Source organism: Thalassobacter sp. 16PALIMAR09 (assembly GCF_000765485.1).
GTDB classification, from domain to species: Bacteria; Pseudomonadota; Alphaproteobacteria; order Rhodobacterales; family Rhodobacteraceae; genus Thalassobacter; species Thalassobacter stenotrophicus.
Map to the genome: position 1 here is coordinate 55,261 of NZ_JHAK01000009.1, position 47,574 is coordinate 102,834.

At 60.3% G+C, this 47,574-nt stretch carries 45 protein-coding genes and 2 pseudogenes; 18 read left to right on the forward strand and 29 right to left on the reverse strand.

The window, feature by feature from the left end:
• Positions 1–307 precede the first annotated feature (307 nt).
• The 5 genes from PM04_RS15180 to PM04_RS15200 all read left to right on the forward strand — a co-directional run bounded on the left by PM04_RS15180 (position 308) and on the right by PM04_RS15200 (position 6,251).
• On the forward strand, positions 308–901 hold the full coding sequence (locus PM04_RS15180; RefSeq protein ID WP_223229252.1) for an EF-hand domain-containing protein: 594 nt from the start codon (positions 308–310) through the stop codon (positions 899–901).
• 139 nt (positions 902–1,040) lie between these two features.
• Complete coding sequence (locus PM04_RS15185; protein WP_038008407.1) at positions 1,041–1,427, forward strand: DUF302 domain-containing protein; 387 nt, start codon at positions 1,041–1,043, stop codon at positions 1,425–1,427.
• Positions 1,428–1,532: 105 nt separating this feature from the next.
• Positions 1,533–2,453, forward strand: a complete 921-nt coding sequence (gene lgt, locus PM04_RS15190) for a prolipoprotein diacylglyceryl transferase (protein WP_038008408.1) — start codon at positions 1,533–1,535, stop codon at positions 2,451–2,453.
• A gap of 78 nt (positions 2,454–2,531) precedes the next feature.
• Positions 2,532–4,877, forward strand: a complete 2,346-nt coding sequence (locus PM04_RS15195) for a copper-translocating P-type ATPase (RefSeq protein WP_234702895.1) — start codon at positions 2,532–2,534, stop codon at positions 4,875–4,877.
• A 48-nt stretch (positions 4,878–4,925) separates the two neighbouring features.
• Positions 4,926–6,251, forward strand: coding sequence for an APC family permease (locus PM04_RS15200; RefSeq protein WP_038008410.1), 1,326 nt, complete (start codon positions 4,926–4,928; stop codon positions 6,249–6,251).
• Between the two features lie 7 nt (positions 6,252–6,258).
• On the opposite strand, the gene PM04_RS15205 is transcribed toward PM04_RS15200, so the two are convergent.
• Both PM04_RS15205 and PM04_RS18250 read right to left on the reverse strand, forming a co-directional pair.
• A complete protein-coding gene (locus tag PM04_RS15205) occupies positions 6,259–6,903 on the reverse strand; it encodes a hypothetical protein (protein WP_038008411.1) in 645 nt (214 codons plus the stop codon).
• Positions 6,904–7,020: 117 nt separating this feature from the next.
• Positions 7,021–7,290, reverse strand: a complete 270-nt coding sequence (locus PM04_RS18250; protein ID WP_152594054.1) for a hypothetical protein — start codon at positions 7,288–7,290, stop codon at positions 7,021–7,023.
• A gap of 344 nt (positions 7,291–7,634) precedes the next feature.
• On the opposite strand from PM04_RS18250, the gene PM04_RS15210 reads away from it, so the two are divergent.
• Both PM04_RS15210 and PM04_RS18100 read left to right on the forward strand, forming a co-directional pair.
• Entirely contained in the window at positions 7,635–8,381 is a 747-nt protein-coding gene (locus PM04_RS15210) for a hypothetical protein (RefSeq protein ID WP_234702894.1), read from the forward strand.
• Between the two features lie 99 nt (positions 8,382–8,480).
• Positions 8,481–8,747, forward strand: coding sequence for a hypothetical protein (locus PM04_RS18100; protein ID WP_038008415.1), 267 nt, complete (start codon positions 8,481–8,483; stop codon positions 8,745–8,747).
• Between the two features lie 151 nt (positions 8,748–8,898).
• Here PM04_RS18100 and PM04_RS18255 read toward each other — a convergent pair.
• Positions 8,899–9,156: pseudogene (locus tag PM04_RS18255) on the reverse strand (multiprotein-bridging factor 1 family protein).
• 124 nt (positions 9,157–9,280) lie between these two features.
• Positions 9,281–9,541 (reverse strand): hypothetical protein, encoded by a 261-nt coding sequence (locus tag PM04_RS15220; protein WP_038008489.1) that lies wholly within the window; start codon positions 9,539–9,541, stop codon positions 9,281–9,283.
• Between the two features lie 203 nt (positions 9,542–9,744).
• On the opposite strand from PM04_RS15220, the gene PM04_RS15225 reads away from it, so the two are divergent.
• From PM04_RS15225 to PM04_RS15255, 7 genes and pseudogenes are all read left to right on the forward strand, one after another.
• Complete coding sequence (locus tag PM04_RS15225) at positions 9,745–10,098, forward strand: hypothetical protein (protein WP_038008417.1); 354 nt, start codon at positions 9,745–9,747, stop codon at positions 10,096–10,098.
• Between the two features lie 43 nt (positions 10,099–10,141).
• The gene (locus tag PM04_RS15230) at positions 10,142–10,762 is read left to right on the forward strand and encodes a lytic transglycosylase domain-containing protein (protein ID WP_038008418.1); all 621 of its coding nucleotides are present in this window, start codon (positions 10,142–10,144) and stop codon (positions 10,760–10,762) included.
• A 107-nt stretch (positions 10,763–10,869) separates the two neighbouring features.
• A complete protein-coding gene (locus PM04_RS15235) occupies positions 10,870–11,157 on the forward strand; it encodes a TrbC/VirB2 family protein (RefSeq protein ID WP_038008492.1) in 288 nt (95 codons plus the stop codon).
• 1 nt (position 11,158) lies between these two features.
• Entirely contained in the window at positions 11,159–11,437 is a 279-nt protein-coding gene (locus PM04_RS15240; protein WP_038008420.1) for a type IV secretion system protein VirB3, read from the forward strand.
• Positions 11,427–13,277: pseudogene (locus PM04_RS15245) on the forward strand (type IV secretion system DNA-binding domain-containing protein); the annotation flags it as partial. The gene PM04_RS15240 and the pseudogene PM04_RS15245, both read left to right, overlap by 11 nt.
• Before the next feature lie 125 nt (positions 13,278–13,402).
• A complete protein-coding gene (locus tag PM04_RS15250; protein ID WP_038008422.1) occupies positions 13,403–16,618 on the forward strand; it encodes a type I restriction endonuclease subunit R in 3,216 nt (1,071 codons plus the stop codon).
• Positions 16,615–17,331 (forward strand): M48 family metallopeptidase, encoded by a 717-nt coding sequence (locus PM04_RS15255; protein ID WP_038008424.1) that lies wholly within the window; start codon positions 16,615–16,617, stop codon positions 17,329–17,331. Before PM04_RS15250 ends, PM04_RS15255 begins: the two co-directional genes overlap by 4 nt.
• Before the next feature lie 166 nt (positions 17,332–17,497).
• Here PM04_RS15255 and PM04_RS15260 read toward each other — a convergent pair whose 3' ends face one another.
• The 18 genes from PM04_RS15260 to PM04_RS15350 form a co-directional block, all read right to left on the reverse strand.
• Positions 17,498–19,498: a type IV secretory system conjugative DNA transfer family protein gene (locus PM04_RS15260; protein ID WP_038008426.1), complete on the reverse strand. Its 2,001-nt coding sequence runs from the start codon at positions 19,496–19,498 to the stop codon at positions 17,498–17,500.
• A gap of 8 nt (positions 19,499–19,506) precedes the next feature.
• Positions 19,507–21,840 (reverse strand): relaxase/mobilization nuclease domain-containing protein, encoded by a 2,334-nt coding sequence (locus PM04_RS15265; protein ID WP_038008427.1) that lies wholly within the window; start codon positions 21,838–21,840, stop codon positions 19,507–19,509.
• Entirely contained in the window at positions 21,827–22,420 is a 594-nt protein-coding gene (locus PM04_RS15270; RefSeq protein WP_038008429.1) for a helix-turn-helix domain-containing protein, read from the reverse strand. Before PM04_RS15270 ends, PM04_RS15265 begins: the two co-directional genes overlap by 14 nt.
• Positions 22,421–22,980: 560 nt before the next feature.
• Positions 22,981–23,187 carry a hypothetical protein gene (locus tag PM04_RS15280; protein ID WP_007120662.1) on the reverse strand — a complete coding sequence of 69 codons (207 nt, stop codon included), beginning with the start codon at positions 23,185–23,187 and terminating at the stop codon, positions 22,981–22,983.
• Between the two features lie 538 nt (positions 23,188–23,725).
• Positions 23,726–24,742, reverse strand: a complete 1,017-nt coding sequence (locus tag PM04_RS15285; RefSeq protein ID WP_255347917.1) for a GSU2403 family nucleotidyltransferase fold protein — start codon at positions 24,740–24,742, stop codon at positions 23,726–23,728.
• A 131-nt stretch (positions 24,743–24,873) separates the two neighbouring features.
• Complete coding sequence (locus PM04_RS15290) at positions 24,874–25,803, reverse strand: DUF2493 domain-containing protein (RefSeq protein ID WP_038008432.1); 930 nt, start codon at positions 25,801–25,803, stop codon at positions 24,874–24,876.
• 815 nt (positions 25,804–26,618) lie between these two features.
• Positions 26,619–27,968: a Swt1 family HEPN domain-containing protein gene (locus PM04_RS15300; RefSeq protein ID WP_038008436.1), complete on the reverse strand. Its 1,350-nt coding sequence runs from the start codon at positions 27,966–27,968 to the stop codon at positions 26,619–26,621.
• 226 nt (positions 27,969–28,194) lie between these two features.
• A complete protein-coding gene (locus PM04_RS15305) occupies positions 28,195–28,776 on the reverse strand; it encodes a rhomboid family intramembrane serine protease (protein ID WP_038008499.1) in 582 nt (193 codons plus the stop codon).
• 144 nt (positions 28,777–28,920) lie between these two features.
• Positions 28,921–29,457, reverse strand: coding sequence for a hypothetical protein (locus PM04_RS15310; RefSeq protein ID WP_235281453.1), 537 nt, complete (start codon positions 29,455–29,457; stop codon positions 28,921–28,923).
• Positions 29,458–29,613: 156 nt separating this feature from the next.
• A complete protein-coding gene (locus PM04_RS15315) occupies positions 29,614–30,342 on the reverse strand; it encodes a DUF736 family protein (protein WP_038008438.1) in 729 nt (242 codons plus the stop codon).
• Positions 30,343–30,467: 125 nt separating this feature from the next.
• On the reverse strand, positions 30,468–30,770 hold the full coding sequence (locus PM04_RS15320; protein ID WP_038008441.1) for a hypothetical protein: 303 nt from the start codon (positions 30,768–30,770) through the stop codon (positions 30,468–30,470).
• 100 nt (positions 30,771–30,870) lie between these two features.
• Positions 30,871–31,332: a hypothetical protein gene (locus PM04_RS15325; protein ID WP_038008443.1), complete on the reverse strand. Its 462-nt coding sequence runs from the start codon at positions 31,330–31,332 to the stop codon at positions 30,871–30,873.
• Between the two features lies 1 nt (position 31,333).
• Positions 31,334–31,720: a DUF6878 family protein gene (locus PM04_RS15330; RefSeq protein ID WP_038008444.1), complete on the reverse strand. Its 387-nt coding sequence runs from the start codon at positions 31,718–31,720 to the stop codon at positions 31,334–31,336.
• Positions 31,721–31,842: 122 nt separating this feature from the next.
• Positions 31,843–36,105 carry a strawberry notch family protein gene (locus tag PM04_RS15335; protein ID WP_038008447.1) on the reverse strand — a complete coding sequence of 1,421 codons (4,263 nt, stop codon included), beginning with the start codon at positions 36,103–36,105 and terminating at the stop codon, positions 31,843–31,845.
• A gap of 101 nt (positions 36,106–36,206) precedes the next feature.
• A complete protein-coding gene (locus PM04_RS15340; protein WP_038008449.1) occupies positions 36,207–36,359 on the reverse strand; it encodes a hypothetical protein in 153 nt (50 codons plus the stop codon).
• Complete coding sequence (locus PM04_RS18105; protein ID WP_200880357.1) at positions 36,349–36,513, reverse strand: hypothetical protein; 165 nt, start codon at positions 36,511–36,513, stop codon at positions 36,349–36,351. Before PM04_RS18105 ends, PM04_RS15340 begins: the two co-directional genes overlap by 11 nt.
• 94 nt (positions 36,514–36,607) lie before the next feature.
• Entirely contained in the window at positions 36,608–37,126 is a 519-nt protein-coding gene (locus tag PM04_RS15345; RefSeq protein ID WP_038008451.1) for a type II toxin-antitoxin system YhaV family toxin, read from the reverse strand.
• Complete coding sequence (locus PM04_RS15350; protein ID WP_038008503.1) at positions 37,123–37,449, reverse strand: type II toxin-antitoxin system PrlF family antitoxin; 327 nt, start codon at positions 37,447–37,449, stop codon at positions 37,123–37,125. The genes PM04_RS15345 and PM04_RS15350 overlap by 4 nt, the downstream gene beginning before the upstream one ends.
• Positions 37,450–37,851: 402 nt before the next feature.
• On the opposite strand from PM04_RS15350, the gene PM04_RS15355 reads away from it, so the two are divergent.
• Positions 37,852–38,367: a hypothetical protein gene (locus tag PM04_RS15355; protein ID WP_235281454.1), complete on the forward strand. Its 516-nt coding sequence runs from the start codon at positions 37,852–37,854 to the stop codon at positions 38,365–38,367.
• Here the strand turns inward: PM04_RS15355 and PM04_RS15360 are convergent.
• The 4 genes from PM04_RS15360 to PM04_RS15375 form a co-directional block, all read right to left on the reverse strand.
• Positions 38,364–39,020: a hypothetical protein gene (locus PM04_RS15360; protein ID WP_038008453.1), complete on the reverse strand. Its 657-nt coding sequence runs from the start codon at positions 39,018–39,020 to the stop codon at positions 38,364–38,366. The genes PM04_RS15355 and PM04_RS15360 overlap by 4 nt on opposite strands.
• Positions 39,020–39,613: a hypothetical protein gene (locus tag PM04_RS15365; protein WP_024099304.1), complete on the reverse strand. Its 594-nt coding sequence runs from the start codon at positions 39,611–39,613 to the stop codon at positions 39,020–39,022. Before PM04_RS15365 ends, PM04_RS15360 begins: the two co-directional genes overlap by 1 nt.
• Before the next feature lie 72 nt (positions 39,614–39,685).
• Positions 39,686–41,668 (reverse strand): ParB/RepB/Spo0J family partition protein, encoded by a 1,983-nt coding sequence (locus tag PM04_RS15370; RefSeq protein WP_038008454.1) that lies wholly within the window; start codon positions 41,666–41,668, stop codon positions 39,686–39,688.
• 155 nt (positions 41,669–41,823) lie between these two features.
• The gene (locus tag PM04_RS15375) at positions 41,824–42,213 is read right to left on the reverse strand and encodes a DUF3768 domain-containing protein (RefSeq protein WP_038008456.1); all 390 of its coding nucleotides are present in this window, start codon (positions 42,211–42,213) and stop codon (positions 41,824–41,826) included.
• Between the two features lie 231 nt (positions 42,214–42,444).
• Between PM04_RS15375 and PM04_RS15380 the strand changes: the two genes are divergently transcribed.
• The gene (locus tag PM04_RS15380; RefSeq protein ID WP_038008459.1) at positions 42,445–43,077 is read left to right on the forward strand and encodes a LysE family translocator; all 633 of its coding nucleotides are present in this window, start codon (positions 42,445–42,447) and stop codon (positions 43,075–43,077) included.
• Positions 43,078–43,162: 85 nt separating this feature from the next.
• Here the strand turns inward: PM04_RS15380 and PM04_RS15385 are convergent, their stop codons facing one another.
• Entirely contained in the window at positions 43,163–44,101 is a 939-nt protein-coding gene (locus tag PM04_RS15385) for an ArdC family protein (RefSeq protein ID WP_038008460.1), read from the reverse strand.
• Positions 44,102–44,456: 355 nt separating this feature from the next.
• The gene (locus tag PM04_RS15390) at positions 44,457–45,551 is read right to left on the reverse strand and encodes a Fic family protein (RefSeq protein ID WP_038008463.1); all 1,095 of its coding nucleotides are present in this window, start codon (positions 45,549–45,551) and stop codon (positions 44,457–44,459) included.
• A 171-nt stretch (positions 45,552–45,722) separates the two neighbouring features.
• Between PM04_RS15390 and PM04_RS15395 the strand changes: the two genes are divergently transcribed.
• Together PM04_RS15395 and PM04_RS18260 are read left to right on the forward strand one after the other, a co-directional pair.
• Positions 45,723–46,073 carry an MbcA/ParS/Xre antitoxin family protein gene (locus tag PM04_RS15395; protein ID WP_038008466.1) on the forward strand — a complete coding sequence of 117 codons (351 nt, stop codon included), beginning with the start codon at positions 45,723–45,725 and terminating at the stop codon, positions 46,071–46,073.
• 71 nt (positions 46,074–46,144) lie between these two features.
• On the forward strand, positions 46,145–46,345 hold the full coding sequence (locus PM04_RS18260; protein WP_234702898.1) for an RES family NAD+ phosphorylase: 201 nt from the start codon (positions 46,145–46,147) through the stop codon (positions 46,343–46,345).
• 656 nt (positions 46,346–47,001) lie between these two features.
• Here PM04_RS18260 and repC read toward each other — a convergent pair.
• Positions 47,002–47,574: plasmid replication protein RepC (gene repC / locus PM04_RS15405; RefSeq protein WP_038008467.1), on the reverse strand; the 573-nt coding region annotated here is incomplete at its 5' end.

A 47,574-nucleotide genomic window follows, 5' to 3' on the forward strand; every position in this document is an offset into this window, starting at 1 on the left:
GGGTTGAATGATTGAATTTTCGGGATATGCAGGGCCTCTACCACTCTCGACACCAACTCTTCCGGATTTCACGTCCACCGAAACTCGGGTTCGATGGCGGTTGGTACGCGACTCCTCGACAGATTTTTCTCTGGATATCGCAAGTCTCAGATTAAGAGGAGCTTTCGCCCCGAATTGATTTGTCGCAATTTGTAACAGACCCCGCCTTTGTGACCCCGCGATACAAAACACCGGCTCGCGTGGCATTCCGCATCTGCAGGCGCCTCCCATATGGTTGTTATTGTAACACTGACACGAGGTGATCGACATGAAACGCAATACTCTACTCGCTGCAATGACTCTGGCTGCAACCGCCTTTGGTGGCGTCGCCTTGGCGGATGCCAACCATGGGCACAGTGGTCAACCTGGTGCCCAAAGTGGGGCAGGCATGATGCAGAACGGTGGTCCGGGCATGATGGGGAACATGGGCGGAATGATGGACATGATGCAGCGCATGCACGGAAACATGATGGGCGCAGGCATGGGCAGTGGTATGATGGGCGCAGGCATGGCTGGCGGCATGATGCAAATGTTCGACACCGATGGAGACGGCACAACGACGCCGGAAGAAATGCGCACGCAGCTGCAGGCCAAGCTTTCCGAGTTTGACAGCGACGGGGATGGAAACCTCTCGATTACCGAGTTTGAAGCTCTCCACAGCGCGATGATCCGCGAAATGATGGTGGATCGTTTTCAACACCTCGATGCCGATGGCGACGGCGCGGTGACGCCGGAAGAGATGGCCGCTCCGGCCGATAGGATGGAGCGGATGCAGATGATGCGGTCGAACATGGCAGATGCGCCTGCGCGGCCGGGCAACGGTCAGGGCATGGGCAACGGCTCCATGATGCAGGACAACTGAGCCAACGGGTGCCGGTTTTTTCCGGCACCCGTCCTCAAAACGCCAAAACCGTTCTCGGCCGGGACATTGAACCGAACCGCGACCTGAACCGTTTAGCCTCGTTATGCCAAAAAATAGAGACACGGAAAGGAAAATTCCCATGGCCTATACCTATGATCGCGTCCTGAAAGACACCAATATCGATGACGCAGAGATGCGTGTTCGGGATTCTTTGGCAGACAAGGGCTTCGGCGTTCTGACTGAGATTGACGTCAAAGCGACGATGAAAAAGAAACTTGATGCGGACATGCCGCCTTACCGCATTCTCGGGGCCTGTAATCCGGGCATGGCGCACAAAGCTATCGAGATCGAGCCTCGCATCGGTGCGATGCTTCCCTGCAATGTCATCCTGCGGCAAGTGGACGGCGACACCGAGGTCAGCGCGGTCGATCCTGTCGCTTCGATGCAGGCGGTGCAGAACCAAGACCTGGACGCGGTCGCCGGCGAAGTCCGCGATCTACTCCGGGACGCCCTCGACGCCGCGTGATGGCGGGATGGGCGTTGGATGCCCTGTCGCAGATCGAGCGCCTTTAGCGGTGCTCGATCAATGCCATCTAATCCCCACGTAAATTCCTGATGAGGAACTCACCCAGTGCTGCCAGCGGGATTGCCATTTCCGGATATTGGAACCGACCTCATCTCCTTCGACATCGGGGGGGTCACATTCGCACTCCGCTGGTACGCGCTAGCCTATATCTTCGGTATCCTGATTGGCTGGCGCATTTGTTTGAGTGCGATAAGCCGTCCCGCGCTCTGGACATCAGCTGGACCGCCGCTTGACCGGACGCAGATCGAAGATCTTCTGACGTGGATCATCATCGGCGTGATTGCTGGTGGTCGCCTAGGCTTTGTACTGTTCTACCAGCCTGCATATTATCTCGCAAATCCCTTGGAAATTCTGATGGTCTGGCAAGGCGGCATGTCCTTCCACGGGGGGTTCGCGGGCGTTGTCATCGCTGCCTTGCTGTTCTGCCTTCGACAGAACGCGTCTTTGCTCAGCACTGGCGACTTGCTGGCTTTGGCGGCACCGCCAGGCTTGTTTCTTGGGAGGCTGGCGAACTTCACCAACAATGAGTTGTGGGGGCGGCCGACGGACGTTCCCTGGGCGGTGATCTTTCCCGGCGAAGTCGCGCAGGCCTGCCCAGGGATTAGTGGCCTCTGCGCCCGACACCCGTCCCAGCTGTACGAGGCGCTATTGGAGGGGCTCATTCTTGGAATGCTGCTCATTTATCTCGCTTGGGGCCGGGGCTGGCTGAAAATGCCCGGTGCCTTGGCTGGCGTGTTTCTGACCGGCTATGGTCTTGCCCGAAGTTTCGTCGAGATGTTCCGGCAACCGGACCAACAATTTGTGACGGCGGACAACCCGATCGGCCATGCGCTTCATTTTGGTGAGTGGGGTTTGACCATGGGCCAGTTGCTCTCCATGCCAATGGCGCTGGTCGGGCTGGCGTTGATCGTGTTCGCCCGGCGGGAACGGGGCCGGACAGCGCCACCCCGCAGAGCCGCAATGTAATCGCCGTACTGATCTCTCTTGACCCTCCCGCGGATGGAAGCCCTAGGCAAGAGAAGCATTCTCGGAAAGGACCGCAAAATGAGCACTCCCGACAGTTCTGAAACCACAGCAGCTTCTTCGGTATTCGTTTGCCCCATGCACCCTGAGGTGCGGCAGGACGAGCCCGGCAATTGTCCGAAATGCGGGATGCATCTCGGGCCGGAATCGGAGCTGGAGGTCCATTCAGCACATGATCATCACGACCACCACGCGGGTGCCGCGCCGGCGGATAGCCGATATGATCTGGTTCCTAGAGGGCATGATGGTCCCATTTACACCTGCCCGATGCACCCTCAGGTGCGGCAGCCTGATCCGGGCGCGTGTCCGATCTGTGGTATGGGATTGGAACTGGAATCCGGTGTGCCGGGCGATGAAGGTCCAAATCCCGAACTGGTGGATTTCACACGGCGGTTCTGGGTCGGCACAGTCCTGACGATCCCGCTCCTTGTCCTCACGATGGGGCCTTTCGTCGGTTTCCCCGCAGTCCGGACGTTTTTTGGCGAAAGCACTACACAATGGATCGAATTGATCCTGGCAACGCCAGTGGTCTTGTGGTGCGGCTGGCCGTTTCTGGAACGCGGATGGATTTCCTTCCGCACATTGAACCTCAACATGTTTTCCCTGATCGGCATGGGCGTTCTAGCCGCCTGGCTCTTCAGCGTCGTTGCCGTTCTCGCACCGGACATATTCCCTGATGGGTTCCGAGACTCCGAAGGCCATGTCGGCGTCTACTTCGAGGCGGCGGCGGTGATCGTGACGCTGGTGCTGCTCGGCCAGGTGATGGAATTGCGCGCACGTGAAGGAACCGGCAAGGCGATCCGTGCGCTACTCGATATGGCCGCCAAGACCGCGCGGGTCATGCGGGACGATGGCTCCGAAGAGGAGATCCCGCTCGAGGACGTACAGGTCGGCGACCGGCTGCGCGTACGGCCCGGTGACAAGGTGCCTGTCGATGGCGTGGTTCTGGACGGCCGGTCCTCGATCGACGAAAGCATGATCTCCGGTGAACCTGTGCCGGTCGAGAAGACCGAAGGCGACCCGGTAACTGGTGCGACGATCAACGGCACTGGCAGCCTGGTGATGGAGGCGACGCGTGTCGGGTCCGACACGACGCTGGCTCAAATTGTCGAGATGGTGTCGAACGCGCAGCGCTCGCGCGCCCCGATCCAGAAATATGCCGACAAGGTGGCGGGATATTTCGTTCCGGCCGTCATCGGTATCGCGGCCCTGTCCTTCATCGCCTGGGCGATCTGGGGACCCGCGCCTGCGCTTTCCTACGCATTGATTTCGGCGGTGGCGGTTCTGATCATCGCTTGTCCCTGTGCGCTTGGCCTGGCGACACCGATGTCGATCATGACGGCGACAGGGCGGGGGGCCCAGGCCGGGGTACTTATCAAGAACGCCGAGGCGCTGGAGCGGTTCGAGAAAGTCGATACCCTGATCGTCGACAAGACCGGCACGTTGACCGAAGGCAAGCCGCGGCTTGTCGACGTACTCCCGCAACCCGGCCACGACGAAGCCGAGGTCTTGCGTCTCGCCGCATCGCTTGAGCGCGGATCGGAGCACCCCTTGGCCGAAGCGATCGTCGGGGGTGCGGAGGAGAGAGATGTCAAAATGGACGAGGCACGGGACTTCGAGGCGGTCACTGGCAAGGGCGTCAAGGGGGTCGTTGACGACAAAGCGGTCGCGCTCGGCAATTTGGCGATGATCCGCGAATTGGGGCTCGAGGCGGGCGCGTTGACCGCCAAGGCCAATGCCCGCCGCGACGAAGGCGAGACGGTCATGTTCGTTGTGCTGGATGACGAGATCGCCGGTCTAGTTGCTGTCGCCGACCCAGTGAAGGAGACCACGCCAGAAGCCATCGAGGATCTGCATGAACTGGGGTTCCGCGTCATCATGGCGACCGGTGACAACGAACGCACGGCCAAGGCCATCGGCACGCGGCTCGGAATCGATGAGATCCGGGCCGACGTGCTGCCGGAGGACAAGGCGCGGATCATCCTTGAGTTGCAAGAGGCGGGCCACAAGGTCGCCATGGCCGGGGATGGCGTCAACGACGCCCCCGCGCTCGCGCAGGCCGATGTCGGCATCGCCATGGGCACCGGCGCCGATGTGGCCATCGAAAGCGCGGGCGTCACGCTGGTCAAGGGCAACCTTGATGGTATCGTGCGTGCGCGGCGGCTCGCCCGGGCCACGATGCGCAACATCCGCCAGAACCTGTTCTTCGCGCTGATCTACAACGCCTCCGGCGTGCCGGTCGCGGCGGGAGTTCTGTTTCCCTTCTTTGGCATCCTCATCAGTCCGATGTTTGCTGCCTTCGCCATGAGCGCGTCGTCAATCTCGGTGGTGCTCAATTCGCTGCGCCTTCGCGGCGTTCGTATCTAGAAGCGCGCAACAGCGTTCGGACGAACCAAAATTAAAAGGGGGCCATTTATGCAGAGCGAAAAAGAAACGTACCGCGAAAATTCCATCAGTCTGGGCGGAGCCGTTGCGATGGGGACAGGCGTGATGATCGGCGCTGGAATCTTTGCGTTGACGGGGCAAATCGCGCAGCTCGCCGGCCCGCTTTTCCCGCTTGCATTCATCGCCGGCGCGGTCGTCACAAGCTTCAGCGCCTACAGCTACATCAGGATGTCGAACAAATGGCCGTCCTCGGGTGGCATCGCCATGATCCTGCAGAAATGCTATGGCCCCGGAGCCATCGCGGGCGGGGCCGCACTGCTGATGGCGCTCAGCATGGTGATCGCGGAAAGCCTCGTCGCCCGGACCTTCGCCACCTATGTCTTGCGCCCTTTCGATATCGAAGGTGGCCCATTGGTCCCCGCTCTGGCCGTGGCCGTGATCGTTTTCGCCTTTCTGGTGAACATCGCCGGAAATCGCTCGGTCGGGCTGTTCTCGCTGATCATGGCAGCGATCAAGATTGGAGGCATAGCTCTGTTCGGCATCGCTGCTTTGTGGTCTAGTGGTTTTGCGTTCGCTGCGGCTTCCGAGACGCCTCAATCCTATGGCATCACGGGTTTCATAGCATCCACGGCGCTGGCTATCCTCGCCTTCAAAGGGTTCACGACGATCACCAACAGCGGGGCCGAGATCACCGAACCAAACCGCAACGTTGGCCGAGCGATCATGTTCTCGATCGGGATCTGCGTCGTCGCCTACCTGTTGGTCGCCTTCGGGGTCGGTTCGAGCCTCACGATCGAGCAGATCATCTCGGCGCGTGACTATTCACTGGCACAAGCGGCGCAGCCCGCCCTTGGACAAACCGGCTTCATACTCACGGTGGTCCTGGCCGCTGTCGCAACCGCGTCCGGCGTTCTGGCCAGCGTCTTCGCGGTGTCGCGTATGCTGGCGATGCTGACCGACATGGAAATGATCCCGCACAGCCACTTCGGTATGTCCGGCCCAATCCAACGCCACACGCTGGTCTATACCGTTGTCATCGCTTCAGCGCTGGCCGTGCTTTTCGACTTGGGCCGGATAGCATCTCTCGGTGCTTTCTTCTACCTTGTCATGGACATGATAATACATTGGGGCGTGTTCCGCTATCGTCGAACAGACGTCGGCGCCTCCGGTATCGTGCTTTTGACTGCCCTGTCGCTCGATGTAATTGTACTGGCAGCTTTCACCGTGATGAAGCTTCAAAGCGACCCGATGATCGTTCTCTACGCCGCTGTCGGAATGATCGCTGTCTTCGCCTTCGAGCGTGTTTACTTGTCGCGGTGGGTGGCACCGCAAGTCGCACACGCCCACGGTGATTAGCCTGCCATCACCTGGCCTGAAGAGATGCGATGGCTTGTGCGCCGATCGTGATCAGCCCGACCGACAAGGCAAACGCAGCCAAGGCAAGCAACATCACGCCCGTGTTCATGGGAAAGCGACGAACAACCGATCCAAGAAATTCCGACCGCCCGAGAGCCGACACGTAGAGCGGCAACGCGCTAATCATGGTCGTATATAGGTATACGCCAGAGATGTTCTCGAAAAACGCCGAACGCGCCAGCGTCGGGGAAACGACCGCCAAGGCGGTTGAACGATTGCCGCCGAATGACCCGAACCAGTCGGCAGATAGAACGTAGATAAGCGCGTGAAGGCCTGGAAAGAGAAGGGCTCTGAGCAAGACATCCACCAGCACGAAAAACGCCGTGTCTCTCGGGCCGGCCTTTGGATGCTTCGTCATGGCGAACAGGAAAAAACTGACATAGTTGACGGCAAAAACCACGGGCAAACCGTTGGTCGCGACCTGCCTCAGAAAGCGCATGAGTGCCGGTCCGCCGGCAGCAAGAGCCGGAGCAAAGCCCGGAGCCAGCAAGACATAGAGCAGCAGGACCGGCAGTAATGCCGCGATGCTGAACAGCAGGACATTTCCAACAAACTGAGCGGCGGGCATACTGAAAGAGAAAAATCTATTCATTGAAATGGCCTGCCATTTGGGCACCACTAGGGCGGCGATACGGTATCGATCCCTCCCAAGCGGATAGGCCGGTGGACGGAAGCGACGATCCGGTTGCGGGGCATGTCCAGATATCGCTTACTCGGCCCGTTTGACACAAATCGGGTTTCCCTCGACCGTCCTGAGCGGCAGTAGAGTTGTCTCGACCGGACCAGCGTGCATGTACCAATAGCAGTTGTCTTCAGAGCGCAGTCGCGCCGTAGACAGATCTTGGCTCGGAGCCGCAAGCAAGGCAACCTGTTCCGATATTGGAGGATAAGTCGCCGATCCGTCTGAAATCGAGGGCGATTCCGAGCAAGCCGCAAGCATGAGTACAATAGAACCTGAAGCCACGTGTCGCTTGTGCATGAAAGAGATTCCTTGTCGGATTTTTTTGAATTTCGTTTCACCCAAATTCTTTGCATTTGCCGCCAGAATTCGCAATAAAAACTGCCTGTTAACTTGTTCTTCTTGAAAGACAGAAGCCGCTGCACGAGCACGCGCTGGAATCTCGAACGAGGAGAGGTCTGTTTTGAACTGGACGAACCAGGGCCGACAGAAAACTATATGGTAATTCATAGTGCGTACTGAGGTAGGAAATTCCACTGCACTAGTAATTTTTTAACATAAACTTAATTATGCGTCTTTATACTTAGTGTTGCGATAGTGTATTATCGTATGTATGCTGAGCCTTGTTCCAGAGAGCCGTCAGCATGCTTCACCTACTTAAAAAACTCCTCCCCTCGGTCGCAGTCGCTTTGACTGTGACAAGTACTTCGATGCCGATGCCCGCCCGCGCGCAGACATACCCGATCGATTGCGCTATCCTCCTTTGCCTGTCTGGTGGCTGGCCTGCTTCCGTGCCGTGCGCCAGAGCCCGCGCCGAATTCATTCGGCGGATTACGCCCTGGCCGGTCGAACCGCCGCTTCAGATCTGGCGCTGTCCCATGGGCGCATCCTATGAAACCTCTCCTTCATCAAACAGTGCAGACCGCATCTTTGAAGCGTTCTTCCAAAACAGCAGCACAGGACCGCGACAATCCTTTCCAGCGAACGATAACACTGACCCAATTACGGTTGCGTGGCGCACCCCAGACGCCCTAGTTTACCTTGTTCCCGCCGACCAAGCCCTACAGCTCGTTCAAGATCGCGCGGACATCGATATCAGCGGACCTGAGTTCAACTTCGTACGATCAATCCGCGTATTTGATGTCCGGTATGTGCGACAGCACGAATCCGGACGTGACGGCGACTGCAATCGTAGCGCCACCGTGGTCCTTGGCACATACGGGACCCAAGGCGACTTCGCCTGGCAGAGGTCTTCCATCACCGCCCTACCCTCCGCCCATATCGGCCTCGAACGATGGGGCCAGAATTGCCCCAGCATCTATCATCGATCCGTCTTCGTCGAGTGGCGCGACTACAAGGACAACTACGGCTTTGAGCAAGTGAACTACTGATCTGACGACATACAGCTTTGTATCAGAAGCCAACTTCTCGGACTTACACGATCTCATTTCGCACGGTTAGCCATCATACTGCCTTTATGCGCACTGCCAATGACGGCGAGTTCGCTCTCTTCAACCGCTCTGGTCTCTTCCGATCTGCGTGAGTGCGTCGAAGTCGATTTCCTGCTTCTGTTCCGCGCTCAAATCTGGCCGGATTTCCAATACTCGCTGGGGACCTTTGACGTCCCACATCACCGCATGCGCGCCTATACTCCAGCGATAGACCCAACCAACGATGCTGCACCCATCGATCCCGACCAAATTTGCGATCGCGACCCCTTCACCCTCATTTTTGTTCACTGCTTAAAGACTTTCTAAAATTCGACACTGTGGAAAGCGACTTTGGAAAAGAAAGTCTTGGCGACCACTGAATGCCATGCTTCATAAATATCAATTTAAATGGTGTTTCGTTATGGAGTGGTAATTACTCCGGCAAAAATAGATTAATCAAATTTTCAAAGTGTCAAATTTAAATTTTATGATCGAGCTCTGTGGAGGCTTCGACAATCACTAGTATCTCAAAAGAGTCAAATCCAACGGCTCGGGAAAAAGCGACGAGCTCAATGACGTCAATCCGGCGCTCCCCGCTTTCAACACGGGCGACGAACGACTGGTGATGCCTGAGTTTGACCGCTAATTCTCTTTAACTTAGCCCTGCTTTGTTTCGAGCGTCGACCAACGCTTCGCATAATGCCTCCTGACCTTTGCTTCTAATTGTTTTTGCCACGCGTCATATACCTTTTATGATGTCGCTAGCGGATGAAATCTGTTATCTAAAAAGTAGATATTTGAGGGTGTTATCCGCATCTGGTTTCCAAGGGATGCAAGTCTGGTGCATACACAGTAGCCCATCAATCTCCCACTAGTTCCAGAAACCGACGGTAGTCTTGACTAACCTCACGCGCTTCTTCGAAGGCGCGCGCACGCTCCTGCTCGAGGCAGCGGAAGTAGTCCTGAATATCAGTGATGTAGACCTCGAAATCTCGCCGGATGATATCGGCATAGTCACGGGCTGCTTGCGAATCACTTGGAACGAAGGGCCGGACTGGTGCGAGACAGGATTCCGCGTAGCTTGAGAATGGTGCGAGCAAAAGCAAGGCCGTAGCCTGCATCCCCCCCCATCGGCTCAACCGCAGGTCTCTAAAACCGCTTATTGCCTTGATAGACGCCATTAGCCATGCCTAGTGTTTGTGTAACCGAGATACAGCCGTATCTGTCGCAATATATCTTGCGATTAATAATATACTATCGTAACTTTGGGCTTCAAGTAGGAATGCCCGGGCGTTGCGTGATTTTAGAAAGCGTGAGCCGGGCCATGAACTGGGACATTGAAGCACCAAATGTGGTTACGGAAGCCAGGTTCCGCGAACTCGTGGAAAGCGGCTATAGCGCAGAAATCCTGTGCCAGGAGTCGGCACACAAGAAGGGCCCGAGTTATTACGGGATCTGGATCATGCGTGTCGTCTCTGACGAGGGCGTGGAAAAGATGCTGGTCACTGCCCGCACCCGGACGACCTACAACGACATCAAGATCCGCGAATTCAAAACCATCACGGGCGTGGTTTCCTTCCTTATTGGGATTGGCTTCTCCCATGCCGATGTGCCTCTCGAAGAAGGCCAGCGAACGACGCACAGGCTGGCTGCGACCGACAAAGGCGGCAGCAAGTAGCCTCCTCCTTTTATGGAACCCTGCGGGTCCCGCCACGGCCCAGATGGTGCTAATTATGGGCAGCGATGGCTCTCTGACCATGTCCCGCCCCCAAGACAGCTTTGCCCACAATTACAATGACGGCATCGGTCAAGGGTCCGCTGCTGATGAGCTGGCGATCCTCGGTGAAGAAGAACCAGTTATTGGACCTGACGCGTTGCGTTTTGCAGCCTTTCCCCGTCCGGCACCCCTAGCCCACGCTGAAGTTCTTAATGCTATAGAGGCCACCGCCCTTCGCTATGCCGGGCATCCCGGCCTGCGCCACGCCGATCTGTCAGTTACCGCGTGGCTGACGCTCTACCGTGCCAATATTGAGGTCGAGAGCGCCTATCGACAGGATGCAGCCTCGAGCGCGGGCGCTATTGGCCTTGGTCAATTAATGCCCGAGACGGCGCGCGATCTCGGCGTTGACCCGCGTGATCCGCTTCAGAACCTCGACGGCTCCGCCCGCTACCTCGCGATGATGCTGGAGACGTTCGGCGATCCGCGTCTTGCGCTCGCAGCTTACAACGCGGGGCCGGAAGCCGTGCGCCAAAACGGTGGCATTCCCCCTTACCGAGAAACCCAGAACCACGTGGCCCGCGTTATGGCCGTTGTGGCCCGATTGGAAGGATCAAATTCATAATGTCCCAACCTCTTTGGAAATCATTCCTCAAAATACTTATCGGCAATGTCACGAGAGCACGCAGCGCGGCAGTGCATTGGCGATTCCGCTTTTTCCAAACAAGTTGGATTTCAAACCTCTTTGTCGCCTCGCTGGCGCTCTTCCTGCTGATTGCCGAACCCGCCTTTGCGCAAAGCATCGATCTCTCCCCAATCCAAAGTCTGTTGCAGGGCATCGTTGATGCGCTGACGGGCCCGCTTGGCGTGGTCATTGCGACGCTTGCTGTTCTCGGCGTTTTCTTGAGCTGGTTCTTCAACATCATCGATCTGCGCCAGGCCCTCTGGGTCCTTGTCGGTATTGCGGGTGTCGCCGCCGCGCCCACCATCGTTGCCGCGGTCTTTGTCGGTGGTCCATAAAATGACTGAGCGCTCACCCCTTTTTCTCGGGCTCGTGCGCCCGCCGAAGCTTCTGGGCCTGCCCATCATGTACGCGATGGTCTGGCTCTTCGGATCAGTGCTCTTATTCGTCTGGGTCCAGCACATCGCAGTGCTGGCTGTCGCGACCCTGCTCTACCCGGTCCTCTGGAAGGCCGCAGATTGGGACCCACGCTTCATCGATGTGATGATGACAGCACTGCAGGAAACACCGCCGACACGGAACCGTTCCATCCATAGAGGGGACAGCTATGCCCCATGATGACGCCCGTGATGTCGCGCTCGATCCCCGCACGATGACGCCAGAATGGTATGCACGCGAGACCCGCCTCGCGCATATGTTGCCCTATGTGAGCCTCGTCGACGACCAGACCGTGCGGACAAGGGTGAATGAACTCTTCCGCTGCATCCGGCTCGATGGCGTCAACAGCTATACGACCGACGATGCCTATCTCGACAAGGTGACGGCGCTTTTTGCCCGCATCATCGCGCAGCTCGGGCCGGAATTCAGCTATTACGTCCACAAGGTCTCCAAGGCCATCAAACCTGATCTCGACCCCATCCGTGAGGACAGCTTCGCAGGCGAGGTCGACCGGCACTGGCGCGCCAAGCTCGCCACCAGCGGACTGCGCGACAAGACGCTGACGCTCACCGTCATTCACCGCCCACCCCCGAAAAGCCTCCTGCCGTTCCTCAGCCGCAGCGCGCCGGACCGACTGAAGGAGGAGACCCGCAAACGCCTGCAGCGCCTGGGCGAGGCCGTGAACGTCTTTCTGTCTGGACTCGCAGAGCTCAAACCGCGCCTGCTGTCAGCCGAATCGGGAGAGTTGGTGGGATTTTTGGGCGCGCTCAACACGGGCACCGAGCTGCCGCTCTACCCGGCAAACACCTACGGCTTTTTGTCCGTCAACGTCGCCAATACCCGCGTGACGTTTCATGGCGATCATTTCGAGCTCTCGGAAGGCGTCGTGGGGCATCGCTACGGCAAGAGTTTCACCATCGGAGAATACTCGGAAGGCACCTCCTGCACCATGTTCGACATGCTGAACCTGCCGGTCGACATGATCGTCACGCATTCCTTCACGCCGATCAATTCGAACCTCATGGCGGGCCGCATCAAACGGCAAAAGCGCCAGATGCAGGCCTCGCAGGATGCAGCCCTCTCGCTCATGGAAGCCCTCGATATCGCAGCCGACGATCTTGAGGCCAAACGCCAGAGCTTTGGCGAGCATCACATGGTGGTGACGATCTTCTGTGATACCCTCGACGAGTTACAGACGCTGAGTGCCGAGATTGTCAATGCCGCCGCCGCCGAAGGCGTGAAGATGATCGGCGAGCGGGTCGCGGCAAAGGCGCATTACCTGAGCCAACATCCCGGCAATCAACCGAAACGCGTCCGTGCGAGCGCGATCACCAATCGCAACTTCGCGGATTTCGCGGCGTTTCATCGGACGCAGCTTGGCAAGCCTGCTCAGAAAACCCCCTGGGGCAAGGTCATCACCTATCTGCCCACGCCCGAACAGAGTGCCTACCGGTTATCCTATCACGAGCAGGGCAGCCCCGACAAAGAACCAACCAGCGGGCATACCTTGATCATGGGGCGGCCCGGCTCGGGCAAGTCGGTGCTCTCGGCATTCCTCATGACGCAAGCCCGTCGAGCAGGGGCGCGGATCTTCGTCTTCGACTACCGTCTCGGTATGGAGATGGCGGTCCGCGCCAATGGCGGGCGCTATGCGTCTTTGAAAGCCGGGCAGCCCACCGGGCTCAACCCGCTTTGGACCGAAACAGATGCGCGCGGCACCGCCTGGCTCTCGGACTGGCTTGCCACCCTGCTCTACCGCGCTGACAAGCCCCTGACGCCCGCACAGACCAACCGCATCCAGGAAGTCGTGCGCCAGAATGCCCAGGCCTCCAATCCGGCCCTGCGGAACTGGCGGGATTTCGCGTCGCTTTTTGTGTCCACCGATGATGGCGGCGATCTGCACCAGCGCCTGCTCGAGTGGACCGAAGACGGCCGCTATGGCTGGATCTTCGGGCAGAGCCTCGAGGACACGTTCTCGCTCAAAGGCGATGTGGTGGCAGGTGGGAAGTTCGATGTAACCTGCAAGAAGCGCAATGTGGTCTCAGGCAATACCCAGCGCGTCACTCAGTTCTGCAATCGGGGTCTCACCCAGAAGCAGGCGGAAAAGCTCGTCTCGGGCTTCAAGCAATTCGTGGTGACCGGAAAATGACCTTCAACGCAGCCGAAAAACACCAATCTCAAGTTCCAGCGCTTCAGTTGCTCGTTGCGCTTGGGTTCACCCCGCTCTCACAGGATGAGGCGCTTCGCCTGCGCGGCGGGCGCCTGCGGAACGTGGTCCTGGATGACGTGCTCGCCGACCAGCTGATGCGCATCAACCGCTTCACGCATCGGGGAAGAGAATACAGCTTTGACCTTGAGGACGCGCACGAGGCGATGCGTCGGATCAAACCTACGCCCGACCGGATGAAGGGGCTCCGGGGAACGAACCAGGACATCTACGACTCGCTCGTCCTAGGGACAACGATTACGAAGTCCATCGATGGCGATTCAAAGAGCTACTCATTCCAATACATCGACTGGGAAAAGCCTGAGAACAACGTCTTCCACGTGACTGCCGAATATGCTGTGGAAAGGACCGCATCCAGCCAGACCAAGCGTTGCGACATTGTCGCTTTCGTGAATGGCATTCCGATTCTGGTGATCGAGAACAAGCGACCGACTGGAAGCCTTAATAAAGCGGACAGCCAGCTGATTGGCTACCAGAACGAAGAAAACATCCCACAACTCTTCCACTTCGCGCAGCTGCTAGTCTCTATGAACCGCAACAGCGCGCGCTACGCGACGGTCGGGACCAAGTCTAAATTCTGGGCCGAATGGCGCGACGAGGAAGACACCGACGAGGCCATCGCGCCTTTCGCCAACCGTGTCCTTGCGGCGGCGGAAAAAGACTCGATCTTTTCTGGCGACTTCGGCGGCGCGCGTGTCTACTTCGACTCAATGGAGGCAGAGGGAGACCGCGCCGTCACGGTTCAAGACCGGACGGTGTACGCACTGTGCCGACCCGCGCGGCTGCTCGATCTCATCCGCCGCTTCACCGTATTCGATGGCGGCATTCGCAAGGTCGCGCGCCACCAGCAGTACTTCGGAATCCGCCGCGCGGTCGAGACGGTCAAGCAGCACGATATCAGTGGCGCGCGCAAGGGCGGAGTGATCTGGCACACCCAAGGTTCAGGCAAGTCGCTGACAATGGTGATGCTGGGGAGATCGCTCGCCCTCGAACGCAGCATCGAGAACCCGAGGATCATCATCCTCACGGACCGCGACGATCTCGACAAGCAGATCAAGGACACCTTCAAGTCCTGCGATCTGGAGCCAGTCCGTGCGACGAGCGGGTCACACCTACTGGAGCTTGTCCAGAACAAGGCTCCGCTGGTCACCACGATCATCAACAAGTTCGACACTGCGCTTAAGCATAGCAAACTGGCGGACGACGATCCGAACATCTTCGTGCTGGTCGACGAGAGCCACAGGACGCAGACAGGGCGCTACGGCGGCCACAGCCAGTTCGCCGCCAAGATGCGACGCCTCCTGCCAAAGGCCTGCTATCTCGGATTCACCGGAACGCCTCTCCTCAAGAAGGAGAAGAACACGCTCTCTACCTTTGGGCGACTGATCCACCGATACGCCATCGACGAGGCTGTAGCTGACGGCGCAGTCGTGCCGTTGCTCTATGAAGGGCGGCTTGTCGAACAGCAGGTTTCGGGAGCCGTGATCGACCGCTGGTTCGACAAGATTAGCGAGGGGCTGACCGAAAATCAGAAGCGCGATCTGAAGCGTAAGTTCTCTCGGATGGACGCTCTGGCCAAGACCGACCAGGCCATTCGGGCCAAGGCCTTCGACATCTCCGAGCACTATCGCCAGCACTGGCAGGGAACCGGGTTCAAGGCTCAACTCGTTGCGCCATCGAAGGCGGCGGCGGTTCGCTTCAAGGAGGTCCTCGACGAGATCGGCCACGTCTCGAGTGCCATTGTTGTCTCCCCGCCGGACGAGAACGAGGGCAACGAGGAGGTCGATCAGGAATCGAAGGATCTCGTGCGGAAATTTTGGTCGAAAATGATGGCGCAGTACAAGACCGAGGACGAATACAACCGCCAGATTATCGATGCCTTCAAGGGTTCCGGCGATCCGGAGATCCTGATCGTCGTCTCAAAGCTCCTCACCGGCTTCGATGCACCTCGGAACACGGTGCTTTACGTCTGCAAGTCTCTGAAGGAGCACAACCTCCTGCAAGCAATTGCGCGCGTGAATAGGCTGTATGAGGACGGCGGCACAGAGAAGCAGTTCGGCTTCATCGTCGACTATGAGGGGCTGCTGGGCGAGCTGGACAGTGCGCTGACGACATACAGCGCCTTCGAAGGCTACGAGGCGGCCGACCTCGCCGGAACGGTTCATGACGTCCGCGAGGAGATCCGCAAGCTGCCCCAGCTGCACGACCAGCTCTGGGACCTATTCAAGCCTGTCCGGAACAAGAAGGACATGGAGCAGTTCGAGCAGCACCTCGCCGATGAGGCGCTGCGGCACGAGTTCTACGCGCGCCTCAAAGCCTTCAGCCGGTGCCTGCATATTTCGCTCTCGTCGGACAAGCTGTTTGATGTCTTCGACGAGGCCAAGATCGATGCACTCAAGCGGGACTGGAAGCAGTTCTCTGAACTGAAGCGGTCGGTCCAGCTTCGCTACCAGGAGACGGTGGACGTCCGCGAATTCGAACCGAAAATCCAGAAACTGCTGGATGACCATGTCGTTGCGATGCCGGCGGAAACAATCATCGAGGTGGTAAACATCAACGATCCCGACGCGCTGAAGGCAGTCGTCGAAGAAACCGGGGTCTCCGAGGCCTCAAAGGCCGATCGCATCGCTAGCGCGACCCGGCGGGCAATCACCGAGAAGATGGATGAGGACCCTACGTTCTACAAACAGTTCTCCGAGCTGCTCGAAGATACCATCCGGGCCTACCGCGAAAAGCGGCTGTCCGAGCGCGAATACCTGAACAGTGTCGTGGATCTCGCGAGCAAGGTAGCCCGCAAGGATCGGGGGCGGGATGTTCCGGAGAGCATTAGGGGCGATGAGGATGCTCAGGCCTTCTTTGGCGTCCTGGATGGTCAGCTCAAGACCAAGGGCGATGATTCAGTGACCGGCGTCGAGGTTGCAGCGATCGCTCAACAGATCATCGACATCATCAAATCGCACCTGATCGTGGACATCTGGTCGAACGAGGTAGCCCAGAACAATCTGCGCAACGCCATTGATGACTACTTCTTCGATGTCCTGCGCGACGAGAAGGACATCGACATTCCCGTAGAAGTACTCGACGATCTCGAACTCAAGATTATGGATCTTGCCCGGGCCCGGTTCGCAGCATGACACGGGAGTTGCACTGCCTGCAGTACGGTGAACAGGAGATCCAGTACGAGATTGTCCGGCGCCCGAGGAAGACACTGGAGATCGCCGTCGAGCCGGATGCGTCGGTGGTGGTCGCGGCCCCGGAGGACGCGACACTAGACGCGATCGAAGCCAAGCTGCGGAAGCGCGCGGCATGGGTGACGAGGCAGCAGCGGTACTTCTCCCAGTTCCTGCCACGCACGCCCGAGCGCAAGTTCGTCGCCGGAGAGACGCATCTCTACCTTGGGCGGCAGTATCGGCTGAAGGTCATTCCCCATGTCCAGGAAAGTGTGAAGCTGATCAGAGGTTTCATCGTCGTGCAAACACACCGTCCGACCAAGCCAGAAGTTACGCGTGAACTGGTCGAGACATGGTATCGGGATCGAGCCCACATCAAGTTTCCGGAACGGATCGAACTCTGTCTCGGCCACTTCCCAGCCCCCGAGGAATTCCGGCCGAAAGGTCTCATCGTGCGGCAGACTCGGCAAAGATGGGGGTCCATGTCGCCGGCGGGATGTTTGCTACTCAATCGTCGTCTGGTTCAGGCCCCGGTCGATGCAATTGATTACGTGATCACTCACGAACTCTGCCACGTGGCCGAGCCTCATCACGGAGCAAAGTTCTTCGAACTTCTCTACAAAGTGATGCCCGATTGGGAGCGACGGAAGCAGCGGCTTGAGCGAGCCATGGCCTGAAAATTATTGAACCCAGCCGCAGCCAGATCGGAAAAACTCTGCTTGTGAAGCCGTTGGCCGTAGGGGTGAGCTTCGGACGTCCGGTTTCGTGGGCTGGCTCAAGTCCATTCGATGCCGCATCGAGCTTCCGCAATCGCCTGACGACAAAAAATTCACTCTGGTCAACTTATCGAATAACCAGCTTTTGACCACCATCCTCCTGCAGCATCGCCTCCATATCGTCCAAGCCATCGACGGCGGAGCGCATTTGCGCCTCACCCACGGCGCTAACTGACTCGGCATCCGTGACTTGGCCCCCAAAATCCATCTCCATCTGGCGCTGTTCCTCGGCGATGACGGCTTGAACGACGGGCGCGGTCTTCTTTGGGGCGAGATGGGTTTGCCATGACGATTGGCCATCAGCAGCCTGGCGCGCGGCCTCAACGTCGGCCTCGGATCCGCCTGAACCGTCAGCTGGCGGCGTCATCGGCATGGCGCGCATACTCAACGGCATATTGCCTTGCGGCCCCCCTCCCCCCGGCTCCGGAAACGGCAACTCCCCCGTCTGTGCCGCGTGGATCGCCTTGAACAGCCGGTCGTCAAAATACTGAATCCGCTTCGCCCGGACCGGCATCTGGGCATCGATGACCATGACGATTTCATCGAGCGGTAGGCGGCGCGCCTCATCCTCGGGCAACAGTGAGCTTTCTTCGGTCCGTGTGGATTGGCTGCGGCCCTCGAAGGGGTTCTTGCCGATGGACTGCGAGCGCGTGATGACGGTCTTCGTGGTCTTGCCGACCGCCTTGCTCAGCTCCTCGACGGTTTTTTCATCCGAAGGCGTCAGGTAGAGCTTCACACCCGCATTGCCTTGCAGGGCGCGGCGGGTGTTCTCGCCGTAGATTTCATCGAGGGCGGGGATGGTCTGGGTGACCACCGCCAAATGTCCGCGATAGGTGCGCAGGGTCTCGATGCTCTCGACCACGATCGGCATCTTGCCCAAACGATTGAACTCGTCGAGCATGATCATCACCGGCCAGGGTTCATCAGGCCCGGGATCCTTCTCCTGCATGGCGGAAAGGAGATCGGAGAAGAAGAGCCGGATTAGCGGCGCGAGCGGTTTGACCATCAGCGGTTGGACGACGAGGTAGACGGAGAAGGGTTTCTTTCGGATCGTCCGGAAATCAAAATCCGACACCGCCGTCGCCTCATCGATCGCCGGGTTCTGCCATTGGTCGAGCCCCGAGGTCATCAGGAGCGAAACATAAGAGGTCAGCGTGTCATTGTTGGTGGACGCCAGCCGCGTGAAGATCAGCTTGGCAGCCCTGTTGTCGACCTCATGGCCCCGCGCGAAATACTCCTTCTGCTTGTTCCCTCCCGAGGCCGCGATGCGGTAGATCTCGCCCAAGGTGGGGCGCTTGCGCTGGAAGGCCAACAAGCCTGCCGCCACGAAGAGATCGATCCCGCCCTTGAGGAGGCCCTGCACCCGGTCATTGTCGCTCTGCAAGAAGAGCGTCGCCAGGAGCTGCAGTTCCATCTGCTGGCGCGCGGGATCTTTCAGTTGATAGATGCGCAGGAGCGGGTTGTAGCGATGCGTGCGCTTGCCCTCCCAATCGGTGGGGGCAAAGCGATAGACCTTGTCGCCTTGGGCGGCGCGGTGCCGGGCCGTTGCCTCGAAACACTCGCCCTTCACATCGAGCGTCACGGCGGAACCCTGCCACGTCAGCAGGTTCGGAATGACGAAGCCCGTGGTCTTGCCGCGGCCCGTGGGGGCCACGATCAGCGCATGGGGGAAGACCTTGGAGCAAATGTAATTGGCGCGGGAGCCCGGCGCCCCCAGCTTGCCGAGGATGAACCCGGTCCCTGGCGCCCCGAAGAAGCCATTGGCCTTCATCTCGCGCGCACTCTGCCAATGGGTCTGGCCAAACCTTGTCAGGGCGGACCCCGAGAGGGCGAGGCTCAGCATCAGGCCGGCGGCGGCGAAGCTGCCGATGATCAGGTGAATAAGTTGCGCATCCTCCGGGCGGCGATCGAGGATCGCCAGATAGTTCTGCGCGATATAGGCAAAGTCGATCCCGGCCCCGAAGCCGAGATCCTGGTAGGTCAACACCGCCGAGGCGATGGTATAGCCCATGGCCCCGGTCACAAGCGTCACCAGCAGGACGCCCGTGGCGATCCGCGCTTTTCCCATGGAGGCGCTCAATGGACCTGACCCCGCTCGGTCTCGCCATCCACATCGCCAGTGCGGTGTTTTTCATACTCGGCGTCGGCAAGATCATCGACCACCTGGCGCAAGGCCTCCGTGTTGGCCGTCGCTGCATCCGATTGCAGGTAGACCTTGGCGACATAGAGCCGGTCGAGGCGGTCCTCGAGAACCTTGTCCAGCGCATCGGCATCGCCAGATGTGAGCCGGTCGAGTTGGCGAACGTCCAGCACCCGCGCGATCTCGTCGCGGAAGGCGTTCCGCTCCGCCTCGGTCTCGAAGGGCGCGGACAATTCCCCGGCCCGCTCATGGTAAAGAACACGCGCAATCTCGTCTGCGAGGCGATCGGCACTGTCAGACTGCGGCGCAGTTTCACCGCGGGCTGCGAGGAGCGCGTCGCGCGTTCCAGAACCAAGCCCCTCGCGCATCTCGTTTTCGCGGCGGACCTGGTTGATGGCCTCAGTGTCCCGGATCTCCACAACGGCCGGATAGGTCGCGCTGAGCCCACGAGCAAGGTGGGACGGCATGTCCGGATAGCGCGCGCGCAAGTCATCTGTGACAGCAGATGCAACAGATGTGCGGACATCGCGTCCCTCCATGATCCGGTCGACCTCGCGGGTGATCTCGCTGGCGCGCGCCGCATCGGTAATGGTCTCCCTGTAGGGCTCAGACCGGTCAATCACATCGCCAGGGCGTGCGAGCAGGTCCGGGTGTGCCTCGAGAAACGCGCGCTGCTCGGTCTCGATCCGGCGCTCCGCCCGTGAGACAACCTCCCAGTCCCGGTCCTCGATCTGCTCTGCTGTCAGGCCGTCTGCGCGCATCTCCTGACGGATTGTCCCTTCCATCGCCCGCACCGCGCCCTCATGATAATGGAACCGCTCGCTGACCGGTTCCGCTTCCATGACGCCATCCCGGCGCAGCACGTTCTCGCGCTCCAACAGCGTGCCAAGTTCCACATGTACATCGTTGAGAATGTCGCGGGCCTGTTCCAGATCGGCGCGGCGTTCGAGGTTCAGATCGCGTGCCTCGGCCACCTTGGCAAGATCATCTGCGATCCATTGATGCTCCAGCGCGGCACTCGACGCCCTGGTTTCGATCCGGGCCACCACTTCCGATGTGCTGATCCCGGTGCCGCGCAGGGCGGTGTCTATGCTCGACCGCAAGTCCGGCTCGGCCAGACGTTCTAGCTGTTTGGTGTCGATGTTCGCATCTGAATAGATCCCGCCCTCCGAGGGGGTCTCTGACAGCGTGGATGATCGCAAACCGAGAGGCTGCATGTGCTGGACCTGCGTCTGGATCTCGATGAGGCGTTTTTCCAGCACGGGACGTTCCGCGTCAGACTTCTCGGCGATCATGCCCTGCACCCGCGCGAGCTTCTCCGCATAGAGGCTTCTCAGATCCTCGAAGCTTTGATCCTCGGCCATATACACATCTCCTGTTCGATCTACCTGTCCGCCATGCGCCAACACCTCGCCCGCGCGGAAGAGTGCTGCGGCGATGTCTTCCCGGGCCTCCCGGGAGGCCTCTACGGCAAGCGAATGATAGACAGTTCTGGTGTTGGCGATCTCCGCCAGCGTCCGCGTCAGGTCCTGCCCCACACGTTCGCGCTCGCGGGGTGCGCGCCCCTCTTCTTTCGCCGCATAAACTTCGCTGGTGCGGGCTGGGTAATGCACGACACCGCGATCCATCCGGCGCGTGGCCTCCAGGCGCACGCCGTACTTCTCCGCCTCCTCGACCATGGCGAGGCGGAAGTCGTCATAGTTGAAGCGGTGGTTGCGCCCCAGAAAGAAGAACTCGCCTTCCTGCGAGCGGCGGTTCAGCACCAGATGCGCATGGGGGTGATCGCGGTCCTCATGCACCGCGATGATGTAATCGAAGTGCCCTGCGTCGGTCTGGAAGAACCGCTCGGCCACGTCCGTCGCGATGTCGCGCACATCCTCGCCCCGCGTGCCGATGGGGAAGGACATCAGCATGTGGGTCGTCTGGCCCAGCTTGGGCTTAAAGCCCGCATCCCACCGCTTGGCAAAGCGCTCGGTCAGGTCCTTGATGTCCTTTGCCTCGAGCTTCGCTTTGCCATCCAGGAACCCGCTCGAGTCGACGATATGGGTGGACTTGGTTGTGAGGTAGTCGAGCTGGTTTGCGAGCTGCGATTTGGTATGCGTGCCCCCGCCCCGGATCGCCTTGAAGACGGCTGGCCGATGCCCTGCCGCCGCGCGCGCAAGCTGGGTCTGCTTGGCCACGTGCAGACCTTGCATCGAGCCCCGGACGCGGCTCCAGCCATCCCGAAAGACCTCGCCCGTGACGGCATGGACGGCATCATTCAGCCGCATGGGCAAACTCCCTCAGCGCGGCCGTGGCCTGCAGCTGCATTGCGTCCCGACGGCGGCGCAGAAGCAGATCGATCTCGTCAGCACTGTCCAGGATGAACCGCGCCAGCCCGCGCATCTGCACAAGGCGCAATTCGGAGAACTCTGCACTCGTGCCACCATCAGCCCCCTGCCCCTGCCGGTTGGCCTTCGTCATCTGCTTGGCGATCTGCGCGACGCCATTGCCGACCTCGTGCAGCGAGGCGCGGTAGCGCGCCATCTCTGCTGCCATCTGCACGTCCGGCAAGAACACCCCGCCTGCCGCCTGGATGAGCCGCCGGAGCCCCTCGGCCCTGCTCTCGATCCCCGCCTTCGCCAACACCGCGTCGAGCGCCGCAAGCTCCGCAGCCGTGACCTTCACACTGACCGCCGAGACCGGGATCGCGGCATCCGTCTGGCGCTCGGCATCGGCTTTGAGCGTGTACTGAATCGCCCGCACCGACACGCCAAACCGTTCCGCCAGCACTGAAGTGGAAACGCCTTCCGCAGCTTCGCGAACGATCTCCATGCGGTCCGCATCTGTGAGACGTTTTGAACGAGACATGCGAAGAAAGACCCCCTATTTCCTGCCACCTTCCACCAAGGCTGCCCCTACCTTACGATAATATACCAAACTGTCAATTATATACTTACGTTGAATTCAGGCTCAGGCAGCCTTGGTGTCCGCTTCACGCCGCGGCCCGCAGGGACGCGGCTCTGTCGAGCCTCACCACCGGCACAGCCTCCAGCCTCAAAGGCCCCCTTCACCAGCACCGCCCGAGGGTCAGGCCGAACACGCATGTGTTCGGACGGAACCGCGGGCGGGCGCAAACCCCTCCGACAGGGCGGACAGGCAGGGTCAAGGAGGGCCAGATTTGGGTCCCCAAATCTCTGCCGCAAAAACCGGGAGGCCCTGGCCGATAGGTTTTTGTGGATGGCCCCCTTGAGGCTGACTGGCCGGTCTGTCGCGGCCTGATCCTTCCGGTCGGCGATCGTCTTTTGATCGCCGACCGGAAGCAAAGCGAGGTCGCTGGCGGCGATCACCCCCGCCGGACCCGGCATCCCTGAAACAGGGATCGGGCCGCCCCAAGATCGTCCTGGGGCGGCCCATCCTCGTCAGAGGATTTAGTCCTGGGGATCTTTCGCGCTCGGTGGGAACATCACCAGCTCCGAGACCGCGACAGGAAAGTCGAGCTTGAGGCTGAAGAACTCCGAGCCATCCCCGTTGCGAGTGTTGCGGAACATGGCGCCCACGCGTTGGAACCGGGTGCGCTCCTGGCCATCGGTGTCGGTGAACTTGACGGGGACGGTGGCGACGTAGTGGTTGGTCATTTGGGTCTCTCATTTTTGCGATGGGGATCACCCGGCACGGGGGCAAGAGGCCCGGTCGCAAGCGCAAATGCGGAGGGTCCACGGCTCCGCCGTGGAAGCCGTATTTGTGCTTGCCGGAGCGAAGCGCAGGGCACGATTGGGCCGACCCCGTGCGATCCACATCACTGAGCAAAAAGGAGAGACCCAGATGACCCTTTCCATCACGCAGCCGCCATCATCCGCGTTCGCGTCCCGCCGAGCCTGGCCGGGGTGCTGACGGAGCCCGCCCGCGTGGATGCGATGTTCTGCGACACCACCCGAGGGTTGTGCAGGTCTTCAGCCTCAAGTGCGACGTCTCGACCTCTCGGCCTTGCGCTGCTGACGATGTGCGAGGTGCGCACCATCCCCAGCCCGTACCGATGCGGATGGGCCGAACTCTGACGGGCTGGGTAGAGGGATGACGGTGCTGGACGCCGTGAGATGCAGATCAAGTGTGACCGATCGCACGCGCCATGAGATATGACGAAAGGACCGCCCGAAGGCGACCCGGTTATGGCCATCACGCGCCCAAGCTGTCGAGCATCCCCCTGGTATCAGGCATTCGCTTCAGCGAGTTGCCGATGTGTTCCCGCCAGCGCGGCCCAACCTCCATTGCGGTGGCATAGGCCCGAGCCAGATCATCGGGCCGGTCCTCGGCCATCGCTTCGATCAAGAAGGCTGCCTGCTCGCGGTCCTTCGCAGATTTCAGGCTCCCTGCCCCATCGCGGCGCCGGTCGGCAATGATCAGTTTGTGGATCGCATAGCGCTCCGGGCGGGGCACCTGCACCAGAACGCCGGATCTATAGATCGCCGCCGCGTGGATCGGCTCAGCGATCAGGAAGTTGAGATAGTTCAATCCTTGGGCGTTCACGCCCAAGGCTGGCAGATCACGGATGGTCTCATCTCCGAACGCCGGTGTGAGAAACTCGACCAACTGGCCACTGCCACCCTGGGCCCATCGCCATGTCCGACCTTGGTCAAGAGCTGGCAGAGGATCGAATTTGAGCGCTGAGAACGTCTCGGCAAGACCCGGGTCGACCTGATCCTGCAACGCAACGCTGAGCTTCTCGAACTGCGCGATGTCGATGTCGCCGGTGTTGGCCATACCGCCAATGGGCAGACGGATACCAAGCTCGCCTTCATAGAGGCGAAACGCATTGGTTCCAACGATGGTGCCACCCAAACGGAAAGTCCCGGCTGCCGCCATCGCCGACAGGATGGACCCGGTCGCCCGGTCGGTGGGGGTCATGCCTTCAGCGCGCAAGAGGCGAACGAGCCGCGACCGTTGCGCCTGCCGCTCCTTGGCGGTCGCGCGCAGATCCTCGATCCGGTCGATACGTGCGCGCGTCTCGTCGCTGTCCTCGCCGATATAGATGAACCGCATCTCCGTTCCGACGCGGCGCGCGGCATACCAATAGGCCTTGTCGCCGCGCTCCTTGAGAGTCGGCTTGCCTTCGACACCGGACAAAGCGTCGTCCTTCAAGAGACGTACCAGATCGGTATAGGCGCTCATCGCGATGCTGCTGAGTGGGGTCATGCCAATCATTTCCAAGTTTTGCTTGGCACACATATACCTATCAAAACAGGAAAATGCTAGGCAAAGCAATTTGGGCCCCGCCACGCGCATGAGAAACAACGAAAGGGCCGCCCGAAGGCGACCCTCTCAACTCACGTCTCCGCAGTTTTCTTTGCCGGGTCCGCAACCCGCATGACCGTCAAGCCTTTCGCTTCGGCCTTCTGCCCGAGGTTCAGCGCGACCCCGTTGCCGCCGAAGAGAACAACCCCCGTCGCCGCGAACTTGTCGTCCAGCATCTCGTCGTTGCACTTGAACGGTGCCGCCCGCCCATGCGCGGACCAGCGCGGATCGAAGCGCGCTTGCGCGACCCCGCGTGCTCGGGCCCACCGGGCCGCAATCATCTCCGCCCCGTGCTTGCCACCCTTGTGGCAGAGGAAGATCTCCTGGTTGCGGTTCTGCTTGATCCGTTCGCGAACCTTGTCGAGCGTATTGAAGATCACATCGACATCGGTCCAGTCGGTGGCGCCCGAAACGATCAGGGGCACCCCCTCGACTTTCGACTTCTCGGCGGTTTCCCGATCATGCTGCTCCAGGAGCTGCCGCGCCTCGAAGACCGCCCCGGTCTCTTGCGCCCGGACGCTTGCGCGCGACCCGGCTGCCGGGATGAAGGCGTGACCGGTCTCGATCTCGTAGCATTCCGCCGCCGCCTCGCTCATCACCTCGATAGCGCTGACGATCTCGCGCAGCTGCACAAAGCGCGCTTGCGCCTCTTCGAGCGCGGTCTCGGCGATCTCCGACCCGTCGTGGGATTTTGCCAGCGCGCCGATCTTGTCGGCGGTGCGGTCGACCTCCTTGCCGAGCGCCACCTTGCGCCGTTGCAGGATCGTCGCGAGCCCATGGGCCAACGGTTCGATTTCTGCCTCAAGGCCGGTATTGCGCAATTGACCGAGCAGGGTCTCGAAGCTCTCGCGGATGATGCGGTCGGTCAGGACGTGATCCTCGGGGATCGGCAGCTGTGCGTCCTTCTCGGTCAGCCCGAAAAGCTCAATAGTCTCGTAGGTGTTCGCATTGTCGTAAGCCATGTTCATTCTCCAGATATTGGGTTCGACCACCACGTGAGTGTGGTGGCATGGCCGAATGCCTGGTTTCCGAATCTGCCCGGGTCAGGGACGGCGCAGCCGCCGGCTTGCCGGGCGCAAAAGTTTTCCGCGCGCGGCACCCGACACATGCGCGCGCTCACGCACGGGACCGCCCTGCACCACTGGCGCCGCCCTCGCCGAAAAGTTTTGCGATCCTTGACGCGGGCTGATTTGGGGGCCATCCGGAGGATATGCTTCCGCACTCATGTGTGTGTGTTTTGACGGTAGGTTTGCCCGACCCGAGCAGGCAAACGGCCCGACCGGACGCGGGAGACGGATGGAGCGGCGGGATCGTTTTGCACCGCAAAACAGACCGAAGCGCAATCCGGCGGAGCGGCCAGGGAGGGACGTGCTCGCGAGGCGGGCAAACCGGGATGCCGGGTCCGACGCCGCGGTGAGGCCGCATGGCCGAATGCGCGACGGACCGAAGGGCCGTTCTCCCCTGCGACACGCGAAGCCGAGCAGGGGAGGCCGCAAGGCTCTGGCCGAGGTTGATGTGCAGGGGCTACGCTTTAGGCTATACGGATTACTTCTCCAAGCTTGCGACGTGATGGGACGGAGAGCGGCCATTCGCTGCGCGGTTCACGACCGTCCGGGACGCGGACGAACCTGAAATTCGGCGTCGAGCTGAAGTCGACTGGAACACACTTGCCTTGGAACCCGATGATCTACCGCCATTTGATGAGCGGTTTGCCATGATGCGCGAACTTTATGTGTCGCTGCCCTGGTCATAAGCAAAAGCCTCCGCCCCGATACTTCTAAATGGGAACGCCTAGGGCGCGCAGAATGCGAGTTCCCTCTGCTAACAGGATCAACTGATCAGATCGGACCAGCGGTCGATTATGACCAATGGTGTTTCTGACCGGTGCGAGACGCTGCATTGATATTTGAAAATCCTGCTTCGACACAAAGAGCCGCTCGAACGCCTCTTTCCAATTTTTGCCTTCGCAGATGATGTGCATCAACTCCATGAAATCGGCATAGTAGAGAAGGGGAAATGAGTCTCCGCGCAGCTCGTGTTCCGCTGCTTTCCTATTCTGCCACTTACGGCGCAAGTCTCCGTGAACCCTGCGCCGTAACCATGCTTCTCCCTCGATGCGGCGAAGCTCCGTCTCGATCACGTCTCGAAGCCGGTTCTCGATCTCGCCAAGAAGGCTGGCATGTTGCGGATCATAGTGGCCCACTTGGCCACCGTCCGTCCTGACGGGTGCAACTGCCTCGAAGCGCAGCTCGAAGCCCGCTGAAAACAGAACTTGCGGGTACACGTCTTGCGGAAAAGCAACCACTTCCGCGTTCAGTCCCGCGTCAATCTGAGCGGTTTCACGGTCTTCTGGGGACTGGTTCTCATCAAAGGCGACCGGTTCCCCCAACTCCTCCGCGAACACTTCCTGGCCCGCCGGATTGAACGGCTCGGCTCCACTGGAAATATCATGTAGACGAGCAATCCGGGCAAAGCCGACCATCGAGACACCGAGATGATCCTCGATGGCCCAGGGATTCTGGAGCTGTGCCATCCTACCCGCGAGCGAGGCCTGCCATGCCTCCATTTTCTGGAAGCGTTCCTGAAGAGGCTGGACCGCAGCCGCAGCCGCGACTGAGAAACTCTGCAACTGCTCGGCCAACGGAACAATTGCCCGATGTGCGGCTGTGACAAGCCCCTTCAGATCAGCGTCGATACGTCGAAGCACATCTACCGTTTCGGGACGTGTGATTGCACTGTGGGCGGCGGCTATGGCCGCTGACGTTTCAGCCCAATGCTGAGAGTTTGCGTATGCCGCAAACGCCGACTGGGCTTCGACCAGTGATGTCGCCAGCCTTTGAAAGTCTGCTCTGTGCAGCGTCTCAGCCGCATGTAGAGCTGATGACTGTTCAAACTGTTTTATCGCTTGCCGCACAGGGTCACTCTGCATCTCCCTGACGAGCCGCTGAGCCGGACTTTCGGCTTGCTCAAGCATTCTTGCCGCCTGAAAGGCCGGAGATTGCTCAAGCTCTCTGAGCGCCCGCGTGGCCGGATCGTTCTCCATCTGGCGCAGAGCTTTCTGAAGCGGGCTTTCAGCCTGTTCCAGCGCTCGACGTAGGGCGTCATTTACGAATGGTTCGCGAGCCACTAGACCGCCCCCTCCACCTCACGCGCTATCGCCCGCTGAAGCGTGCTGCAGTTTACACCCAGCTGCCCCTGCCGTTGCGTTGTCAAACTCATATCTAGTTCCGATCGTTTGCCTTTCAGTCACCCTAGCCCGGCGTTACTCGAATGTCAGCAATGCCGAACTGGGGCTAACCACCGAAGAACATGTTCAATGTCCGTTTTGGGCCGATCACGTCTGGCGTACGGCTTCAGTCCAGATCGACGCCGCCTAGGCGCGGCGCATGTACATGCGTTCGGAACAGTAACGCCGCGGCCGCGCCGGCCAAAGCGCCGAAGAGATGCGCCTCCCACGAGACGCCGGGTTGGCCTGGAAAAACGCCCCAGAGAAGGGAGCCATAGAGGACACCGACCACCAGTGCCGCGCCCAGCGTGATCAATAAGCGATCCACGAGGCCGCGCGCGACGAGGAAGCCAAACCAGCCGAAGACGAGCCCTGACGCGTCGATATGGATGGCCGAGCTTCCGAACAGCCAGACAAGACCGCCGCCGAGGCCGATCACCACGGCGTTCACGGCCAGCAAGGCCCGCGTGGTCGTAGCCACCAGCATCCCACCCATCACTAGGAGCGGCGGCGTATTGGCCATAAGATGCGCGAAGCTTCCATGCAGGAGGGGCATGGTGATGACACCATCCAATCCGCTGACATGCCGGGGGATCAGGCCGAAGGCCGGGTTCAAACCGTAGCCGGTGATCCAATTGACGACTTGGACCGCCCAGAGCAGCGCGACAAAGGCGACAAGCGCCGCAGTGCGCCGGAAGAAGACGCGCATGTGATCCCGGTTCATCATGTTGGCGACAGTAGACGTCACCACAGCGCCTTCAATGGTTTGCGCGCTGCACTGGATGCCGCCGCCTGCAACGGAGTTCGGGGCGGCCAACTTGGTCACAGCCAAGCCAAGAAAATGGCCTCGATCTTACACGGTGTTCCCCGGGCGAAAGGGCTGCGGTTCACGCTCGGGGCGCTTCAGGGCTTCCGCGTATTTACGGGCATTGTCATCGATTGTGCCGTGCCAAAGCTTCGAGACGAAGGCCCGGGCGTCTTGGACTGTCATGTCTTTCAGCGAAGAGGACAGCGCCATAAAAAGCTCATCCTCGCTGATCGCAGCGGCGCGGTGCATGGCGTCAGCGTAAAATGACGGGTCGTTGAGAATCTGCTCGCGCAGCGGCATCCGCGCGAGGTTCTCTTCCGGGATCGCCATGAAGATCGTGTCCTGCAGGTCGGCCAGATACGCACGCCGCGATGTGGACACCGGCTTTCCCGCCGCCTTGGCCTCCAGATATGCCTGCCTTGTCCTGTCGAGCTTCGACCTTGCATGGGTCATGATGACTTCACGCTGCCGGGCGCGTAGCGCGAATCCGGTGCAGCGCTCGATATGAGTGAGGAGATCTTCAACCTCTGCCCCAACATCAAAGCTCTCGAACCATGGAACCGTCCCTGATCTAGCCGCCACGCGCCCGCCCTCTATGTTTCGATAATATATTATTGTATCGCATTTACACCAGATCGCAAGCGGGTGGCGTCCTTCACGCAAACGGACATGGAAAAAGGGGAACCGTGGTCCCACGGCTCCCCTTTCGGTTCAGATCGTCTCCCCCTCGCGCGCCGATTAGGCAACCAGCGACAGCCCCGCGCCTGCGTCCTGCGGTTGCTCACCGCTGTCGATGAACGGGATGATCGAGAAGGTCTGCCCGCCGCGCTGTTTTTCGTTCTGCACGGCGTTGACGCGCAGATCGCCATCGGGCGTGTTGATCAGCAGCGACAGGTAGTCATTGCCCGTGCGGCTGCTTTTCGCCATCCAGGCCGAGCCGACGCGGATCGGTGTGCCCCGGGGCGAGCTGACCTCGACGCGGTAATCCGGGTGGGTCTCCTCGGATTTGTAGCTGTTCTCGATCAGCATGAACTCCAGATCGAACATCATGTTGGCGATGTAGCCGGTGAAGGCGTTGTCAGCGTCCATGGCGGTCAACTCGCCCGAGATCGAGCCGGACTTCATCAGGCCGTTCGAGACCAGCGGGATGATCTCGAATTCGCCGCTTTGGGTCGCGCGCGCCTCTTTCGTCTGCACCGCGTTGACCCGGAACGGGCCCAAGCCGACATCGATCTGCATCGAGACGTAGGGGTTGCCGCTGGTATTGCCGGTCTCGTTCCAGGCCGTGCCGATGCGCACCTTGCGACCGGATTGGTTGACTGCCGTTACGTCAAAATCCGGGCTGCGTTCGGACATCTTGGCCCGCGCCTCCAACTGGATGGCGATGTCAAAGCGCGTCGAGTGGATCATGCCGGTGTACTGAGCGGCTGCGGTCTCGACATTGCGGGTGAGGGTTCCTGCGAACATGGGATGGTTCCTTTTCAGATTGTTCGGTGCCTGACGTTCTTGCCAGCGCATCCGGGATTGCTTTCTCGACCCCTTGAGGGATCACAAATCAGAAAGCCTGCTTTCCTTTCAGCCCCGCCCACGGGTCAGAGCTGCCGTCCGAGTGGGAAGGCCCCCGCGCCTCCGGGTGCTACGCCCCTCCCCTGCCCGTCTGGTCTTGATTGGCTGCCCGAATTTTCAACGCTGTCCTCCGACCGCGCGATGAAGAACTCCTCCTCTTTGCCGTTCAACCGTTGCCCTTCCTGGTCGGTCAGACCGATGCAGCTGCCGTTCGGCACATAGGTGATCAGGTACTGCCCAAGCCGGTCCTTGTGGACAACGTAGCCGGTATTGGCCCAATGCACGGTCTGGCCGGCATCAACGGCGGCCTTGATGTCTTCGAGTGTCATGCGAACCTCCTCAAGAAGAATGGTGGGGAAACGACGCAAGAAGCCCGGTCGTCCAACCGGGCTTCCATGCAGTATTCGTTTGGCAAACGGCCAAGAGCTGTCAGGCGCTTTGCGTGGCTTGCGTCGCGCGCGCCGCCATCCAATCCTTCAGGCCAAGAACCGTTCGTCCGGCGGCGACTTCGGAGGCCCAGGCAACCCTTGGGTCGCCGCAGGGCTCATCGCCGGAATGCCGGTCGATGTGGCCATTGGCCATCCACGGCTCAGGCTGGATCCGTCGCAGCCAGTCCGCCATGCTCGGAATGCGGCCCTGGCAGTCTTCGCGGACATGCTGCTCGCCGATCCAGCGCACGGGGATTTCCCGACCCGCGCTATTGGTCAGGGTCAGGCCGAAGACACGTTCGGCCTCGAACAGGCCTTGGGCATGGTGACGCAAGGCTCGGTGCGTGAAGAGCGCGAGGTGCTCTTTCGAGGCGTCAAACCAATCGTGCACAGACTGATAGTCAGATGGCACCCCGCCGAATTTCCGGGCAGAGCTTTCGGCATGATGAAGCGGATGGGCCATCTCACAGCCCCTCGTCATAGCTGTGCGAGCATTCGACATAGCGGTCCGCGTGATCCAAGGTGATACTGTCGTTGCGCAAGTCCCAGGTCAGCGTGCCGTAGCCACCCTCGTTGTTCTCGAACCCCGGGTGATGGTGATAGGCGAGCGACCAGGCGAAGTCGCCCACTTCGGTGGCAAGCGGCTCCGGCAGGTTGACCTCTGCAGGCCGCACCGTCACATCCTCGACATTGCCGGAGTCGCCATAGCCTTCATATTCGGCAGTGACCTCGCTGATGCCAAGCGCACGTAGTTGCGCGAGCAGCTCCACTCTGGATGCCTTCAAGGTGGTTTCGCGCTCTGCACGCCACTGAGCCGCCATTGCGGCATAGTCGATTTGGGGATTGGTCATGGGTCTGTCCTCTCGTCTGAATTTGGGGGGACCGGGCGTGGCATTGGTCTGCACGCGCCCGGAAAGCGCAGACCGGTGAAACCCAAATCCGCGACGCCCGACCGGAAGCCCGCTTTGACTTTTCAGGCGGCTTGTTCTGCCGTCACGGCGGCGCGCTGCCCCACGATCCGGGCCAGAATCCTCCCCGTGTCGATCCCCTCCCCGTGCGGCAGGAACACCCTCAGCTGGAAAGCGATGATCTCCGTGAAGCAGCCAAGAGCTTTCAGACCATCGATCATGCCCCGATCCGCGCCAGAGAGCTCGAGGCGCATCTCGCCCGCGACACGGCGACGGGTCAGGGTCATCCCCCGGCCCAGATCGACAGGCGCGGTGGTGCCAAGGGCGGCGGTCAGCATCTCTTGCGGTGTTTGTGGGTTGGAGACGAGGAAGCGGGCGCGTAGCGCTGCGGCCCCGTCCTCACTCAGCGTGCGCCCGATCATGGCGGTCGCCCCATCGGGCGTGACCCGGTAGATGCGCTCATTGGTGGTCGGAATGTCCTTCCAGATCGGCAACAGCAGCCCGGTCAGCAAGTAGAGCTTGGTCGTGGTGGTCTTGGGAAGGGCAGCAGCCTCGGCATCCCAAAGCCGCGCAAACTCAGGCCTTCCGATCTCTTCCCAAGCCGAGGACTCGAACCGTGCCTCTTCAAGGTAGCTCGACCCGTTGGGCCGCACCGCCTTGCGCATCAGCGTGACAATGTCCTCGTCATACATCTGCATCGGGCGCGCCGAAATGAGCGCCGCGCGACCGGAGGCGCGATTGACCATGGGCAGCTTGTCGGGATTGCGCGAGAGGGCGTCATCTGCCGACAGCACATGGACCGGGTCGGTGACCTCGAGCCCGATGATCCGCGTGACGGCGCCAGATTTCGGGCAGGTCCAGAGATCCTCGGTGGAGACCTGTTCGATCTTTTCGCCACGCAGGGTTTCCACGCCGAGATCCAGCGTGCCCGCCGCGCGCGACCGTTCCGTCTGATCCGCGATCCGGTTCATGAACTCGGCAAAGAGCGCGTTCTGCATGTGGATGGGCAGCGCCAACACCCTGTTCAGAAACCGCTGAATTGGTGGCAACTCCTCAAGGAGCACCCCGTCCTTGTCGATCAGCCGCAGGGCCGTCCAGTCGGTGAAGCTCTCGTAGCTCATCGCCTCGGCCCGCCCGGCGGCAAGATCAGCGAAATACCCACGCATCGCCGCCCGCGCGATCGGGCTTTCAAGATTGTCCTCCTCGCGGAACATGCCTTGCGAGCCGGTCTCGCGTTGACCCTTGGTGAGCGCGCCTAGCTGGTCGAGCCGCTTGCTGATCGTCGACGTGAAACGTTTCTCACCATGCACATCCGAGGTGCAGACCCGAAAGAAGGGCGCGCTGACCTGCGCCGAGCGATGCGTGCGGCCCAGCCCCTGGATGGCCGCATCGGCCCTCCAGCCGGGCTCCAGCAGGTAGTGCCGCCGACGCTTCTGGTTCCTCGCAGTCTGCGCCGCGTGATAGGACCGGCCCGTGCCGCCCGCATCCGAGAAGATCAGGACATCCTTCTCGCCGTCCATGAAGGCCTGGGTCTCGGAGGAATTGCTGCTGGCGGCGCGCTTCTCGATGAAGAGATGACCATCCTCGGCTTTGAGAGGCCGGATGGACCGTCCCGTGACCTCGGCAACAGCCTCGTCGCCGAGCGCCCAGAGGATCTGATCCAGCGCCGAAGGGATCGGGGCCAGCGTCATCAATTCCATCATGGCCGCGTCGCGCAGAGCAAGCGCCTCGCGCGAGACAACGAGCGCCCCGGTCTCATCCCGTAAAGGTTCCGCCACCATATTGCCGTCGATCTCAACGAGCTTCTGCGCATGGATCGGGAAGGCCTGTTCGAGGTAGCCCAAGACGTAGTCGCGCGGAGTCAAGGCACCCTCGACGAGTTCATCCTCCGGGTCCATCGTCTCAAGTCGGCGCTTCAGCAGGCTCTCACCCGTCGAGACGACCTGGATGACGCAAGCCTTGCCCGCCGCCAGATCGTCCTTGATCGCGCGGATGATAGTCGGGCCTTTCATGCCCATCAGGAGATGGTTGAAGAAGCGCTGCTTGGTGCTTTCAAACCGGGACTTGGCCGAGGCGCGTGCGGCCGAGGCATTGGTCTCGCCAGAGGCGTCATTGATGCCGGTCGCAGTCAGTGCCGCTTCGAGATTGTGGTGGATGGTGCGGAAGGCGCCCGCATAGGCGTCGTAGATCTCGATCTGGGCCGGGGTCAGCGCGTGTTCGAGCACGTCATACTCCACACCATCGAAGCTGAGGGCACGGGCCGTGTAGAGCCCGAGCGTCTTGAGATCGCGCGCGACCACCTCCATGGCGGCCACGCCGCCTGCCTCCATCGCCGAGACGAAACTCTCGCGGCTCGGGAAGGGGTATTCCGGCCCCTGCCCCCAGAGACCGAGACGCGCGGCATAGGCGAGGTTGTGCACGCTGGTGGCCCCCGTGGCCGAGATGTAGAAGACGCGGGCGCGCGGTGCCGCCAGTTGCAGCCGCAGGCCCGTAAGGCCCTGCTGCGACGGTTTGACCCCTCTGCCCTGCTCGGAGCCTGCCGCGTTCTGCATGGCATGGGCCTCGTCGAAGGCCAGCACACCCTCGAAGCCCTCGCCCATCCACTCAAAGATCTGGCTCAGCCGCGTGGTGCCGCATTTGCCCGCCGAGCGCAGCGTGGCGTAGGTCACGAAAAGGATACCGTCGCCCATCGGGATGGGCTGGTCCGGTTTCCATTTGGAGAGCGGCTGGATGTCAGCGGGCGAGCCGCCGAGATCGGTCCAGTCACGGACCGCGTCCTCGATCAGCGTGGCGGATTTGGAGACCCAGATTGCCTTCCTGCGCCCCGCAAGCCAGTTCACGAGGATGAGCCCTGCGCATTCGCGGCCCTTGCCACAGCCGGTGCCGTCTCCGAGGAAGTAGCCGAGGCGATAGGCCCGTGCATCCGGGTCACCATCGGCGCGCGTCAGCTTGGTCTGGTCGTCATCGATCGCAAACCGCCCCGGCAGGTCACGCCCATGGGCATCATGCGCCATGATGATGGTCTCGAGCTGTGCCGCGGAGAGATGTCCCTCCTCGATCAATCGTGCGGGCAGGCGCAATTCCGAACTGGCGGCACCCGAAGGCACGGGTGGCGCGACAGAGGCCATGGCGATGCTTTCGACCAAGGGCGTGGGATGTTCTTGCGCACCCGCGACCTCGATCCGCTGCGGGCGGTAACGCGCATAGATGTCCGAGACGGGCGTGTTGTCGCGCGGGACATCGAAGCTCGTGAAGGTGAGCGGGCGAACGGCATTCGCCTGGGGTTTGGTGACGGCGACGGGCGAAGCGGCGGTCTTGCGCGGGGCCAATGATGGAAGGCCCGGCCGCGCATGGGGGATCGTTGCGGCCCGCTCGGCGGAGCGCGCTTGAGACCGGGTCGCGGCCACGGCGTCGACATATGCCAAGGCCTCATCCAGATCCTGCACGGTTGCGCGGATGCACGCGCCATCCTCCTTCACCTTGTCGAAGACCATCAGCTGGGTTTCCACACTCGTGCCGAGCTTGCGGTAGACCTGTCCCGGCATCGTGAGGGCCAGGCGCGGCGTGAGGAGACCGCAAGCGCGCGACCAATGCGCGGCATCGCGTTCGGGCGTGAATCCCGACGGCATGATCGCCACAAGCCGCCCGCCGGGTGCCAAGCGCTTGGCGGCCGCGATGAGATGCTTGGCGGCGATGTGTTTGTCGCGGGAGCGATCGACCGAGGAGGCGAAAGGCGGGTTCATCATCACGACGTCAGGCAGAACCGGCGTCTGCAACAGATCGTCGATATGCTCGCCGTCATGGTCTGTGACCTCATCACCGAAGACCGCGCGCAATAGGCTCTGACGAAATGGATCGATCTCATTGAGCAAAAGCGTGGCACCGGCCCGGGCGGCGAACGCGGCCAGGGCACCGGTGCCGGCGGATGGCTCGAGCACGGTCTCGCCCTTGCGGATCGCAGCCGCCTGCACCGCCAGGGCGGCAAACGGCAGCGGCGTGGAAAACTGCTGCAGCCGGATCTGCTGCTCTGACCGGCGCGTTTCCGTCAGAAGCCGCGAGGCAAGCAGCCTTGCAGCGGCGATGTCACCAGCCGCGCCGTCCCCACGCAGCAGCACCTCGATGGCCGCGGCCTGCATCAGGTCATAGGCCATGCGCCAGTCCCAGTCACCGCCGGCATCGCTGCCATGAAACGTCTCGCGCATAATGCGCGCGAGCGTTGAACTGCGCAGGGGCTGGTGGTCGATCTCCGTGCCGATTTGCGCGAGGGCAGAGGCGAGGTTAGCGTCGAATTCAACAGGATTGGGGAGCGTTAAGCGGGGCTTGGACATGGAGGTTTCCTTTGGATCAGGGTCTGAGTTCCAAAGGACAAAAAGCCCACTTTTGCTTTTCAGGGTGCCGGGATCAGACCGCGCTGACCTCCAAGGCTTGGTCAGGACTTGGGTTCGACCTTCCGCTTCGCATCAATCAATGCCTGTGCGGCCTGCATCACCTGAACCTGAGATGTTCCCGAGCGTGCATCCTCCAGCGCAGCGTGCACCTGCGCGCAAAACCACGCGTCATAAGAATTCGCTTCAGCGGCCACGGAAGTGCTCCTCGAGCCCGATATCCAGCAGCTTGCCGAGGTTATCGGGCATGTCTGCAACGCGCACAGCAACTGGGAAACGGTGCCCCGTCAGGTCAGGCGCGCATTGCTCCTCTAGCCCGAGGTGCTGCCCATCCTTTTCCGTCTCATTCATTGTGCTTTCTCCGACCGTATTATTAGCCGATGCTACATCTTCCAGCGTGGCGTCGTAAACGACAATGCCAAAGGGTCACAGCAAGCTGGCCCACTTACCGATCAGGCACCGCTTCAAGGGACGTCTCGAACCGCTCGTGCGCCGCCGCAGCTTCTTTCAGGAGCGCGTCGAAATTGTCAGGTGGATTTCCATCTTCCAGCATCCCTTTGAACGTCGCATAGGCATCCGTCTTGCTGCCATAGGCGCGCAGGGTCTTGTCGTCGTTCACCCAGGCCACCACGATGACCTTCGCATCGCTGTTGAACCGGTAGAACAGCCGATACTGCTGGAAGAATTTCGCCCGGAACCAGTGTTTGCGGTGATCGCCGAGCGTACCGCCTTGCCGGAAGGCGGCGGCACCCGGATCTGCCGGTATGGCCTCGGTGACCAGCTTGAAGATGGCGGCCAGCCGTTTCGTGCAGTTCTTCTTTTGCCAGGTCTTTGGATCGCGTGCCTTACGCGCTTCAACCTCCTCGATCAGCCCTTCGAGCTGGTCCAGAAAGAGCGGATGCGCATAAATCGACCATCCGTTTACGACAAGGGGCGCCCCTGCGGGCACGCTATCGCCGCTCATTCATCCTCGGGCGATAGCGGCGCATCGAGATCGACGTCAACGTCTCCGACCAGTGCTGCAAGACGGCCATGCAAAGCCCCATCGAACGCCCGAATGCGATCCGGATGTGCCTTGATATCGGCCTCGACAAAATCGAGAAAGGCGCCGAGCGCGGGATCATCCTCGTCGCTGCGCACGGGCTCGATATAGACCCTGCCACTCGGCTCGGTACAGTAACGAATCTGGTCGCCCTTGCCCAGCTTGAGCTGTTTGCGCACACCCGCCGGCACGGTCGTCTGATACCGGTCCGTGAGCTTCGAGACATCTTGTGCGAGCGCTGTCATGGCAGTCTCCTGAAAGAAAAGGGTCTTTGCTGTCCGCCACAGGTAATGCATTTGCATTGCCTTGTCAAGACAAGCCGCAGGATCTGCTGTCGCCGACCGGCCAATCAAACAGTTTTTCTGGAGTCGGATTAGAAAACTGAAAAACCCGCCGCAATGCGACGGGCTTTTGCTTTCTTTGTGCAATGAGGGGAGGCATAGTGCCCGCAGTCTCAAAGCTCAAAACCTATATGGCACCGAAAGTCTTTACTGTCAATGTATCCACCGTTCACGGCTGATGAAGAACACCACCTTCCGAACGTCCTATCCGCACCTAGGTTTGCGACCTATCTGCGCGAAACCGGCAATGATCGGACACGAGCTCTCCACCTATACCACTGGAATCTTCAAGTATCAGCCGCGTTCATGGTTCCACTCCATGTTTTGGAAGTTGCGCTGCGAAACGCGATCGTGGAAGCGATCGAAGCTGTCCATGGAGGAACATGGCCTTGGACACAAGGCTTCATCCGTTCGTTACCGAACCCGCGCGGTCCTGCATACAGCCCCAAACGAGACCTCGAAGGCTGCGCAGCGCAGCAACCCACTGCCGGAAAGGTCGTCGCCGAACTAAAGTTCGTGTTTTGGGAGAAGATGCTGACAAATAGGCACCAAGGCAGACTGTGGGACGAACATTTCTACGCAGTGTTTCCGGACGCGCCTCGTGGTGTCGCGGCCAACCAGCGCCGATCTGAATTAAGATCTGACATCGAAGCCGTGAGGAGGCTCCGCAACAGAATCGCACACCATGAGCCTGTTTTTCCGCGCGCTCTTCAGGATGATTTTGATCGGATCATCCGCTGCATAAGATGGCGCAACGAAACGACCGGCAACTGGGTGCTGGAAATCGAGACGGTACGCGCACTACTCGCAGTGCGCCCCTAAGGGTCCTGTCCCGCGAGATACTCCGCCAGCACCGGGCTAGCCGCACCTTTCGTGGAGCTGAGCAGCTCCGAGCCCGCAAGCGAGGCCTTCGACAGGCGTACGAGCCCACCAGTTTCCTCGATGCGGTAGCAGCGGCGCTTTTGCCGCCCGCGCCTGTAGTGGGTCGCGGTGACAATCTGGCAGGTACTGCCATCGGTGAGCGTCACAGGGGTGGCGAGCTTGATCTTGTCGCCTTCCTCGTAGTCCGGGATCGCAGCCCAGTCCTGGCAGCGCTGGCGCCAGGCATGAGCATAGCTGTCTGGGTCTTTCAGCTCGGACAGCAGGGCCAATAGGCTCAGTGGCGCGCGGGATTCGACCGGTCCCGCGCTTTCCTCCATGTCCTTGTAGCCCCAGCAGCCGTCATCATATCGGGTAAGGAATACGGCGGCGAAAGTGATGGAGCCATCCGCATCGGTGACATAGGTCGTGTCTTCGACAGGGGTGCCGTCGATATTTGTGACCTTTGCCGCCGCGTACCAAGTCGAACCCACCTTGCAGGCTTTGACCAGTTCCGTCTTGCGCCTTTCGCCCTCGAAGGTGCACAGCCGAGCAATCTCCGCTTTCTCATCCGCGTAGGTCTGGACGCGGCCGTCGGTGTAGAAGAGCCAACCCATCACGCCGCCCTCCGGTCATCGATTTCCATCAGCGCATCGAGCGGCACGCGGTAGGGCTGCATGGCGTCAAAATCCTCGCAATTGCCGCAGTTCTGTACGATCGCGAAGGTGTCGCAGGCATCCTTGAGGATGACCCGGAAGGTGCCGCCGAGGCCTGACGGCACCTCGTAGGTCCCGCCGATGAGATAATCCGAGGCCCGGCGCACGAAGACGCGGATGCTGTGGCCATCGGTGGCGAGCCGGATCGCCCCCCGCCCCCGGTCGATGAGCACCTGCACGTCATCCAGGATGTCGGTATAGAACTGGCCGGTCAGATCGCGAAACGCCATGCGGCGCTGCGCCATCCAGTCGGTGTCCCGAAACGGGTTCATGCCGTCGGCGAAAGCGAAGGAGGGATCGGCCTGTTCGGTGGTGACGATACGGGTGGTCGTGCCATCGATGCCGTTTGAGCGCAGATGCACACCATTGCCGACGATGAGGATCAGGGCGGGCCTGTCCACGGGCCCGTTCCAGTTGGGCAAGAAGGTTTTGCAGGCGCGCGCATGGGCGATCTGTTCCGCAACAGCGGACGCAGAGAACTTGAGAATAGCCATGAGGATGTCTTTCGGTTGGGTGTGGGAGGGTCGACCCGCGCGGGGAATGCCTCGCGCGAGTCGCGTGAGGACTCAGGCCGCTTGCGCGACCTCGCTGTCAGGCTCGGGGGTTTCCGCAGCGGGCTCCGCCTCATCACAGGCGACACCGGCGGTCTGCATCATGGGCGGGCACCAGGTGGCCACGGCAGCGCGCTGCGCGTCCGTGAGTGTGGCGAAAGGCTCGGCGAAGAGCTTGTCGCAGAAGGCGACGATCTCTTTCTTGCTCGACGAGGCGAGCGTCACCGCCTCTTGGGCGAGACCCAGATCCTCGCCGAGAATCTTCAGGAGCCAGGCCTTCTTGAAGCGGTTGAAGAGCGCCGCATTCGGCGTCCAATATGCGCGAATGTCGGGCATGATCTCGATCTCGAACGCATGCATCAGGCTGTCGCGCCGAGGATCCCGCGCGAAGCAGGACTGCGTGGTGCTGGCGGTGGCATAGGCCACGAGCTTGGCCTTCTCGCCTGCCTCCAGCGCGCGAAACGCCGCGAACTGATCGGCGGGCGCGCGGGTGTCATCGAGCCAGGAGAGATCAAGCGCATCATGCGCCGCCGCCACCTGCTCGAGCGAGGTCTCGTCGATCTCGTCCATCTTGGCATGGCTGCGGTATTCCTTGCGGGCATCGATCTTGATCGCCTGCGTGACACTCATGCCGCTAGCCAGAACATCACTGACCAGCTTGAAGAGCGTCACATCAAGCGTGGCCTCCGGATGCAGAGCCATGGCAGCCCCGAGGGCCATGGCCCGCTCGGTCTTGAGGTCCTCAGCCAGTGAGGCTGGATAGGTGATTTCGCCGGCGTGCGGGGCTTCTTCTCCGGGCGGGCCAGCCGAGGAGCCGCGCGCGCCCTCCTCTTTGACGGTGTCCTCCGGGCGGACGAGGCCAACTTGGAGGGTGATCTGCCCACCCTGCCACGACGCAATCACACCAGCGCGGGCGAGGTCATCTGCGCTATAGGCCTCCTGCAGGTCGCGGGCTTCCTCTTCCAAGGCGTCCACGCGCTCGTAAAGCGCGTTGTAGGCTTCGTCCTCGAGCCCCTCATCCTCCATCTCGAGCTGGAGTTGCTCGAGCTCGGTGGTGATCTCGTCGATGCGCTTCTGTGCCTCTTCATCCGGTTCGATCGGGCCGGGATAGACGCGGCCGTAGTCGGCCATGGTCGCGTAATCATAGCGCACCATCGCATCTGCCCAGGCAAAGCCCAGTTTTGCGCGGGCCTGCTCAGCGGCAGCCCCGAGTTTCTCGAGCAGGATAGTCTCGACCAGCGCCGCATCCTCGAGCACGGAATGCTCTTCCAGAAGGTCAGCCGCGACGGCACCGCCACGCGCCTCGTAGTCTTCGCGCACGAAAACCCCGATATCGTCGCTGACCTGCACCCCGCGGGATTTGAGCGCCTGACGGACAGTATAGGCCTGCAGGTAGCTGTACTCCTTGGTGAGCGCCTCGAAGACTTCCTTCTGCACCTCCTGGCTGGGATGCTCGGCAAAGGCCTTCATCGTGTCGAGCGTGATCACTTTGGCCCGGGCCGCTGCGCGGATGTCGGGGTGGATCAGGCCATAGCGCAACCGGCCTTTCACGGCGGCAACCGTCGCGCCGAAGGTCTTTGCGATGGTCTCGGGCGTCTGACCGTCGACTTCCATCATCCGCGCGAAAGCCTCGAACTCGTCGATTGCATTCATCGGCGCTTGCGTGATGTTCTCGGCGAGCGACAGAGCCGTGGTGACGTCGCAATCCTCGGGCACGAGGCGGCAGTCGATCTTGGTCTTGGCGGTGAAGCCCTTCGAGGCCTTGTCCGAGATCAGTTCCTTCAGCGCGGCGTGACGACGCCCGCCCGCCAGCACGGCGTATTTGCCGTCGAGTTTCTGGACCAGGAGCGGCTGGAGCAGGCCCAGCACCGCGATGCTGGCTTTCAGATGTGCGATGTTCTCGGGGTCGTAGGTTTCCGGCGAGTTGCTGCGCACATTGGCGGGGTGAGCTGTCAGATCGCCGATGGCGACGGAAGCGGGTTTGAAACTTGCGGTCATGGGATATCCTTCTCGATGGATTAGATGCGGCCCGCGCATTCAGATGCGCGGTCAATCCCCAAGGGCGGGGATCACAACGACAAAAGGCCCACTCTCCCTTTGAAGGGTCAGCGGGCCTTAATCTCTTGGGGTGTCAGAAGGGGGTGTCCCCTCCCCTACCAGTCGCACGCCTTCATGATGGTCAAAACGCGCATGGTGGTGGCGGGGTTGTCCGGCGCCTCAGCCCCGTAGCGGAAGTCGGAACCGGCTTCGTACAAATCCAGTTTCCAGAACACGGTCTCGCCTCGGATCTCGACCGCCCCGAAATCATGCCAGCCCTCGGGGTCATTCTCGGGCTCGAACGCGGCAAACTCACCAGTCGCCATCACCGCCTCGGCCATGAAGCCGTCGCCAGCCTCCATAATCGAGCGGGTCACATGCATGCGGCCCTGGATCGGCTGCGCGGGCGGCACCCCAAGGCAAGCGAGCTTGCGAAACGCGTCGTTCTGCGCCGCGATCACACTCGGATCCGGGCGGCCTGTCTGGGCTTGTGCGATGATGGTCATTGGGCTCTCCGTTGAGAAGTTGAAACACCCTTCCCAAAGCCTGCTTTGTCTTTTGCCCGGTTGTGGCCTTGCCAGAGCACTACACTATTTCAAACCACACCCAGAAAGACACCAACCAAGACCAAATCGACATCCGTTTCACACCAACCCTGCGACGCCCACCACTCCTTGGTGGATATTCGTGTCTTTCATGCTTATCGTAACGTCAAATGAACTGCTGAAAGCACTCAGATGCCATCACTCGAACTCCTCATAGCCTTTTTGATTGCGACAAGTATTTTTGCATACATGCCTGGCCCTTCGACACTATACGCCGCAGCGCAAACCATAGCCCGTGGTCGTCGAGCAGGTTGGTTTGCCGCTCTCGGGATCCATATCGGCGGATATGTTCACGTTTTTGCGGCTGCTGTCGGCCTTGCGTTCCTGTTTGAAGCGGTTCCAACACTGTACTTGGTTTTGAAATTGGCTGGCGCCGGCTACCTGATCTGGCTTGGAATCAAAATGTTCTTGACCAAAATTGACACTCAGTCGGAAATGGTCGGAGCAACCGAAAAGAGTGCGAAACGTGCCTTTTGGGAGAGCGTTTCAGTCGAAGTTCTTAATCCAAAAACTGCAATCTTCTATGTAGCATTTCTTCCCCAATTCGCAGATCCAAGCGCCGCATTTCCGATCTGGCTCCAACTTCTCGTTTTGGGAACAATCGTGAACATCATGTTTTCGAGCGCCGATGCGATATGCGTCATTCTCGCCGACAAGATTGCGGCGATTTTCAAGGCCTCAGGGTCAGAAAATCGAATTGCACAACGGGTTGGCGGAAGCATCCTGGTGGCACTTGGCGCCAACCTCGCAATGGATCGGCGCTGAAGAGCGATTGCACTCCTCTATGCCTCGCGCCAGCCGGGTACGAACATTAGTCGGAAGTGGTCTGTAGTGAGCAACCGACCGGTGCTCATGCGGCCTCGGCGTCCTCCCCTGCCCTACCCGCCTCCGACCGTGCGATCAGGTAGTCACAAGCGCGCTGCGCGTCAGCGGCGTGCTTGAAGATCGCGTTCTTGTCAGAGCGTAGAACGCGCAGCCAATTGTAGAGATACGCCGCGTTCAGCTCGAGCGTATGGGCCGTAAAGCCGAGCGTCTGGCCAAGGAACACCGAGGTCAGCTCGGCGACGATCTCTTCGCGGGCATAGGCCGTGTTGCCGAAGCGCGAGAGACCGTAGTCGCGGTTCAGCCGATGGCGCGCCTTGGTGGCATGGGCGAGCTCATGCGCCCAGACCCCGTAGAAGTTCCGCGGGTTTTCGAACCGCGAAACGGATGGCATGAACACCTTGTCTACGGGTGGCAAATAGTATGCTTCCGTCCCTGTGAAGACGGTCGTGATGTCGATGGCGTCGAAAAACGCCTGCATGTGCGGGATGGGTTCGGACGGCGGATGTTCAGGCGTTAGCTCAGGGTCGGGATAGAAGCTCTCGGGCAAGCCCTCGATCTGGCAAGCATTGAACACGCGGTAGGATTTCTGGAAGCGGAAGATGCGCGCCTCCTCGGACTGATCATCGCTCTCCTCCTGATCATCCTCGCCGCCAGCGCCTTTTCGGCTTTGGCCGTAGTAGACAACGATAGACGACTTCTCGCCCTTGCGAACCTTTGCATCCAAGGCATTGGCCTGCGGAAGCGTCATCCAGAAGGGCGAGCTATGACCCGCCATCACGGTGCGCATGGTCAGAAGGAAGTTGTTGACCCCCTGGTAGGGCTCACCGCCCACGCGCAGGGGTCGAGAGCTGCCACCTGCGGTCCAGGGCTTGCGCCACGGCAGGACGCCGCGCTCGATGATGCGGATGATTTCGTTGGTGATGACCTCGGAGGCATCGAATTTGGGCGTGCGGGATCGGGCCATGGCTGGCGTCCTTTCGAGTTTTGGTGAGAAAGACAGACCGGAGCCCGGCCCGGACCCGTCCGAGGGACCCCCAAGGTCCCTCATCTGTCAGTCACAAAACCGGAAGGACACTTTCCCTTTCTGCCAACCCGGAGGCACAGGCTGAGGAATTCTGGGGCCGTCAAAACCGCGGTTCACCTTCATTGCATACTGCACCCAAAGATCGGCAACGCACATCGGCAAAGAAGTCCTTAAACCTTATGATTTACAATATTTACCAATGATTTAGGACTTTCCCAAACCGGCAGGTCTCACCGGAGCTTGACGAATACCTCCATGGAGTCGGCGTTTCGGGCTTCGCCTGTGACAAGCCTTTTTAGGTCGCCGTCAGGGAATAGCTGGTGCTGCGTCCACCAGCCTCATCTTTCTCCAAGGCGCCCAAGTCGATCAGATCAAGGATGTCGCGATAGGCCGTGTCCTGCGAACACTTTGCGATCTTTGCATATTTTGACGTCGTGAGTTTGCCTTCGAACCCATCCAGCAGGCGGCTCAGTATGTCCCGCTGCCGGTCGTTTATGTTCGCCGCTCCGTATTTCTCCCAGAACCGCGCCTTCCGGAACACGGCCTCAAGGATGATCTCGGCACCATCGAATGCGCGGTCCAGGCAAGCCAGGAACCAAACGAGCCACGCCGTGACATCAAGCCCGCCTTTCTGCGTTTTCTCGAGCATGTCGTAATAGTCGCTCCGCTCCTGTCGGATTTGCGTCGACATGCTGTAGAACCGCTGGGCGCTGCCTTCGGATCGCGCCAAGGCCATGTCTGCAATCGCGCGCGCAATGCGCCCATTGCCATCATCGAAGGGGTGGATGGTGACAAACCACAGATGAGCGATGGCGGCATGTATGACGGGATCCGCCTCGGAGGACTGATTAAACCAAGTCAGGAAGCGCGCCATTTCAGGGTCTAACCGTTCAGCGCCCGGCGCCTCAAAATGCACGCGTTCGCGGCCATAAGGTCCTGATACAACCTCCATGGGACCATCACGCCACCCCCCTACCCTGATCCGGGTCATTCCGCTTCGCCCGGTTGGAAAGAGAGCCGCATGCCAGCCGAACAGACGCTCCGCGTCCAGTGGCTGGTCATACGCTTGGGTCGCGTCCAGCATCATCTCGACAACTCCATCAACATGGCGATCAGACGGGATCAGTCCACCAATTTCCAGACCCAACCGCTTTGCGATAGATGAGCGAACCTGATCCTTGTCGAGCGTCTCCCCCTCGATCTCACTGCTTTTGACGACATCACTGGTCAGTGTTCTGAGCATCGCCTCGCTCTGAAGATCGAAGCCAAGACCCTCCATGCGCCCCAAGAGTTTGCCTTGGCGGTGACGGACCGCAGCAAGTTGTGAAGACAGTTTGGCCTTGTCCCAGGTAAACTGGGGCCAATCAGGGAGTTCGTGAATGTAAGTCATATTTTGCGCATTCCTTGCGGAGATTATACGGCACAATCTCCGCAAGACAACTGCAAGCACCGCAGAGGGTGCGGAGAATAAGAGCGGCAATCTCCGCATGCTCGACCTGGAACTTTAATTTCAGCAATAATGCCGCTAAATTTCGTCAGTATCACTGTAGGAAAATAGCTCATGCACATCATGAACTTTGCTGAAGCTGGGCAATTCGAACCGCGCAAGATCGCTGCGGTTCTACGCACATCAACAGAAGAGATCGCACTGACCGTCGGCTTGGGCAAAGACGCGTTACAGAGCCGAGCGCGCATCGGTTCGGACAAGACACAGCGCCGCCTGCGCGAATTGGTAGAGGTGCTGAAAAAGGTCGAACCCCGCTGCGGCTCGGAACTGATGGCCTATGCATGGTACCGTTCAGAGCCCCTGCCCGGCTTTGGTGGCCGGACAGCCATGCAGCTTGTGCGGGAAGGCAAAGCGCAGCAAGTTCTGGAATATATCGATGCGGTTGATGCGGGCGTCTTTGCCTGATGCCGCTGAAAGATGGGCGCTACACAGGGCCGCCCTATCGCGCCCTGAACCCGGTCTAGGCGCGTGAACCCTTGTCCGGACGAGGCGCTGATCTCTGTGGAGGGCGCTTTAACGCCAAGGGCACCCTCGCCCTCTACACCTCGCTGGACCCAACGACTGCATTTCGGGAGACCAACCAGGTCGGCAGCCTGCAACCCACGATCCTGGTGTCCTACAAGGCCTACCTTGGGCCGATTTTCGATACCCGCGATCAGGACGGACTTGACCGGTAAAACGCAACCGAGGCGATGCTTGCCGACCCTGCATGGCGCATGGAGATGCACGATGGCCGACCTGTTCCGACACCGAATTTAGCAAGCGTTCTCATAGCGGATCGCTTTGGGACGCTTCTGATCCAAAGTTTTGCGAAGGGCGCGTCATCATCGGATTTCAACATCGTGTTGTGGAACTGGAGCAACCAAGGTTGCGGCCTTATTGTCGTTGACGACGAAGACCGTCTTTCAAAGATCTAATCCGCTGGTCCCGGCCTCACCGACGATGGATTTGCAGATAGTCTTCGATTGGGAGCATCAGAACTGAATGCAGGCTTTCTTTTGCAAGTTACCCTGAGTCATGGTGACATCCGAACCGTTCCCAATACCTCTGAACACACAACTCGAAGCAGCCCAAACAATCTGACCGCTGCGGGAGGCTTGAGTTCCACGTTATCGAAGGTGCCTTTCCTGTCGGCATTTCCTTTGGATAATCGAGAGCGGCTCCTTGCAAACCTGCTTGGTTATGGTGCCCTGCCCGTGTGGCTGACAATCGAAGTATCCTCTTTCTGTCCAAGTCCGCGAGCGCAGCCTCTGACCGTGTTGGATAGAAGTTCACAACTGTGAACCATCCCGAGCGATCCTTCTTGTCAGCCAAGTTCACAGCTGTGAACTCATCATGCAGCATCCCGCCGCATCAAGGCCATAATCATCGGTCCGCAGGAGAACTCCCCAATTGCTGCCTTTGAAGATAGGGTTCTCAAGTAGCCTCCGGGTGATCGGATATCCGCAAACCGTTCAAGCATTGCAACGATGACAACAGACGCCTCCTCGGGGCCCATATAGCGTTTCGCCTCGTCCCACGCGGAAGGCGAAATACCCATCATGGGCCTGACCACATCAGCTACCCGGACCAGATCGTGCCAGTGGCGCACGGGCTGCTCGGAATAGGCTTTGAATTCCTGACAGCAGGCGAGGACGAGACCAAGCGGTATATTCGGCATTAGTTGATCGTCGGCAGTTACCGTTGAGTTGGCCCCATCTTCAGAACACAGAAGGCTATCGGCCACTTCCGGAATTTCGCCCGCAACGCCGCCGCCCCCCGCTTTTTCTAAGCGAGGTTCAAGATCATTAGAGTCTTTATTTGAATTCTGATAGTGCTGCTCAGAAACAGCATCATTGGTGCTCATATTTTCTGTTTCACAGCCATCCAGAAGGCTTCGGGCGCGATCTAAAGCTGACCCCAAAGC

Excerpts from the sequence above, each read along its gene's own strand:
- PM04_RS15180 (WP_223229252.1), top strand. The coding sequence starts at position 308 with ATGAAACGCAATACTCTACTCGCTGCAATGACTCTGGCTGCAACCGCC.
- PM04_RS15185 (WP_038008407.1), top strand. The coding sequence starts at position 1,041 with ATGGCCTATACCTATGATCGCGTCCTGAAAGACACCAATATCGATGAC.
- PM04_RS15195 (WP_234702895.1), top strand. The coding sequence starts at position 2,532 with ATGAGCACTCCCGACAGTTCTGAAACCACAGCAGCTTCTTCGGTATTC.
- PM04_RS15200 (WP_038008410.1), top strand. The coding sequence starts at position 4,926 with ATGCAGAGCGAAAAAGAAACGTACCGCGAAAATTCCATCAGTCTGGGC.
- PM04_RS15205 (WP_038008411.1), bottom strand. The coding sequence starts at position 6,903 with ATGAATAGATTTTTCTCTTTCAGTATGCCCGCCGCTCAGTTTGTTGGA.
- PM04_RS18250 (WP_152594054.1), bottom strand. The coding sequence starts at position 7,290 with ATGCACAAGCGACACGTGGCTTCAGGTTCTATTGTACTCATGCTTGCG.
- PM04_RS15210 (WP_234702894.1), top strand. The coding sequence starts at position 7,635 with ATGCTTCACCTACTTAAAAAACTCCTCCCCTCGGTCGCAGTCGCTTTG.
- PM04_RS18100 (WP_038008415.1), top strand. The coding sequence starts at position 8,481 with ATGACGGCGAGTTCGCTCTCTTCAACCGCTCTGGTCTCTTCCGATCTG.
- PM04_RS15220 (WP_038008489.1), bottom strand. The coding sequence starts at position 9,541 with ATGCAGGCTACGGCCTTGCTTTTGCTCGCACCATTCTCAAGCTACGCG.
- PM04_RS15225 (WP_038008417.1), top strand. The coding sequence starts at position 9,745 with ATGAACTGGGACATTGAAGCACCAAATGTGGTTACGGAAGCCAGGTTC.
- PM04_RS15230 (WP_038008418.1), top strand. The coding sequence starts at position 10,142 with ATGGTGCTAATTATGGGCAGCGATGGCTCTCTGACCATGTCCCGCCCC.
- PM04_RS15240 (WP_038008420.1), top strand. The coding sequence starts at position 11,159 with ATGACTGAGCGCTCACCCCTTTTTCTCGGGCTCGTGCGCCCGCCGAAG.
- PM04_RS15250 (WP_038008422.1), top strand. The coding sequence starts at position 13,403 with ATGACCTTCAACGCAGCCGAAAAACACCAATCTCAAGTTCCAGCGCTT.
- PM04_RS15255 (WP_038008424.1), top strand. The coding sequence starts at position 16,615 with ATGACACGGGAGTTGCACTGCCTGCAGTACGGTGAACAGGAGATCCAG.
- PM04_RS15260 (WP_038008426.1), bottom strand. The coding sequence starts at position 19,498 with ATGGGAAAAGCGCGGATCGCCACGGGCGTCCTGCTGGTGACGCTTGTG.
- PM04_RS15265 (WP_038008427.1), bottom strand. The coding sequence starts at position 21,840 with ATGCGGCTGAATGATGCCGTCCATGCCGTCACGGGCGAGGTCTTTCGG.
- PM04_RS15270 (WP_038008429.1), bottom strand. The coding sequence starts at position 22,420 with ATGTCTCGTTCAAAACGTCTCACAGATGCGGACCGCATGGAGATCGTT.
- PM04_RS15280 (WP_007120662.1), bottom strand. The coding sequence starts at position 23,187 with ATGACCAACCACTACGTCGCCACCGTCCCCGTCAAGTTCACCGACACC.
- PM04_RS15285 (WP_255347917.1), bottom strand. The coding sequence starts at position 24,742 with ATGACCCCACTCAGCAGCATCGCGATGAGCGCCTATACCGATCTGGTA.
- PM04_RS15290 (WP_038008432.1), bottom strand. The coding sequence starts at position 25,803 with ATGGCTTACGACAATGCGAACACCTACGAGACTATTGAGCTTTTCGGG.
- PM04_RS15305 (WP_038008499.1), bottom strand. The coding sequence starts at position 28,776 with ATGCGCGTCTTCTTCCGGCGCACTGCGGCGCTTGTCGCCTTTGTCGCG.
- PM04_RS15315 (WP_038008438.1), bottom strand. The coding sequence starts at position 30,342 with ATGTTCGCAGGAACCCTCACCCGCAATGTCGAGACCGCAGCCGCTCAG.
- PM04_RS15320 (WP_038008441.1), bottom strand. The coding sequence starts at position 30,770 with ATGACACTCGAAGACATCAAGGCCGCCGTTGATGCCGGCCAGACCGTG.
- PM04_RS15325 (WP_038008443.1), bottom strand. The coding sequence starts at position 31,332 with ATGGCCCATCCGCTTCATCATGCCGAAAGCTCTGCCCGGAAATTCGGC.
- PM04_RS15330 (WP_038008444.1), bottom strand. The coding sequence starts at position 31,720 with ATGACCAATCCCCAAATCGACTATGCCGCAATGGCGGCTCAGTGGCGT.
- PM04_RS15335 (WP_038008447.1), bottom strand. The coding sequence starts at position 36,105 with ATGTCCAAGCCCCGCTTAACGCTCCCCAATCCTGTTGAATTCGACGCT.
- PM04_RS18105 (WP_200880357.1), bottom strand. The coding sequence starts at position 36,513 with ATGAATGAGACGGAAAAGGATGGGCAGCACCTCGGGCTAGAGGAGCAA.
- PM04_RS15345 (WP_038008451.1), bottom strand. The coding sequence starts at position 37,126 with ATGAGCGGCGATAGCGTGCCCGCAGGGGCGCCCCTTGTCGTAAACGGA.
- PM04_RS15350 (WP_038008503.1), bottom strand. The coding sequence starts at position 37,449 with ATGACAGCGCTCGCACAAGATGTCTCGAAGCTCACGGACCGGTATCAG.
- PM04_RS15355 (WP_235281454.1), top strand. The coding sequence starts at position 37,852 with ATGGTTCCACTCCATGTTTTGGAAGTTGCGCTGCGAAACGCGATCGTG.
- PM04_RS15360 (WP_038008453.1), bottom strand. The coding sequence starts at position 39,020 with ATGGGTTGGCTCTTCTACACCGACGGCCGCGTCCAGACCTACGCGGAT.
- PM04_RS15365 (WP_024099304.1), bottom strand. The coding sequence starts at position 39,613 with ATGGCTATTCTCAAGTTCTCTGCGTCCGCTGTTGCGGAACAGATCGCC.
- PM04_RS15370 (WP_038008454.1), bottom strand. The coding sequence starts at position 41,668 with ATGACCGCAAGTTTCAAACCCGCTTCCGTCGCCATCGGCGATCTGACA.
- PM04_RS15375 (WP_038008456.1), bottom strand. The coding sequence starts at position 42,213 with ATGACCATCATCGCACAAGCCCAGACAGGCCGCCCGGATCCGAGTGTG.
- PM04_RS15380 (WP_038008459.1), top strand. The coding sequence starts at position 42,445 with ATGCCATCACTCGAACTCCTCATAGCCTTTTTGATTGCGACAAGTATT.
- PM04_RS15385 (WP_038008460.1), bottom strand. The coding sequence starts at position 44,101 with ATGGCCCGATCCCGCACGCCCAAATTCGATGCCTCCGAGGTCATCACC.
- PM04_RS15390 (WP_038008463.1), bottom strand. The coding sequence starts at position 45,551 with ATGACTTACATTCACGAACTCCCTGATTGGCCCCAGTTTACCTGGGAC.
- PM04_RS15395 (WP_038008466.1), top strand. The coding sequence starts at position 45,723 with ATGCACATCATGAACTTTGCTGAAGCTGGGCAATTCGAACCGCGCAAG.